Source organism: uncultured Veillonella sp., from assembly GCF_934230905.1.
Classification (GTDB): domain Bacteria; phylum Bacillota; class Negativicutes; order Veillonellales; family Veillonellaceae; genus Veillonella.
The window spans coordinates 1-57,671 of record NZ_CAKQFJ010000011.1 but is presented as its reverse complement, the minus strand read 5'-3'; the positions used below and the strand labels follow the sequence as shown (position 1 = coordinate 57,671).

50 protein-coding genes, 1 tRNA gene and 2 other RNA genes (1 of these 53 running past the window's edge) are annotated in these 57,671 nt (G+C 38.0%); all 53 read right to left on the bottom strand.

Going from position 1 to position 57,671, the window contains the following annotated elements; all coding sequences use genetic code 11:
* Window positions 1–2,482: the 5' portion of an alanine--tRNA ligase gene (gene alaS / locus Q0E20_RS04525; RefSeq protein WP_295996909.1), read on the bottom strand. It extends 137 nt beyond the left edge of the window; the window shows 2,482 of its 2,619 coding nt (coding positions 1–2,482); its start codon is at window positions 2,480–2,482; its stop codon lies off the left edge, out of view.
* A gap of 244 nt (window positions 2,483–2,726) precedes the next feature.
* A complete protein-coding gene (locus Q0E20_RS04520; RefSeq protein ID WP_295996906.1) occupies window positions 2,727–3,521 on the bottom strand; it encodes an NlpC/P60 family protein in 795 nt (264 codons plus the stop codon).
* Window positions 3,522–3,604: 83 nt separating this feature from the next.
* A complete protein-coding gene (locus Q0E20_RS04515) occupies window positions 3,605–4,615 on the bottom strand; it encodes a glycosyltransferase family 2 protein (protein ID WP_295996903.1) in 1,011 nt (336 codons plus the stop codon).
* Window positions 4,616–4,862: 247 nt separating this feature from the next.
* Window positions 4,863–5,240, bottom strand: a complete 378-nt coding sequence (locus Q0E20_RS04510; RefSeq protein ID WP_295996901.1) for a hydrogenase expression/formation C-terminal domain-containing protein — start codon at window positions 5,238–5,240, stop codon at window positions 4,863–4,865.
* Window positions 5,241–5,318: 78 nt separating this feature from the next.
* Window positions 5,319–5,897 (bottom strand): HyaD/HybD family hydrogenase maturation endopeptidase, encoded by a 579-nt coding sequence (locus tag Q0E20_RS04505; RefSeq protein WP_295996898.1) that lies wholly within the window; start codon window positions 5,895–5,897, stop codon window positions 5,319–5,321.
* Window positions 5,890–6,696, bottom strand: coding sequence for a Ni/Fe-hydrogenase, b-type cytochrome subunit (gene cybH, locus Q0E20_RS04500; RefSeq protein WP_295996895.1), 807 nt, complete (start codon window positions 6,694–6,696; stop codon window positions 5,890–5,892). The genes Q0E20_RS04505 and cybH overlap by 8 nt, the downstream gene beginning before the upstream one ends.
* Before the next feature lie 17 nt (window positions 6,697–6,713).
* Entirely contained in the window at window positions 6,714–8,615 is a 1,902-nt protein-coding gene (locus tag Q0E20_RS04495; RefSeq protein WP_295996889.1) for a nickel-dependent hydrogenase large subunit, read from the bottom strand.
* Window positions 8,615–9,754 (bottom strand): hydrogenase small subunit, encoded by a 1,140-nt coding sequence (locus tag Q0E20_RS04490; protein ID WP_295996887.1) that lies wholly within the window; start codon window positions 9,752–9,754, stop codon window positions 8,615–8,617. Before Q0E20_RS04490 ends, Q0E20_RS04495 begins: the two co-directional genes overlap by 1 nt.
* A 218-nt stretch (window positions 9,755–9,972) precedes the next feature.
* Window positions 9,973–10,305, bottom strand: a complete 333-nt coding sequence (locus Q0E20_RS04485) for a co-chaperone YbbN (RefSeq protein WP_295996884.1) — start codon at window positions 10,303–10,305, stop codon at window positions 9,973–9,975.
* 41 nt (window positions 10,306–10,346) lie between these two features.
* An RNA gene (gene rnpB / locus Q0E20_RS04480) (RNase P RNA component class A) lies at window positions 10,347–10,703 on the bottom strand.
* Window positions 10,704–10,830: 127 nt separating this feature from the next.
* Window positions 10,831–11,937: a Nif3-like dinuclear metal center hexameric protein gene (locus Q0E20_RS04475; RefSeq protein WP_366509624.1), complete on the bottom strand. Its 1,107-nt coding sequence runs from the start codon at window positions 11,935–11,937 to the stop codon at window positions 10,831–10,833.
* Window positions 11,938–11,963: 26 nt separating this feature from the next.
* Entirely contained in the window at window positions 11,964–12,704 is a 741-nt protein-coding gene (locus Q0E20_RS04470; protein WP_295996878.1) for a class I SAM-dependent methyltransferase, read from the bottom strand.
* Window positions 12,705–12,784: 80 nt separating this feature from the next.
* Window positions 12,785–12,859, bottom strand: a tRNA-Ile gene (locus Q0E20_RS04465).
* Window positions 12,860–12,968: 109 nt separating this feature from the next.
* A complete protein-coding gene (gene folE, locus Q0E20_RS04460) occupies window positions 12,969–13,532 on the bottom strand; it encodes a GTP cyclohydrolase I FolE (protein ID WP_295996876.1) in 564 nt (187 codons plus the stop codon).
* A gap of 1 nt (window position 13,533) precedes the next feature.
* Window positions 13,534–14,196 (bottom strand): radical SAM protein, encoded by a 663-nt coding sequence (locus tag Q0E20_RS04455; RefSeq protein WP_295996873.1) that lies wholly within the window; start codon window positions 14,194–14,196, stop codon window positions 13,534–13,536.
* On the bottom strand, window positions 14,171–14,509 hold the full coding sequence (gene queD / locus Q0E20_RS04450) for a 6-carboxytetrahydropterin synthase QueD (RefSeq protein ID WP_295996870.1): 339 nt from the start codon (window positions 14,507–14,509) through the stop codon (window positions 14,171–14,173). Before queD ends, Q0E20_RS04455 begins: the two co-directional genes overlap by 26 nt.
* A 137-nt stretch (window positions 14,510–14,646) precedes the next feature.
* The gene (rpoD, locus tag Q0E20_RS04445; RefSeq protein WP_295996867.1) at window positions 14,647–15,807 is read right to left on the bottom strand and encodes an RNA polymerase sigma factor RpoD; all 1,161 of its coding nucleotides are present in this window, start codon (window positions 15,805–15,807) and stop codon (window positions 14,647–14,649) included.
* A gap of 21 nt (window positions 15,808–15,828) precedes the next feature.
* Complete coding sequence (gene dnaG, locus Q0E20_RS04440) at window positions 15,829–17,586, bottom strand: DNA primase (RefSeq protein ID WP_295996864.1); 1,758 nt, start codon at window positions 17,584–17,586, stop codon at window positions 15,829–15,831.
* 171 nt (window positions 17,587–17,757) lie between these two features.
* Window positions 17,758–19,302 (bottom strand): ribonuclease Y, encoded by a 1,545-nt coding sequence (gene rny, locus Q0E20_RS04435; protein ID WP_295996862.1) that lies wholly within the window; start codon window positions 19,300–19,302, stop codon window positions 17,758–17,760.
* A gap of 127 nt (window positions 19,303–19,429) precedes the next feature.
* Entirely contained in the window at window positions 19,430–19,882 is a 453-nt protein-coding gene (locus Q0E20_RS04430) for a regulatory protein RecX (RefSeq protein WP_295996861.1), read from the bottom strand.
* A 54-nt stretch (window positions 19,883–19,936) separates the two neighbouring features.
* On the bottom strand, window positions 19,937–20,980 hold the full coding sequence (gene recA, locus Q0E20_RS04425; RefSeq protein WP_295996859.1) for a recombinase RecA: 1,044 nt from the start codon (window positions 20,978–20,980) through the stop codon (window positions 19,937–19,939).
* Window positions 20,980–22,230, bottom strand: a complete 1,251-nt coding sequence (locus Q0E20_RS04420; protein ID WP_295996857.1) for a competence/damage-inducible protein A — start codon at window positions 22,228–22,230, stop codon at window positions 20,980–20,982. The genes recA and Q0E20_RS04420 overlap by 1 nt, the downstream gene beginning before the upstream one ends.
* Before the next feature lie 63 nt (window positions 22,231–22,293).
* Window positions 22,294–23,640 (bottom strand): 30S ribosomal protein S12 methylthiotransferase RimO, encoded by a 1,347-nt coding sequence (gene rimO, locus Q0E20_RS04415; RefSeq protein WP_295996854.1) that lies wholly within the window; start codon window positions 23,638–23,640, stop codon window positions 22,294–22,296.
* 67 nt (window positions 23,641–23,707) lie between these two features.
* Window positions 23,708–24,745: an ABC transporter substrate-binding protein gene (locus Q0E20_RS04410; RefSeq protein ID WP_295996851.1), complete on the bottom strand. Its 1,038-nt coding sequence runs from the start codon at window positions 24,743–24,745 to the stop codon at window positions 23,708–23,710.
* Complete coding sequence (locus tag Q0E20_RS04405) at window positions 24,742–26,616, bottom strand: YgiQ family radical SAM protein (protein ID WP_295996849.1); 1,875 nt, start codon at window positions 26,614–26,616, stop codon at window positions 24,742–24,744. Before Q0E20_RS04405 ends, Q0E20_RS04410 begins: the two co-directional genes overlap by 4 nt.
* A 34-nt stretch (window positions 26,617–26,650) precedes the next feature.
* Entirely contained in the window at window positions 26,651–27,103 is a 453-nt protein-coding gene (locus tag Q0E20_RS04400; protein ID WP_295996847.1) for a helix-turn-helix transcriptional regulator, read from the bottom strand.
* 13 nt (window positions 27,104–27,116) lie between these two features.
* The gene (locus Q0E20_RS04395) at window positions 27,117–29,771 is read right to left on the bottom strand and encodes a DNA translocase FtsK (RefSeq protein ID WP_295996844.1); all 2,655 of its coding nucleotides are present in this window, start codon (window positions 29,769–29,771) and stop codon (window positions 27,117–27,119) included.
* Window positions 29,772–29,848: 77 nt separating this feature from the next.
* Entirely contained in the window at window positions 29,849–31,153 is a 1,305-nt protein-coding gene (locus tag Q0E20_RS04390) for a replication-associated recombination protein A (RefSeq protein ID WP_295996936.1), read from the bottom strand.
* Window positions 31,154–31,182: 29 nt separating this feature from the next.
* A non-coding RNA gene (gene ssrS, locus Q0E20_RS04385) (6S RNA) lies at window positions 31,183–31,355 on the bottom strand.
* Window positions 31,356–31,454: 99 nt separating this feature from the next.
* The gene (aspS, locus tag Q0E20_RS04380) at window positions 31,455–33,257 is read right to left on the bottom strand and encodes an aspartate--tRNA ligase (RefSeq protein ID WP_295996841.1); all 1,803 of its coding nucleotides are present in this window, start codon (window positions 33,255–33,257) and stop codon (window positions 31,455–31,457) included.
* Window positions 33,258–33,265: 8 nt separating this feature from the next.
* Window positions 33,266–34,537 carry a histidine--tRNA ligase gene (hisS, locus tag Q0E20_RS04375; protein ID WP_295996838.1) on the bottom strand — a complete coding sequence of 424 codons (1,272 nt, stop codon included), beginning with the start codon at window positions 34,535–34,537 and terminating at the stop codon, window positions 33,266–33,268.
* Window positions 34,537–35,964 carry a coproporphyrinogen dehydrogenase HemZ gene (gene hemZ, locus Q0E20_RS04370; protein WP_295996836.1) on the bottom strand — a complete coding sequence of 476 codons (1,428 nt, stop codon included), beginning with the start codon at window positions 35,962–35,964 and terminating at the stop codon, window positions 34,537–34,539. The genes hisS and hemZ overlap by 1 nt, the downstream gene beginning before the upstream one ends.
* Window positions 35,957–36,445, bottom strand: a complete 489-nt coding sequence (locus tag Q0E20_RS04365; RefSeq protein WP_295996832.1) for a Fur family transcriptional regulator — start codon at window positions 36,443–36,445, stop codon at window positions 35,957–35,959. The genes hemZ and Q0E20_RS04365 overlap by 8 nt, the downstream gene beginning before the upstream one ends.
* A gap of 30 nt (window positions 36,446–36,475) precedes the next feature.
* Entirely contained in the window at window positions 36,476–37,111 is a 636-nt protein-coding gene (locus Q0E20_RS04360) for an MBL fold metallo-hydrolase (protein ID WP_295996831.1), read from the bottom strand.
* On the bottom strand, window positions 37,111–39,351 hold the full coding sequence (locus Q0E20_RS04355) for a bifunctional (p)ppGpp synthetase/guanosine-3',5'-bis(diphosphate) 3'-pyrophosphohydrolase (RefSeq protein WP_295996827.1): 2,241 nt from the start codon (window positions 39,349–39,351) through the stop codon (window positions 37,111–37,113). The genes Q0E20_RS04360 and Q0E20_RS04355 overlap by 1 nt, the downstream gene beginning before the upstream one ends.
* Window positions 39,348–41,342, bottom strand: coding sequence for a single-stranded-DNA-specific exonuclease RecJ (gene recJ, locus Q0E20_RS04350; RefSeq protein WP_295996934.1), 1,995 nt, complete (start codon window positions 41,340–41,342; stop codon window positions 39,348–39,350). Before recJ ends, Q0E20_RS04355 begins: the two co-directional genes overlap by 4 nt.
* 278 nt (window positions 41,343–41,620) lie before the next feature.
* Window positions 41,621–43,039 carry a [FeFe] hydrogenase H-cluster radical SAM maturase HydG gene (hydG, locus tag Q0E20_RS04345; RefSeq protein ID WP_295996825.1) on the bottom strand — a complete coding sequence of 473 codons (1,419 nt, stop codon included), beginning with the start codon at window positions 43,037–43,039 and terminating at the stop codon, window positions 41,621–41,623.
* Window positions 43,040–43,235: 196 nt separating this feature from the next.
* Window positions 43,236–43,520 carry a 50S ribosomal protein L27 gene (rpmA, locus tag Q0E20_RS04340; protein WP_004696430.1) on the bottom strand — a complete coding sequence of 95 codons (285 nt, stop codon included), beginning with the start codon at window positions 43,518–43,520 and terminating at the stop codon, window positions 43,236–43,238.
* 12 nt (window positions 43,521–43,532) lie between these two features.
* On the bottom strand, window positions 43,533–43,847 hold the full coding sequence (locus tag Q0E20_RS04335) for a ribosomal-processing cysteine protease Prp (protein WP_295996822.1): 315 nt from the start codon (window positions 43,845–43,847) through the stop codon (window positions 43,533–43,535).
* Between the two features lie 2 nt (window positions 43,848–43,849).
* Window positions 43,850–44,161 (bottom strand): 50S ribosomal protein L21, encoded by a 312-nt coding sequence (gene rplU, locus Q0E20_RS04330; protein ID WP_005377353.1) that lies wholly within the window; start codon window positions 44,159–44,161, stop codon window positions 43,850–43,852.
* Window positions 44,162–44,363: 202 nt separating this feature from the next.
* The gene (locus tag Q0E20_RS04325) at window positions 44,364–44,939 is read right to left on the bottom strand and encodes a manganese efflux pump MntP family protein (protein WP_295996820.1); all 576 of its coding nucleotides are present in this window, start codon (window positions 44,937–44,939) and stop codon (window positions 44,364–44,366) included.
* Between the two features lie 33 nt (window positions 44,940–44,972).
* The gene (locus tag Q0E20_RS04320; RefSeq protein WP_295996817.1) at window positions 44,973–46,400 is read right to left on the bottom strand and encodes an Rne/Rng family ribonuclease; all 1,428 of its coding nucleotides are present in this window, start codon (window positions 46,398–46,400) and stop codon (window positions 44,973–44,975) included.
* Window positions 46,401–46,477: 77 nt separating this feature from the next.
* Window positions 46,478–47,173: a TIGR03936 family radical SAM-associated protein gene (locus Q0E20_RS04315; protein WP_366509623.1), complete on the bottom strand. Its 696-nt coding sequence runs from the start codon at window positions 47,171–47,173 to the stop codon at window positions 46,478–46,480.
* Window positions 47,145–49,028, bottom strand: a complete 1,884-nt coding sequence (locus Q0E20_RS04310; protein ID WP_295996814.1) for a TIGR03960 family B12-binding radical SAM protein — start codon at window positions 49,026–49,028, stop codon at window positions 47,145–47,147. The genes Q0E20_RS04315 and Q0E20_RS04310 overlap by 29 nt, the downstream gene beginning before the upstream one ends.
* A 46-nt stretch (window positions 49,029–49,074) precedes the next feature.
* A complete protein-coding gene (gene rodA / locus Q0E20_RS04305; RefSeq protein WP_295996812.1) occupies window positions 49,075–50,178 on the bottom strand; it encodes a rod shape-determining protein RodA in 1,104 nt (367 codons plus the stop codon).
* A gap of 7 nt (window positions 50,179–50,185) precedes the next feature.
* Entirely contained in the window at window positions 50,186–51,103 is a 918-nt protein-coding gene (locus Q0E20_RS04300; RefSeq protein ID WP_295996810.1) for a P-loop NTPase, read from the bottom strand.
* A 10-nt stretch (window positions 51,104–51,113) separates the two neighbouring features.
* Window positions 51,114–52,994 (bottom strand): penicillin-binding protein 2, encoded by a 1,881-nt coding sequence (gene mrdA, locus Q0E20_RS04295; RefSeq protein WP_295996809.1) that lies wholly within the window; start codon window positions 52,992–52,994, stop codon window positions 51,114–51,116.
* 38 nt (window positions 52,995–53,032) lie between these two features.
* Window positions 53,033–53,524, bottom strand: a complete 492-nt coding sequence (gene mreD, locus Q0E20_RS04290) for a rod shape-determining protein MreD (protein WP_295996807.1) — start codon at window positions 53,522–53,524, stop codon at window positions 53,033–53,035.
* A complete protein-coding gene (gene mreC / locus Q0E20_RS04285; protein ID WP_295996805.1) occupies window positions 53,521–54,438 on the bottom strand; it encodes a rod shape-determining protein MreC in 918 nt (305 codons plus the stop codon). Before mreC ends, mreD begins: the two co-directional genes overlap by 4 nt.
* On the bottom strand, window positions 54,435–55,472 hold the full coding sequence (locus Q0E20_RS04280; protein ID WP_295996804.1) for a rod shape-determining protein: 1,038 nt from the start codon (window positions 55,470–55,472) through the stop codon (window positions 54,435–54,437). The genes mreC and Q0E20_RS04280 overlap by 4 nt, the downstream gene beginning before the upstream one ends.
* 44 nt (window positions 55,473–55,516) lie before the next feature.
* Window positions 55,517–56,215 carry a DNA repair protein RadC gene (gene radC, locus Q0E20_RS04275; RefSeq protein WP_295996802.1) on the bottom strand — a complete coding sequence of 233 codons (699 nt, stop codon included), beginning with the start codon at window positions 56,213–56,215 and terminating at the stop codon, window positions 55,517–55,519.
* Between the two features lie 111 nt (window positions 56,216–56,326).
* Window positions 56,327–56,896 carry a nucleoside triphosphate pyrophosphatase gene (locus Q0E20_RS04270; protein ID WP_295996800.1) on the bottom strand — a complete coding sequence of 190 codons (570 nt, stop codon included), beginning with the start codon at window positions 56,894–56,896 and terminating at the stop codon, window positions 56,327–56,329.
* Between the two features lie 2 nt (window positions 56,897–56,898).
* On the bottom strand, window positions 56,899–57,510 hold the full coding sequence (locus tag Q0E20_RS04265) for a hypothetical protein (protein ID WP_295996797.1): 612 nt from the start codon (window positions 57,508–57,510) through the stop codon (window positions 56,899–56,901).
* Window positions 57,511–57,671: the final 161 nt, after the last annotated feature.

Here is a 57,671-nt window from a genome sequence, read left to right as displayed (position 1 = left end):
TTACGATATTGCCCGCTTTTACACCCTTACCAACAACGTCTTTGGAAACTTTACATACAAAGTTTACCTTATCATCGCCCATTGCAGCCCCTACAAGAACTACACCGGAACCATTTAATTTATCTAATCCCAAATCAGCAAAGTCACGCAATTCATCAATAGAGGATGCTTTTACAGATGCACCTACAAACGGTACATCCCCAATCATAACCTTACCAGCTACGATATCTGCAGCACCAGCAGCAGAAACTTCTTTGCGAATTTGATCTAATTCCTTAGCAGTTTCTTTAGCCTCTGCCAATATTTGATGCAAACGTTCTTCCACTTGAGCTGGTTTAGTTTTTAGTTCACCTGCTAAATGTTCAATCGTTAAGCGATCATGTTTTGCTGCGTTAAGAGCTGCACGACCAGTAATCGCTTCGATACGACGTACACCAGAGCCAATACCAGATTCAGAAGTTAAACGGAAGGAACTAATGAATGCAGTGTTGCCTACGTGGGAACCACCACATAATTCAATGGAGAAACCAGGAACTTCTACTACGCGTACTACATCACCATATTTATCTCCAAAGAGTGCCATAGCACCTTTTGCTTTTGCTTCGTCCATAGACATTTCAGCAATAGCAAGATCTGTAGCTTTAAGGATTTCTTCATTTACAAGTGCTTCAATTTGATCAAGTTCTTCTTGTGTTACAGGAGAAAAATGAGTGAAGTCAAAACGTAAATAATCAGGAGTTACCAAAGAACCTGCTTGATTTACATGTTCCCCAAGAACGCGTTTTAATGCAGCATGTAGCAAGTGAGTAGCTGTATGATTACGAGCCATTGCAGCACGACGATTGACATCTACTTCAAGTGTTACATCATCGCCTTCAGAAATAGATCCCCCTACAACGGTACCAATATGATATACAGTACCTTCAGGTAAACGTTTTGTATTATGAACCTCTACCTTACCCATTGGACCAACGATAAAACCTGTATCACCTAATTGACCGCCACCTTCAGCATGGAATGGTGTAGTACGCACAATAACGGTAATTTCATCACCATCCACAGCTGTTTGCATGCGTTCAGACCCTTTACCAAGCATCAATACGGAGGATGCAGTTTCTGCTTCATCTTCTACAAGTTCTTCATCTTTTAAGAATGTAATGTCTGGAGTTGCTACCTTAGCATCTTCTTTTACGCGAGCTTCACGAGCGCGTTCACGTTGTTCTTTCATAGCAGCATCAAAGCCTTCATGATCGATTGTGAAACCGCGTTCAGAAGCAATTTCTTCTGTTAATTCCCAAGGGAATCCATATGTATCATATAATTTAAATACTTCTGTACCAGGAACTACTGTTGCTTTTTCAGCCGTTAATGTATCGATTAAAGAGTTTAATAATTCAAGGCCTTGTTCCAAAGTTTGATTAAAGCGTTCTTCTTCGTTTTGAACTACACGTTTAACAAAATCTTGTTTTTCAGCAATCGATTTAATACCAGGGCCAAGAATATCCACAACTACATCAATAAGTGGTGTTAAGAATAAACCTTCGATACCAAGCAAACGGCCATGACGTACAGCACGACGCAAGATACGGCGCAATACATAACCACGACCTTCATTAGATGGCAATACACCATCAGAAATTAACGCAGTTACTGCACGCGCATGGTCAGCGATAACTTTCAAAGAAACATCGGTATTTGGATCTTCGTTGTATGTTACACCAGCCCGTTTTGCAGTTGCTTCGATGATTGGAAAAATCAAATCTGTTTCAAAGTTTGTTTTGCAATGTTGCAATACGGAAGCCAATCGTTCAAGACCGGCGCCAGTATCGATGTTTTTATGTTGTAATGGCTCATAAGAACCGTCTGGCATTTTATTAAATTGAGTGAACACGAGGTTCCAAATTTCAAGGTAACGGTCACAATCACAACCTGGTGCACAGTTAGGATCGTCACAGCCATGTTCAGGACCTTGGTCAAAGAAAATTTCACTATCTGGTCCACAAGGGCCTTCGCCAATTTCCCAGAAATTATCTTCTAACCGAGTAATATGACTATCTTCTACACCACAATCATTATGCCATGTATCATATGCTTCTTGGTCATCTGGATATACAGTGACATATAATCTATTTTTATCTAGTTTTATTACTTCGGTTAAGAATTCCCATGCCCAATGAATGGCATCTTTTTTAAAGTAATCACCAAACGAGAAATTACCTAACATTTCAAAGAATGTATGGTGACGAGCAGTACGACCTACATTTTCAAGGTCTCCTGTACGCATACATTTTTGGCTTGTTGTAATACGATGACAAGGAGGTACCAATTTACCTGTAAAGAAAGGCTTTAATGGCGCCATACCTGCCCCGATTAATAGTAGAGACGGATCGTTTTCTGGTATAAGAGAAAAACTATCTAATTTTAAATGTCCTTTGCTTTCAAAAAACTGCAAGTATGCTTGACGCAGTTCATTACCTTTCATGTGTATATTCCTCCTAAAATAATTTACTCTTAATTATAACGTAAAAACTATAGAAAATCTATTATAACCTATATCTAGATACAATTAACCTTCACTAAAACATTCTTGTATATATCATTATAATAGACACACATACAAAAAAGAGGTTATACAAATCAACAGCATCTAATTGATTCGTATAGCCTCTTTTATGGCTCATATATAGTTATCATTCGCTAATGGTTTCTATCAAGGAAACCATTCATTACATAACGCGTTTAGCACCAATATAGCGCTCGCCCCAGTAACCAGTATCAAGATCAGCTACGGCTACGCCACGGCTAGATGTAGCACTAATAAATTTACCATTACCAATATAAATACCAGAGTGGGATGGACCTGGTTCGTATGTTTCGAAGAACACCAAATCCCCTGCTTTCAAGTTTGCACGAGACACTTCAACGCCCACATTGTATTGCTCATCTGCTAAACGAGGTAATGAAATGCCTTGTTTTGCAAATACATATTTAACATAACCAGAGCAATCAAAACCACTTGGTGTAGTACCACCAAATACATAAGGAACGCCGCGATATTTATCAGCTTCCGCCAAAATAGCTTGAATATTATTTGGAGTTTGTACTTTTTTCAAATTATTCAACTTAACGCTTTGGCCTGCAAGACGTCTAGATTGTGCATTTTGATTAGTAAAAGCAGATTTTGTTGCCACCGCTTTTGTAGCTGCATTATTAGATAACACCGCCTTAGTTGTACGAGGGGCCCCCATCAACGCATTGTACGTTGCAGGTCCAATAATACCATCTACAGGTAAGCCACGATCTTGTTGAAATAGGCGTACAGCCCATTTTGTTTCCTTACCATATACACCGTTTTTATCGGTTGCATTGTAACCGTGTTTAATTAATTGCTGTTGTACTGCAATTACATTTCTACCTTTATCACCATATTGTAATGTTGTGGCGCTTGCCATCGCAGTGGTAGCACACACAAACATTAAAGTTAATGCCGCAATTTTACTCTTACTATATTTTGACTTCATATTCTTCCTTCCTAAAACTTTAAAGTGAGTTTATTTATTCAAAATATACTAACCGTCTCTCTATTTGCACCCAACAAATACAGCTAGTCTTTATTTTCTTCAGGGCCAGGTACTTGATTGGCTATAAATATATCAGCTTTTGATGGTTCATAAGCTATTTCTGGATTCTCACCATCAAAATTTATAGCAGCTTTCACCCAATATAGCGGACGTTGTTTCACTTCTTCAAATACGCGTCCCACGTATTCGCCAATGATCCCTAATCCAACCAACTGGATACCACCGATAAATAATATGGACACTCCCAACGTGGTCCAACCGTTTAATGCTTGCCCCGTTAAGTACACATAGAGTAAATGTAGAATCAAGAGAAAACTCAAGCCCCCACATAATACACCTACGTATAAAGCCGCACGCAATGGTACACGAGAAAATGCTGTTACCCCATCAAGAGCAAAGCGAATCATTTTGCGCACACTAAATTTTGAAACACCCGCAAAGCGAGGTGGCGCTACAAAATGAAGTTCGGCCTGACGATAGCCAAGAGCCCCCACAATGCCACGCAAGAAACGCCCGTGTTCACGAAAGTGTTTCAAAGTTTCTAGCGACTTACGATTCATTAAACGGAAATCAGATCCCCCTTCTACAATGGGAACATCTGCCATTTTATTCATCAGTTTATAATAATATTTGGAAGTAAAGGATTTTGCCCAGCTGGCATCCTCCGTAGAATCTCGTATGGTGCGCACTACATCATATCCAGCCTCCCACAACCGTATAAGTTCTGGAATCAATGCTGGCGGATGTTGCATATCACCGTCCATCGTGATTACTGCATCACCTTTTGCATAATCAAGACCACATGTCAATGCAGTTTGATGTCCAAAGTTCCGTGCCAATAACACGACCTTAACACGAGTATCAAGCTTTGCAATTTCACGCAAAACTACAACAGACGAGTCTGTAGATCCGTCATCAACATAGATAAGTTCATATTCATATGGTAAACCTGTCATAACTTTTGTTACGGCATTGTAAAAAATAGCAATATTTTCTTCTTCGTTATATACAGGTACAACAATTGAAATTAACATATATCCTCCGTCGATTACTTTTATATTTTACAGTCAAATAGTCAATATAAGCAAATCTAAAAGGTTGACAATAGAAAAGATGAACCTCATAAATTCAGTAATCATGCTACTTTTTAGAATTTTGAGGTTCATTCTCTTCATATTTTTATTTTATCGTTTATGCTTATTAATAGGCGTATCATTTATTAAAAAGTTATATTTATACGGTTTTATGCATATCATATATATAGGTATTAAACCAATTGTCTTATATACCTGCAGCATCAATCCAACTTGTAATATCTTCTTCTGCAGTCACGATATCTTCGTCATAAGCACCTACAACTTCAGGATAACGAGCCACCTCTACCGTATGTAAGATTGAATCATCTCGCCCATTTTTATAAGTCCCTACCCATATACCTGAAAACTGAGACTCATACCACTCTACAGGTTGATCAGTTTCATCAAAAGTAATCGTAATATGCCCACGTCCCAATGTCTCTAATACTTCTACTTGTTCCTCTTCGGTCAATCCCGTTCTTTCAATATATATAGAATATGTCGCCCCTGTTTCGCGAAGCTGTTTTAAAGCTTGTCGCAACTCATTTAATACGGCACGCACATTATTATAGTTTTCTATCATAATATCCCTCCTTTCCTTTTCTTATGAATATGTTATGGAAAACTATTTATATAGAATGTTTGCTCTTTTTTACATCATTTATTTGCGAGTAATTTGTACACCCCAATCACGGAGGACACGTAAAACACGGTCTTTAACCTCGGGTAAAGCATGCTGTACCGGTTCACTTGGTTCAAAACCCACCTCTAACGACTCCGGTTCGACACCAATCACTATGGCATCTTCCAATGGATTTTCTTGGATAGCACGAATGCGTAATATGTCTTGCATTCCTACTTCGTGAACAGAAATATGATCAGTAAAATATTGTTCTAATTCACGGTGTGGAAATTCATAAATTGTACCAGGTGCTTCTCCACCATTAACGGCATCAACTAATAGAATTTTTTTCATACCACGCATATACGTTAATAATTCCATCCCCATCGTACCACCATCAATCAAACTGATTTGAGGCGTAAAATTATAATTGGCTTTCAAATCTTCTACAACATGAACGCCCAAGCCCTCATCTGTAAGTAAAATATTACCAACTCCAAGGACTACAATAGAATTTTCATAATCATCATAAATGGCATGTAAATCAATACGCGGGCTCTCATCAGAGCCCGCGTATTCTATGCCACTAAATTGTTCTTCAGTGGTTATATTAGTCATCTTGTAATTCCTTTTCTCGTGGATCATTAGGATTGCTAGGTCGATATGTAGTACCAGATGGTTTATCAATACGTTCACCACGACGACGTTTACCATTCAAATCTTCTATATCAATAGGGTCATGAGCATAATATTTCATGCCCGAAACCATAGCAGATACTTCTCCAGATTCTTCCATAACATCTTCTCGGAAAGCCATATATACATGGATAATTGTAAAGAAAAGGAAGCACCATGCAATATAATGATGAATAATATGAACTTTATATTCGCCACCAAATAAAGTTACAAGTGGTGAAAAAATAGTTCCTAAAATTCCATTTGGATTTACCATGGAGAACATAGCAAAGCCAGTGAGAATTTCAAAGAAAAACATAACATATACCATCATATAGGCTGTTCTCGCTAATGAATTGCGAAGCCAATGATGTTCATGTTTTTGAGGAATCATCAAATAGTGCAATGTTGTTTCACGAAGGCCATACCAATACCGTTTTTGACGGAACTTAGGCAACAATCGATCTCCACGATTCCAAAATGCTCCCACAAAACGGAAGATAAAGGAAAACGTTAAAATGAACCCTGCAATAAAATGGATACGACGCATCGTTTCCATAGAAAACCAACCAGCAATTGCAAACGTTGGTTCTGGATGGCCCGTAATAGCTGCAAATCCTGGATCCCCAATATAAAGACCAGTCCAGAATAAGGCTGTTACTGAAAGTACCATTGTCCAGTGGAATATGCGCAGCCACAAACTAAATACGACATACGCTTTTTTGTCAGTATGTATTAACATAAGAAACCCACCACCCTTTATTTACACAATGCATCTGTGTTGACGGAAACGATTTTTTCGCCTTTTTTATTGTATAAATGGGTTGCACATGCGAGACATGGGTCAAAGGAATGGATAACTTTCAAGATTTCAAGAGGTTTATCTGCGATTTTAACATGTGTATCAATCATAGAATCTTCATAGGCACCATGTTCGTTAGCTGCTGTCTTAGGACATGCATTCCATGTAGATGGTACGATACATTGATAATTTGCAGAACGACCATCTTTAATATGAATCCAATGACCCAAACCACCGCGAGGTGCCTCTACAAGGCCAACGCCCTTAGCATCCTTAGGCCATTTATTTGGTTCAAATTTAGATGTATCCGCAACAGTAGTATCACCATTTTTGATATTAGCTACGAGTTTATCAAAGAAGTATTGGCTAATATTAGAAGCCACTTGAGCATCGAGGCCACGACATGCGGTACGACCAACCATTGTTGTCATCCATACATGAGCAGGCACGCCCAATACTTGGGATACAGTATCGATTTGACGAACCATCATAGATTCAGCCCAAGTTGGATCGGTGATAATACCTTGTTTAACCTTTGTATATACAACAATATACTTAGCAAGTGGGCCCACTTCTGCAGTTTTACCTTTGAAAGTTGGAGACTTGATCCAAGAATATTTTTTATCTTCATCAAGATATTCCCATTTTTCTTTTGTACCTGATTTAGGACCTGTAAATTTAGGATCTGTAACACCATCTAAAGGATGAAGAGTGTTAGTGCCATCCGGATATGCGAACCAAGAGTGGTCAACTTCTTCACTAAGGTATTGAGGATCCATGAAATCCTTACCTTCTAACGGAATAAATGTTGCCTTATCCACGCCTAATGCAAAGTTTTCTACAACACCATTAGAACGAACAATGCATTTTTTATGGTAATCACCATCAGAAATACCTGTATAAGCATCATCAGGATATTCGCCATACGACATAACGCGTTTCTTAGCAAGGCCACCACCATCAACCATGCCTTTTTCAACATAAATTTTGCCAATAGCCAATAAATCAGGCAAGTAGAAATTACTTACTAGATCCTTAGCCAATGCAATAGATTGTTCTACTGCAGCAAGACGTTGTGTATTAATAGGAGCATTCATGTCATTCATAGAAATGGAGCATGGCATACCCCCTACAATATAGTGTGGATGAGGATTCTTACCACCGAATACAACATGTGGAATGACTACGTCTCGTTGACGATCTAGAATATTTAAATAATGGGATACGGCCATCAAATGAACTTCTGGTGGCAATAACTGATAATCAGGATGATCCCACCATTGAGCAGAGAAAATACCTAATTGGCCAGATTCTACAATTTTCTTTACCTTTTGTTGTATAGCTGTGAAGTAAGCAGTGGTAGCTTTAGGAAATTCTTTAGGATAAGCAGACTCTTTAGATGCTGTTTCAGCAGGTGCCAACCCACTTACATTATAAGTGGCCAATACGTCATTTTGTAATTGAGCTGTTTTAGCTGGATCTGCACTAAGTGCTGCTACAGGGCTAACCCAGTCAAGAGCATGTAAGTGATAGAAATGCACGAGATGGTCATGCACATCTAAAGAGCTATGCATGATATTACGAATGTAGTTCGCATTTTTAGGAATGGAAATGCCCAGTGCATCTTCTACAGCACGTAATGCTGCCAATGCATGTGTCGTTGTACATACGCCACAAATACGTTGTACAAAAGCCCAAAGGTCACGAGGATCGCGGTCCTTTGCAACAAGTTCGATGCCACGCCAAGCAGTACCAGAGGATAATGCGTCCTCTACTTTACCACTCGCTTCGTCAACTTTTATTTCAACCCGTAAATGACCTTCAATACGGGAAATCGGATCTACTACTACGCGTTTCATTAGTGACCTCCTCCATTATTATGTTTCTTTTCATCCCATAAGCCTTGTTCTTTTAAGCGTTTTTCTTCTTTTATATCAAGAATTTTATTACGCGTAAGAGTTGCAGCACCATGTACGATAACTGCAGCAGTAGCACCAACAGCAGCTACTGTGCCGATTGTATCAGCCGTAGTAATGGTGTTTGCCAATGGAATATCTGGTAATCGTTTATAGAATACATCATTATCCCAGAACCCTTTTTCAGAACAACCAATACAACCATGACCAGATTGAATTGGATAGGATAGACCATTCCACCAACGTAAGTTACCACAAGAATTATAAGTTTGAGGTCCACGACAACCTACTTTGTATAAGCACCAACCAGACTTGGATGCATCATCATCAAATTCTTCAACAAAAAGGCCAGAGTCAAAGAATGCACGACGATAGCAAGTATCGTGAATACGATTGCCATAAAATTGTTTAGGACGGCCTTGGGAGTCCAAAGGTGGAATTTGACCAAATAATGCATAATGCATTACTACTCCAGTCATAACTTCTGGAATTGGAGGACAACCAGGAACTTTAATAATAGGTTTACCAGATACAACAGAAGATACAGATACTGTATTTGTTGGATTTGGTTTTGCTGCTTGGATACCACCCCATGATGCACAAGAACCATATTCAATAATGGCAGCAGCACCTTTAGCAGCTTCTACTAAAGATTCTTTAAATGTACGACCGCCTACGGTACAGTAAATACCATTTTCATCTAATGGTACGCCACCTTCAACAGCCAAAATATATTTACCATTTTTATCAGCAATAATTTTTTTAAGATGTTCCTCTAAAGGCTCTCCAGATGCTGCAGCCAATGTATCATCATATTCCAAAGAAATCATGTTTAAAATTACATCAGATGTAAATGGTGAAGATGAACGAATAAAGGATTCACTACAACCAGTACATTCGTGACCATGAAGCCAAATTACCGTTGGTAATTCTGTTGTTTCTGCAGCTTTTACAACTGTATTAAGCATAGTAGGTGGTAAACCTAAAATAGCAGTCAGCGCCACACAAGATTTCATAAATGTACGTCGACTGAGACGTCTCTCTTGAAAGAGAGTCCACAAACTGTTCACACGATTTTTCATGGATTACAGCCTCCTTACAACAACTTTGCAGCAATATATAAATATTACCTAATCAACTATAACTACTGAGAGATATTACACCTCGGATAATTTATTATATCATTTTAAATTATATAAAACCATGACATTATGTATGTATATTAAAAGAAATGATAAGAAAAAACACCCAATCAGATAATATCTACAACTATCTAGTCAGGTGTTCTTATTAATTTGCGTTATTTAATAACTTCATTAATCAAAGATTCTAGTACGTCAGCTTTTTTATAACCTGCAAGGCGATCTAATAATTTACCATTTTTAAAGAATACCATAGAAGGAATACCTTCTACATCTTCTTTCAATAGAATAGGACGCAAAGCCTTATCTTCTGCATCTACGCTAAAGAATTTAACGCGGCCCTCTAATCTTTTTGCTACTGCTTCTACTTCAGGACGCATAACAGTGCAAGGTTCGCACCAGCCTGCCCAAAAATCTACAATAACGAGCTCTTTAGAACCTAATACTAATTCATCAAATTGTTCTACGCTTGTAATAGCAGTAATAGCCATCGAAAGGCCTCCTTTTATAGTTAACTATTGATATACATCATGTAAGAAGCAAGCAATCATTAAGCCGAGTTCTGTTCTGCTTACGCAGTGACGATTATCTTTCTAGGCATACAGTCGCCTGTACGCTCGAGCGACACAACCCGGAAGGTAGGCGGGACCACCCTTAACCCTTCCCTATTCGGTCTTGCTCCGGATGGGGTTTACCGAGCCAGCCTGTTACCAGACTGCTGGTGAGCTCTTACCTCACCTTTCCACCCTTACCACTTATGTGGCGGTTTCCTTTTCTATGGCACTTTCCCTAAGGTCACCCTCGCCAGACGTTATCTGGCATCCTGCCCTATGGAGCTCGGACTTTCCTCGAATCTGATAGACTCGCAATCGTCTTTCATACTTGCTTCAATTCAGTTTATCATAGCTCTATACTCTATGCAACAATATTGAGAATTTACTGTTAAAACAGTTAAAAGAAAAGTTCTCTTTCTATACCGCTATAAAAACTCAATTCTTTTTGAGTTCGTATACACCTCATTCAAAGAAAAAATCAATTTGTTTTTCAAAGGATTGTACAATGACATCCCAATGACATCGAGCCGATTGATCCAATAAATAATCACGAATACCATCAGCTACAATTTCTTCTGTACCAAAATGTCCAGCATCTACAACAAGCAATCCCAACTCTTTAGCAAGCTGTGCATCATGATATTTTACATCTCCCGTTATATACGCATCTGCCATCACAGCATTTCTAATGAATTCTGCACCACCGCCAGAGCAAAGAGCTACCGTTTTAATGTTATCTTTTTTTAGGCCCCCAAATCTTAAATTAGCATACGGCAAAGATTCTTGTAGATATTCACGGAAGCTTTCAAAATCCATAGTTTCAGGCAACTCACCAATACGGCCTAATGTACGACCTATATTAGGTTCCTGTAAATTAACTACTTCATAAGCTACTTCCTCATAAGGGTGTACTAATTTCATAGCATCAATAACAGCCTGTTTATGACAATCATCTACAATAACATTAACAGCTATTTCAGGCACCATCGTCATAGATCCAACCTCTCCAATAACAGGATTCGATTCATCATTGCCTTTAAATCTACCTTCACCAGCAAAACTAAAGCTACATGCTTCGTAATTGCCAATGCGTCCGGCACCAGCATTCGCCATGGCTTCACGTACGACATCAGCTGTATCTATTGGTACAAAGGTAGTAATTTTATACAACACATCTTGTCCAGTAGGTACAAACCCTTTCACATGTATCAGTCCTAAGCGGTTCGCCAACATATCATTAAGACCGCCTTGTGTAATATCTAAATTCGTATGTGCACTATATACAACAATATCATTTTTTATAAGACGCTCGATTAGAGTCCCTTGAGGACTATCTAAATTTAACGATTTTAACCCTTTAAAGATAAATGGATGATGACTGATAATCATTTGAGCCTGTTCAGCTATCGCATACTCTACAACCTCAAGTGTAATATCGAGAGTCGTAATAATTTTAAATATACTACGTTGTTTCGACCCCAGCATAAGTCCCACATTATCCCAAGATTCAGCGTAATGAAGTGGAGCCCATTGTTCCATAGATTCTATAATTTGTTTGGCCGTAACCATCATATCACTCCTTGCCTATCTATATATCAGCGTACACTTTCTAATTCGTCTATTTCAATTTGTAATTGTTTATATTTTTCCGTATGTGAAAGTTCTTTTGACATTCCATCTAAAGCACACTGGCGTTGATAAATTAAATAATCTATATATTCATTCCACAAAGCCGGTTTCTCTTTTTCTAATACCCCTCCTACAGACCAAAGAATAGATGTAAAAGGTAGTCTATCATAAACAGTATAGTTCATATTCGCAAAATCCATATTACTATAATGTGAACTATGATTAACCAAATCTTGTCGAACAGCTAAAAATGCAGTATATATTTTCCCCATATCTTTCATAATGATTTCTTTTAGAATACAATACCCTTTTTTCACCATATATTGACGCAGTTCAGCCTGCCCATTCTGTGGTTGCAGCACGTAAAATTCAAGCAACTCCGGTCCTTCTTCAACGATATCACGCATCAAAAATCCACCCATGCCACAACAAATGGCGCCATTTAATTCACCTTTCTTAGTAACCTGTAAACCATCACCAAGTCGACAATCAATAACGTCACTAAGCCCTCTAGATTTAATATAGGACTCAGCTGATGAAAGAGGGCCTTTATGTACATCTCCAGCAATAACGCGCTTAGCTTTCCCCCGCACAACTAATTCAACAGCTAAATAGCCATGATCTGTCCCAATATCAGCAATAGTATCTGCCATAGGAACAATATCAAAGACGGATTCTAACCGATTCATCATAGGTCTTGCTTTCATAACTACCTCATTTACATTATAATTATAACAAAAAACCTGCCCCCAGTGGAGCAGGTTTATTGATTCAATTTATACAAGTTTGGTGGGCCCACCTGGGATCGAACCAGGGACCGACCGGTTATGAGCCGGTTGCTCTACCCCTGAGCTATAGGCCCAAGCTTGCGTATAAAATTATACTGAAAATTCTTAGGTACGTCAAGTTATCTATGTGAGCAAAAATTTTCAGTATCTACGGTGCTCCGGGCTCAGACAGAATACATTCGCCTATGCGTTTTTTAGTGTTAGAAATCGGTTGATCATATCGTCTTGTTCGAATATGCCTTTTGTAGCTAGTGTTGTTGTTTTGCTGTTGGCTGATTTTACGCCGCGGGCGCTGACGCAGCTATGCGAGCTAGTGATGTGAACGATAACGTCATCAGTGCCGGTAGCAATAGAAATGACTTCGGCAATATCTTCACCAATTTTTTCTTGTAGCTGTAATCGTTTGCAACACATTTCGGCAATGCGTGGCATCTTGGACAAGCCGATGACTCGGCCACGAGGGATATACCCAATGCTGATATTCATGTCGTACATCAAGGCCATATGATGTTCACAATGAGAAAAGCATGTAATATCCTTAACGATTACCATCTGATTCGTATCTACATCAAAGGTTTTACCAAACATGTTAGCAATATCAGCATTCGTATATTGAATACCTTCATACATTTCTTCCATCATTTGAGCTACACGTTTGGGTGTTTCTACAAGGCCTTCACGATTAGGATTTTCCCCTAATGCTTCCAATAATTGATACACCAAAGATTCTATTCGATTTGTGTCCATATTATACTCCTTTCGCATCAGGGTCCCAAATAAATTTATGAATTTGTAGCTGAAATCTAACGTTTTGCCAATTATGGGCTTTCATATACTCAATAATCGTAGCCCCTTCTATATGTCCCCATACAGGAGATACGAAAATTTGTGCTTTCGTAGGATATATTTTTAAAATCTCATCCATACGATCTAAATCTTGAATAGAACCAACTACAAATTTAATAATATCTTCCTGTGTTGCCACCTTAAATATATCTAAACTCATAGCATCTTCTGCTAATGATGATGGTGTTTTATAGTCGTAGGTGAACCATACATTATTTCGGTGAAAGCTTGGTATGATAGTACCATTTGTTTCTATATTGAAATCATATTGATGATTGCGACTCGTCAATTCATCAATGAGTTCAATAACAGCTATTTCCTGTAAAAGTGGTTCTCCACCAGTGATAGTAATACGATAATTACCTAATTGCTCAATAGTATCAGCAACAGCCTGTACATTCATACTTTCAAAAGTACTGTTATCACCATAACTATACAATGTATCACAATAGGAACAGCGAATGTTACAGTCATGGAGACGTAAAAAGGTAGTCAAAAACCCTTGTCGCTTACCTTCACCATCAATGGATGCGAATATTTCAATCACGTTCATAGATAGCAACATTTCCTTCTGATTCTTGTACTTCTACCTTAAAGCATTTTGGACCTAATTCATCAGCAATCCATTTCGCCATATTTTCCGCAGTGGGATTAATATCCCCTAACACATCATTAATATGTTTATGATCTAGACGTCCATGTATCTTTTCTTTAATAATTGTAAAGTCGATAACCATACCATTGTGATCTAATGCTTCACTGCGTGCATGTACTGTAATAATCCAATTATGACCATGTAGATTTTGACATTTACTAGGATAATCCAATTTTAATTGGTGAGATGCACTCACCTCTAACCGTTTAATAACTGTATACATAAAAACTCCTTTAGTATATGTGTAACCTTTATTTTTATTATATCATGCTCTACTACATACGAAAAAATACAGTTCCTCTCAACATGTAATACGCTATTATATAAATAGGTCACGTTGAAAGGGACTGTATTTTAATTTTATAAGAAATCTTTAATTTTATCGCGTTTACCACGATTACGTAATTTCGTTAATGCTTTACCTTCAATTTGACGGATACGTTCACGAGTTACATTAAAGTGTTGACCAACTTCTTCAAGTGTACGCGGTTTACCGTCTTTCAAACCAAAACGTAGAATCAACACTTGTTGCTCACGATCGGTTAAACAAGTAAATACGTCTTCAATTTGTTCTTGCAACAAGATATAACTAGCTGCATCATCCGGTGCTACTGCATCTTGGTCTTCAATAAAATCCCCCAAGTGAGAATCTTCTTCTTCACCAATTGGTGTTTCCAAAGATACTGGCTCTTGTGCAATTTTTTGAATTTCACGAACACGTTCAGCAGTAATTCCCATACCTTCAGCAATCTCTTCTGGTGTTGGTTCTCTACCTTTATCTTGCAATAATTGTCGAGAAATACGAATCAATTTATTAATCGTTTCAACCATGTGAACTGGAATACGAATAGTTCTCGCTTGATCGGCAATAGCCCGTGTAATGGCTTGTCGAATCCACCATGTTGCATATGTAGAAAATTTATAACCTTTTGTATAATCAAATTTATCTACTGCTTTAATTAGGCCTAAATTACCTTCTTGAATCAAATCCAAGAATAGCATGCCTCTACCAACATAACGTTTAGCAATACTTACAACAAGACGCAAGTTAGCATCTACCAATTTCTTCTTAGCTCTTTTACTAAGTTGAATTTCTTTATATGTCGCATCTTCCTCTGCGCCTGCTTCAATTTGTTTTGCTAATACAATTTCTTCATCAGCAGATAACAATGGAACTCGCCCAATTTCTTTTAAATACATACGAACTGGGTCATCAATGTTAACGCTAGCATCTACGCTTAAATCAATAGAAATATTCTTTTCGGACGAAACATCACTGTCCTCATCATCTTCTGGTTCAAGGGCATCATCTTTATCGTCGTCATCAACATCGGAAACAACTTCGATATTTAATTTGTTGAAAGTCACATAAATATCATCTAATTGCTCTGCTGTTAACTCAGTTTGCTCATGAAGAGCATCTGAAATTTCTGATTGTGTCAAGACACCGTTTTTACGGCCTTTTTCAAGAAGTTGTGCCACAATCTCCTCAATTTGACTTTTTTGTACTTTCTTAGCCACAGCGCTCTCCTTTATTAATTACTATTTAGACCATTCTCTAATTAGATTTTGTATTTCCTGACATTTATGTAATTCGCTAATAAATGTCGAATCTCCTGCACGTTTTAACTGATCGGCTAAAATTGAGTGCATTTTATATTGTTCCCGTAGGGAATGTAGCCGTATTTTACGGATAAGTACAGGTACAGCCTCATTTGTCTCAATTATCATAAGCCGTGAAAAAACTTCATATTCTTGAGGCGTTAATACGTCCTCCACAGATTCCGGCTGATATCGACCAGTTTGAGTAAATAGGGTGTATATCTTTTCTATTATACCGCGATATTGAATATTTTGAAAGTCCTCTAATGGTAAATATTGAATCACCTCTTGTAAAGCCTTTGGATTTGTAATGATGTGAGCCATTAATAACTCTTCATCACCACTAACAATCTTTTTAGGCTGTGTAGTCTTTTCATCTACCAATTCAATATTACCCTTTTGAGTATAATTTCTAAAATAACGAAATATAGTACTATTATCTAACCATAATGGTAACGCCAGCGCCTTTAACGCATCATCTCGTACCGTTTGACTGTGAATATTAGAAATAAATGGGAATATATCTTGCATCACTGCCTGTTTGCCTTCTGCATCATTCGTATCATGCTTAATAAGCGACTCACTTAATAAATAATCGAGTGGCTTAACAGCCTTTTCTACCAATGCTTTAAAGGCTTTGCCACCGTGATTCCTCACATAATCATCTGGGTCCTTACCGTCCGGCATGGCCAATACACGAACCTTAAAATCTGTATTCTGCAATAATTCAATAGCCCGTGCAGCAGCTTGCCTTCCTGCACCATCCATATCATATGCCAATATAATTTCATCTGCTTGACGCATCAAAATATGGCCATGATCTTTTGTATAAGCCGTTCCCAATGAAGCAACTACATTAGTAACCCCCTTATTATGGGCAGAAATAACATCCATATAACCTTCTACTAAAATAGCTTGTTTTTGTTCACGTATCGATTTATAGGCCTTATCAAAGGCAAATAGAATTTTCCCCTTTTCAAAAATTTGGCATTCAGGAGAATTCAAATATTTCGGCGTGCTATCATCCATAACACGGCCCCCAAAGCCCACTACACGACCTTTACCATCCATAATAGGAAACATAACTCGATTCCGAAAGAAATCATAAGCCTGTCCTTTATCATTTTTACGAATCAAATTAAGCTCAAGTAGAATCGATTCTTCAATGCCCCGTTCTCTGAAGGCCTTATATAACCTATCCCAACCATCGGGAGCAAAACCTAATTTAAACGTTTCTATGGTTTCATCTGTTAGGCCCCGCTTTTTAAGATACTCTAATCCAACCTTACCAAGCGAAGTTTTAAGCAAACAATTATGAAAAAAGTTCGCTGCTAACTCACAAGTTTCGTATAATTTCTTACGGCGTTCTTCTCTAGCCCGTACTTCCGGTGAAAGTTTAGCCTCTGGTAATGGTATATTGGCCCGATTAGCAAGTCGTTCCAAAGCCTCTACAAAAGTTATCCCCTCAAGCTCCATCAAAAACTTAATGGCATTTCCTGATGCATGACAACCAAAACAATAATAAAATCCCTTATCAGGAGCCACGCTAAAGGATGGTGTTTTTTCATTATGAAATGGACAGCATCCCCAATAATTCTTACCTTTTTTCTTCAAGGTAACGTGTTCTGATACAACGGATACGATATCATTAGCCTCTTTAATTTGTTCAATTAATTCATTCTCAAAATATCGACTCACCAGAACACCTCCCTACTTCTATCTCATTTTATCGACTATACAATCATATACAAAAAGTGTTTATAATTCTATATTCGATAAAACTTTCAAAATTCCTCTAAACTAACAAACCACAATTAAAAAGGATAGGCTGCAATACAAGATTGCAGCCTACAATTTTAGATATAATGCCTATTTAGCGAAATCTACAACGCGTGTTTCACGAATTACAACAACTTTGATTTGACCAGGGTATTCTAATTCAGATTCAATGCGTTTTACAATATTCCGAACAAGTAATGTAGACTCAGCTTCATCAATCTTATCCGGTTTTACTACAACGCGAATTTCACGACCGGCTTGAATAGCAAAGCACTTTTCAACGCCTTCGAAAGATTCAGCGATTTCTTCCAATTTAGATAATCGTTTTAAATAATTTTCTAATGTTTCTCTACGTGCACCTGGACGGGCTGCAGAGATAGCATCTGCTGCTGCTACGAGAACAGCTTCTACAGTTTGGAACTCCTCATCACCATGATGAGCCCCAATACAGTTAATTACAGCTGCACCTTCACGATACTTACGGGCTACATCGACCCCGATTTCCACATGAGAACCTTCTATTTCACGGTCTAACGCCTTACCAATATCATGAATTAAACCACCTCGTTTAGCCAATGTCACATCACAGCCAAGTTCTGCAGCCATGAGACCTGCTAAATGGGATACTTCAATAGAATGTTTTAACACATTTTGACCATAACTAGTACGATACTTCAAACGTCCTAAAATTTTAATAATTTCAGGATGCAAGCCATGAACATCAGCCTCAAAAGTAGCTTGTTCACCAGCTTCTTTAATTGTTTGGTCTACCTCTTTACGAGCCTTTGCCACCATTTCTTCAATACGAGCAGGATGAATACGACCATCAACAATTAATTTTTCCAATGCAATACGTGCAACTTCACGACGAATTGGATCAAATCCCGATAAAATTACAGCTTCCGGCGTATCATCAATAATCAGATCAATACCGGTTAATGTTTCTAAAGCACGAATATTACGCCCTTCACGGCCAATAATACGTCCCTTCATTTCATCATTTGGTAATGCTACAACAGAAACTGTTGTTTCTGCTACATGGTCAGCAGCACAACGTTGAATAGCACCAGATATAATTTCTTTGGCTTTCTTCTCTGCTTCATCTTTAGCTTGCTGTTCCATTTCTTTTACCATGATAGCTGTTTCATGACGGATTTCTTGTTCCACGTTTGTTAACAAGATATTCCGAGCTTCCTCAAAAGTCATGCCAGAAATACGCTCTAATTCTGACATTTGCTTTTCATACAAAGCATCGATTTTTTCTTTGCTTTGAACTAAGTCAGCTTCTTTACGATGTAAAGCTTCCTCTTTGTGCTCAATATTGTCTAATTTTTTATCCAAAGATTCTTCTTTTTGAAGAATACGGCGTTCCATACGTTGTAATTCAGAACGCCGATCTTTATTTTCTCGTTCCACATCAGAACGTAGCTTATGAATTTCTTCTTTCGCCTCTAATAAAGCTTCTTTCTTTTTAGACTCGGCCATACGCTCACCATTTGCAATAATGCGCTCAGCCTCTTGTTCAGCTTGATTCAGTTTTCCTTCAGCAATATTTTTTCGTAAAAAATAGCCTACCCCTAGTCCAATTAACACCATGACAACTGCAATCAGACTATACTCTAAAATCAGTCTCACCTCCTGTATCTTCACATACGGGCTCTACACCCCTTGTTTCCAGACTTTTAACATATAAAATTAATAACCTATAATACAATATATATTTATAAGGCTATTTTAATTTTATTCTTGAAAGCCTATTCTGTCAAGATTGATAGGCCTCGCAAACCTTAGTAATAGTGCTCATAGAAAATCCCCTGTTTTTTAGGAAATTCATTATTTTTATACGTGGAATATCGTCTATAGACTCACCATATTTTTTATCTACGATTCGAAAAGCGACTGCCATTTCATTATAATTCTCAATATCACAAGGCACGTCAAGACCTCTCTGCTTCATTTTTTGCTTTATAAGATAGGCACCATATTTCTGTTCTCTCATCAAATAGGATACAACCTGTTTCGCCAGACGCTCATCATTAATATAATCATAATAAATCAACCGTTCTTCTACGTAGTCGATGAGCTCCGATGAAATCTGTTTGCGGTTCATCTTTTGTCGAAGCTCATAAGAGCTTAGAAAGCGCTGTGCAAGGAATCGATACGCTTGATCTAATGCGGCCTGTTTTTCCTCTTCTGTAAACATATCATCTAACATAATAACCTCAATGAAAAAGGGCTACACAGTAGCCCTTTTTATATGCTATATCGATTACTCTTCTTCTGGAGTAGCATCTTCGCCAACAACATCAAATGTTTCTGGTTCAGCTGCCAATGTATCACGAATGATACGATCAATTTCTTCTGCTACTTGAGGGTTATCAAAGAGATATTGTTTTGCCGCTTCTTTACCTTGTCCCATTCGTTCCCCATTATAGGAATACCAAGCACCAGATTTTTTTATAATTTCCATATTGGTACCAATATCAATAAGAGTACCTTCTCTAGAAATGCCTTGACCATACATCAAATCAAATTCAGCAGTTTTAAATGGAGGTGCCACCTTATTCTTAACAACCTTAACTTTTGTACGGGCCCCTACATTTTCATTATTGGCCTTAATCAACTCACCCTTACGTACATCAAGACGTACAGAGGAGTAGAATTTTAAAGCACGACCACCTGTCGTTGTTTCTGGATTACCAAACATTACGCCCACTTTTTCACGCAATTGGTTAATAAAGATAACAACAGTTTTTGTTTTATTAATAGTACCTGTTAATTTACGCAATGCTTTACTCATCAAGCGAGCATGAAGACCTACGTGGGCATCGCCCATCTCTCCTTCAATTTCTGCTTTAGGTACCAATGCAGCAACCGAGTCAACTACAACGATATCTACAGCACCACTACGAACAAGAGCTTCTGTAATTTCTAAAGCTTGTTCGCCATTATCTGGTTGAGAAATTAAAAGATTATTGATATCTACACCAAGATTGCGCGCATAGATTGGGTCCATTGCATGTTCTGCGTCAATAAATGCAGCAACGCCACCTTGTTTTTGTGCTTCTGCTACTGCGTGAAGAGCTACGGTTGTTTTACCAGATGATTCTGGACCATATATTTCAATAACACGACCACGAGGAAACCCTCCTACACCTACAGCAAGGTCAATCGCAAGAGAACCAGAGGAAATAACCTCAACGTTCATACGGTCTGCCGCTTCACCAAGGCGCATGATAGCCCCTTTACCAAAATCTTTTTCTATTTGTTTTAATGCGTTATCCAACGCTGCTTGTCTACCATCAACAGCCATTATTTATCCCCTTTTTCTTGAATATATAAATTCATATAATATAATGCTAATTCAGCCGCACTTTGGCGAATATCTTCTCGATTACCAATAAGATTAGCCTTGTGAGCAACAGTTCCCTGTGGACCAGTTACACCAAACCAAACGAGGCCTACCGGTTTATCTGGTGTACCGCCACCAGGGCCAGCTATACCCGTTGTAGATACCGCATACATCGTACTGCATACCCTTTTGGCGCCTTCAGCCATCGCCTTTGCTACCTGTTCACTGACAGCGCCATATGTATCGAGCAACTCTTGTGGCACACCTAACACTCGATGTTTTACATCATTGCTATAAGATATAATACCACCCATATAATAATCACTACTACCACTTACATTAGTTAATAATTTACCAACTAAACCAGATGTACAAGACTCTGCCGTAGCAATGGTAGCCGACGATTCTTTTAATATATTACCTAATGTTTCTTCCATAGAAACATCTAATTTACGGCCAATCAACACACCTAAACGACGACGGATGATTTCATCCCATGGATCTAATAATCTATGTGCTTCTTCTAAAGATGCAGCCTTTGCAGTAATACGCAATTCAATATAGCCTTTTTTTATCAACAAGGCTATAGTCGGATTTGACTGTTGTTTAATCAAATCCATAACGCGCTCTTCTAAATCAATTTCACGAATATTGTAAACACCATATCGATAAGATGTTACAACACCTTGTGAGCCAAAGTGCTTATGGAGGTAAGGTACTACACTTTCTGTAAACATCCCTTTCATCTCACCTGGAGGTCCGGGTAATAGAATATAAGTCACATCGCCATCTACGGTTACTACACCTGGTGCAACACCAACAGGATTCACTAATACACTAGAACCATCAGGCAACATAGCCTCTCTACGACTTGCATCAGGCATTTCATGACCAACTCTTTTAAAAAATTGTCGTACTTCAGCCATAGCATCATCATTATATACAACACTTCGATTTAAGGAAGCGGCTAATACTTGACGTGTTATATCCCCCTGAGTTGGTCCTAGCCCACCCGTACTAATCACGAGATCAGCACGTTGAGCTGCTTTTTTAAATACTTCAGCCATACGACCAGGATTATCTCCAACCACGGATTGATAAGCTATTGTATAGCCTAATTTATTAAGCTCCTGAGCTAACCAAGAGACATTAGTATTCACCGTGTCTCCCAATAATAATTCAGAACCTGTAGAAATTAATTCTACAATCATTGTAAATACCTCCTATCACTAGATATGTGCCAGTACTGGTATTACCTAATACACCACTCCATATTATTCCACGATTGTAGCCACCACATCATAGGCAAAGCCTTGCTCTACTTGTACCTGCAAAATATCTCCAGGCTTAACCTTATCGCCACAGTCTTCGATATACATATTCCCATCTACATCCGGAGCTTGTGATTTTAAACGACCTTTTGCCAAAATAGTGTCATTATCGCCAGCTTCTAACTCTTCGATCATAGCATAATCAATAGTACCTTCTAAATCATGGTTATTCTCTTCAGAAATAGCTGCTTGTATAGACATTAACGTATGATAGCGTTCTTCTTTAACCTCTTCTGGTACTTGGTCTTCACGAGCACCTGCAATCGTTCCTTCCTCTTGTGAGTAGGTGAATACACCCATATTATCAAATTTGATATCTTTCACAAATTCACAAAGTTCTTGGAACTGTTCATCTGTTTCACCAGGAAATCCAACAATAATCGATGTACGTAATGTTACATGAGTAGACGCACTACGTATTTTCTTTAACAATCTTTCAATATCCTCACGAGAGTCTCGTCGATTCATTTGTTTAAGAATATCATTATTCACATGTTGTAATGGTATATCCACATATTTACAAAGTTTAGGTTCATTAACAATAATGTCGAGCAATTCATCACTAAAGAATGTTGGATATAAATAAAGCATACGAATCCACTCAATACCATCAACCTTTGTTAACTCTTTTAGCAGCTCTGTAAGTAATGGTTTTCCATTATTTAAATCAATGCCGTAGCTAGTCGTATCCTGCGCAATAAGAACGATTTCTTTAACTCCGGATGCAGCTAAGCGTTCAACTTCAGCCTTAATAGATTCGATAGAACGACTTCTAAAAGCTCCACGCACCTTAGGAATAATACAGAAAGTACAGCCATTGTTACATCCTTCTGCAATTTTTACATACGCACTGTAGCGAGGCGTTGTTTGAATACGAGGCATGCGTTCATCATAGATATTAGTAATATTTTCCATAATACAGCTACGATTTCCATGCTCAATAGCCCCAACAGCTACCATAACTTGATCCCATGCACCAGTACCGATGAGAGCATCGATTTCAGGAATTTCTGTAAATAATTCATCTTGATATTGTTGACTTAAACAACCTGCAACAATAAGCCCCTTACAGCGACCTATTTCTTTATATTGTGCAGCCTCAAGAATAGTATTAATAGATTCCTCTTTAGCTTTTTCTATAAATGTACATGTATTTATAATAATCAAGTCAGCTTCTTCTAAATTATCAGTAATGATATATCCATTATCTTTCAATAATCCAAGCATAACCTCTGTATCTACTAAATTTTTAGCACAACCTAGGCTAATATATCCCAATGATTTGGTCATTCTAAGTCCTTTCTTATATATAGAATGCAACTATATGGTATAAATATCTAATATACATACTTAAGCATCAATCTTTTCTAAAACGTACTTGGCTAACCCAATGATTCAATAAAAGTTCCTTTCCTTCTACTGTATAACCCCCATTAATAGGCCATAACACTACGGAACGACCTAATGAATCTACAGGCTCCGTTACCTCCGGATTTGCAAATATATAGGTAAAATTATTATCTATCATATACTTAGCAGTATCACTAGATAATAACCACGTAATAAATTCCTTACTTTCATTTTTATGCTTGGAATTCTTTTGTACCGCTGCACCAGTTACATAAAATGATGTGCCATCACTAGGAAAGATCATTTTCACCGGATAGGAATGACGAATATATTGTTGTGCATCAGAAAGATTCCCAATGCCAATATCCGACTCTCCAAGAGCGGTCAAACGTACGGGGGTAGAGAGGAACTTAGAATGTTGAATAACATGTGTTTTTAGAGCTAATAAATAAGCAAGTGCGTCTGGCTCTCCCTTATATTCCACCATATTATACAAAAGATTAGCCGCATTTTGAGAGGCCCCAAAATCAGTCATCACCAAACGCCAATGTCCATTTTTTTGCAACGCATCCCATGTCGTAATATGTTGTCCTAAACTATTATAAAATGATTCATTCTGTACAAAAACGATGGGATCGTACCATAAACCGACCCAATAGCCATTGGGATCCTTTAATCTATCCAATACTTCATCTATACGTTCATTTACAATGGGAGCAAATTTATCTCTACTAGCACCTACAACAAGATTATCCTCAGATGTAATAACTACATCACCCGATGAATCTGCTAATTTAGAGGAAACACGTTGCGCCATCTGTTCTTCTGTAAGAGGCATAATATTAACTTTTATATTTTTTTCCTCTAAATATTTATCAGCTAATAGTGTTGTTAAATTATTAGGTAAGTCGGTATATACTGTAATTTCACCACGAACAGGAGCTTTCGATTTTTCAATTTGCTCTTCCCGATAAAAATATAGACCATACCCCATCATGCCTATAACAAAAAGCATTAAAACACTAAATGCTATCCATCGTTTCATCGCGTGAATCTCCTTTTACGTCCTCTTTTATTGCCGTTTGTTTGAGACGATGACCTACGAGTTTGTGATTTCCCCTGACCAATCGGTCTAGGTGGAATTAGGCATTCAGGACCAAACCCAATTAAATCACGACGATTCGCTTCAATAAGCGCTTCTTTTACAAGGTCATAATTCTCAACATTTTTATACTGCATCAATGCTCTTTGCTTAGCCTTATCACGTCCTTTTTTAGCCACATAAACGGGCTTACCATCGAGAGGATTGATTCCTGTATAATACATACACGTTGAAAGACTTCCTGGTGTAGGAATAAAATCTTGGACTTGCTCTGGATACATGTGCTGATCGCGTAAAAATTCAGCTAATTCTATAGCATCCTCTAGTGTACATCCGGGATGAGAACTCATAAAATAAGGGACTAAATACTGTTTTTTTCCTAATTCATGGTTAGCCTCTTCAAACCACTTCTTAAAGGTCAAAAACTCTTCTTTTCCAGCCTTCCCCATCATATTGGTTACACGTTTCGACACATGTTCAGGTGCAACCTTCAGTTGACCACTCACATGATATTGACAAAGCTCCTTTACAAAAGCTTTATTATTATCAGCTAAAACATAATCATAACGTAATCCCGATCTTACAAAAACCTTCTTTACACCCTTTAATTTCCGTAATTTTCTAAGTAATGCAATATAATCATCATGATTAGTATTCAAGTTCTCACAAGGTATAGGAGCCGCACAAGTCCGGCCTTTACAAGCACCAAAGACGGCCTGTTTATCACAGGCCAAGTGTCTAAAATTGGCCGTCGGACCACCTACATCATGTATGTATCCTTTAAATCCATCCATATTAATCATCAATTTCGCTTCATCAATCAAAGACTGATGACTACGATTTTGAATAATACGACCTTGGTGATTAGTAATAGCGCAAAAAGAGCAACTACCAAAACAACCACGTTGACTAACGAGGCTAAACTGCACCTCGCTTAATGCAGGAACACCACCTTTATCATCATACGATGGATGCCATTTACGAGTATATGGCAAATCATATGCAGCATCCATTTGTTCCTGTGTTAATGGTAATGCAGGAATATTTTGTACTACATAACGATCACCATGCTTTTGTACAATAGGCCGTCCATAAAATGGATCTTGCTCATCATATTGAATGCGAAATGCATCAGCAAATGCTATTTTATCCGCTTTTATTTCTTCAAAGGAAGGAGATTCAACACACTCAATTGATGGAATTTCTTTTGACATATAACAAATACCTCTTATATGAGGTAAAGACTCTTTAAATCGATTTTGGTCTAATGCTTCTGCCAATTCTATAATCTGCAATTCGCCCATACCATATATAAGTACATCAGCCTTAGAGTCTACCAGAATTGATCGGCGTACCGTATCAGACCAATAATCATAATGTCCAAAACGTCGTAATGAGGCTTCAATACCTCCGATAATAAGAGGTACATCATGATAAGCTTCCTTCATGCGGTTTGAATATACCAAGGTTGCTCTATCTGGACGATGACCCGATTCACCACCAGGTGAATAATCATCTTCACGACGGATTTTTTTTGCCGCCGTAAATTTATTAAGCATGGAATCTAAATTTCCCGCTGTAACAAGAGAGGCCAGACGAGGTTTTCCTAATTTTTTAAAGGCATTAACATCATTCCAATCAGGTTGGGCAATAATACCAACACGATACCCCTTGGATTCTAAATAGCGACCAATTACGGCAGGCGCAAAAGATGGATGATCTACATAGGCATCGCCACTGATGAGCACAAAATCAAGCTCTGCCCAACCACGCGCTTCCATATCTGCGCGGTCTGTAACTAAAAATGTATCCATCAATATAACCTTCCTTTACATGTAACGATGTATCTTAGAATAAAAATAACCATATCAAAAATAACACCATGAATATAGCAATAATACCAAGCATAATGCGTTCTTGTTCTATTGACCGTTGTCGCTTTTTCTGTCTTGTTTCAAGAGACATACGACGTTTTGCCATCTGATGTTCTACATACTCGCTTTGCACAGAATTAATAGTCTCCTGTTTTTTCTGTCGCATAACAGGACGTATTGTAAAGGTATCTACTTCACCCACTTGATTTTGATAGACTTTCACTAGACGTTCCCCATCAAGACCAAGATAATTTCCATAATTACGGATAAATCCTTTCGCATATACACGTCCTGGGATAATTGCATAATTTCCATCTTCGATAGCTTCTAGATAGGTTGTTTTAATATGAAGTACTTGTTCAATATCTTTAAATGTGAGATTTCTACGCACTCGTTCACGACGTAATTCTTCACCTAACTCAGCCACAGCAAATCCCTTTCTATTCTTCAGAATCAGAGAAATATCGAGCTTTCACCTGTTCTGGACTCATTAAAATTTCTCGTGCTTTACTCCCCATATTAGGGCCTACAATTTTAAGATCCTCCATAGTATCTACAAGGCGTGCCGCACGTGTATAGCCAATACGGAATCTACGTTGCAACATAGATACAGATGCTTGTCCAGATTCCATCACAAGATTTACAGCTCTTTCCAATAACTCATCACGATAAATATCTTGTTCTTCATTATCTTGAGCTGCAGTTTCCTTATCTGCTTCAGCTGTTACCGTATCATCATATTCAGGTTCTCTCTGTTGTTTAACAAACTCTACCAGATGTTCCACTTCATCATCTGAGATAAAAGCCCCTTGTACACGAATTGGTTTATTAGCACCAATTGGCGAAAACAACATGTCCCCTTTGCCCAAAAGCTTTTCGGCTCCTGCCATATCAAGGATCGTACGAGAATCAATTTGAGATCCTACAGCAAATGAAATACGGCTCGGTACGTTAGCTTTAATAGAACCGGTAATAACATTAACGGAAGGCCGTTGTGTAGCTAATACCATATGAATACCTGCAGCACGTGCCATCTGAGCTAATCGACTAATCGATTCTTCAATATCATCTGGAGCGGTCATCATTAAGTCAGCTAACTCATCAATAATTAATACAATAAGTGGCATTGCTTCTTTAGGATGAGCTTCGTTATAACTTTTAACATCGCGTTTACCAGATGCAGCAAAAGCCTTGTAACGAGCTTCCATTTCACGAACTGCCCAACGCAATACAGCTGCTGCTTTTTTCATGTCCGTTACAACTGGTGCCATCAAATGTGGAATACCATTATAAACAGATAACTCAACCATTTTAGGGTCAATGAGTAGCAGCTTAACCTCTTCTGGTTTGCGACTAAAGAGAATACTGGAAATCAATGTATTCACACATACCGATTTACCAGAACCTGTCGTACCAGCCACCAATAGATGTGGCATTTTAGCTAAATCTGTAATCACAGGCTTACCTGCAATGTCCTTACCAAGGCCTACAGGAATACCACCGCGGGCCTCTTTAAAGTCACTGCAATCTAGTACATCTCGTAAATGAACTGCTTCTGTTTTTGTGTTAGGTACCTCAATACCAATAGCAGATTTGCCCGGGATTGGCGCTTCCATACGTATATGTTGAGCTGCTAAATTCAATGCAATATCATCTGTTAAATTCACAATTCTACTTACTTTAACACCTTGAGCAGGCTCAATTTCATAGCGAGTTACTGTTGGTCCTTGCGTAGCATTAACTACCTTAGCTGAAATACCAAAACTAGATAATACTTCTTCTAGACGCATCGCATTAAATGCGACCTCTTCATTATTATTTTGACCAACCTCCCCTTTCGCCAAAATATCAAGGCTTGGGAAGTGATATGGTCTATCATAGGTTCTATGAATTTGCCCATCTTTAGAAACAGCTACTTGAGCGGTGTCTTCAGCTGTACTTGCCAAGGATGGTACAGATAATGGCATAGAACTCATGCCTGCACCAGCGCTAACAGAACTAGCAGCAGCACCTGTACCAGGTACGGCGCTAGCAATCGCCGCATGGTTTGTCTCAAGAGGCCCTATAGTTGTTGATTGATAGGAGTACTCTTCTGGATTCGATTCGCCTGTACTATGCATATCATCTTGTTCTTCATCATGATCATGAAGCCATGTAGATAGTCCTTTTGAATTATTATCGATATTATCAGTATGGATTTCATTGTTATCAACGGCATCACCAGCTTCTTCGGAGATTTGTGCTAATCGTTCTGCCGCTCTATTACGAGCCTCTAACTCAGCTAGTTCCTTCCAAGAAGAAGGTGTATGTGTATCAATTGGCTCGACTTCATATTCATCATTAGCAGCTACAACAGCTCTGTTTTCAAGAGCCTCTACAGCATTTTGAGCAGCGTTAGCATATCGTGTGTCCTTTTCACGGTCATACGCTTTACGCTGTGCTGCCTCTTTTCGTTGCTCATTCCAATCTTCAAGAACCTCTTTAGCTACCGCTACTTTTTCAACGGCTACCTCTTTTGCCTTATCTAGTCCCACTTGAGTCTTGTCAGCAGCCTTGCGTAAACCATTCCCCAATGATAATCGCGTAATAAGAAGCCCACAACAAAGCATAATTACGGCCACAACAATAATGGCGCCAACTTCACCGAACATAGTTCGTATAAAGGAAGCCAAGAAACCGCCCACAACACCACCTTGATCTGCAAGTGCCGTAGTCGCCAGTTCATCACCTACAGGCACCCGGAAAAGCGGAACCATCGTTATGGCTAATAAATAAAATACGGTTATCAAAATACCACGCCGTGTAATAGACATAAATTTACTTTGATATAACAATCGCCATCCAAGCCATAATAAGGCAATGCATGGAATAACTCCCCCAAAGCCAAATCCATAGCGAAATATCCCCGTTAATACTTCACCTACAATACCTAAATCAAAGCCAAAATAGCCTAATAAGGCTAATACAGCAATCCCAATAACAATAATACCTTTCACTTCATTACGCAGTGAAAATCCTTCCTTTTTTGGTGTCGGTGTCGCTCGTTTTTTACGAGGCGTCCGCCCTCGTGTAGAAGTCTTTTTCTCTTCTGCCATAATTATATACAAACCCCTTACTTTAATATAAAAATCTATTGTAAACTATCTTTATATTATACCATATATCGACTATTCTATTTATCTTTGCATCTGTCATGCCAATCTTTCAAAAGATTATATTCTACACCTCGTTTAACGCCCTTATAATATTCGACTTTAACAAGAGGATCTGGCAAATATTGTTGTTTAACATAGCCCTTTGGATAATTATGAGCATATTTATAAGTTAAACCATGACCTAGCTTACTAGCACCACTGTAGTGACTATCTCGCAAATGATCCGGTACTTGACCACAGTCTTTATGACGCACATCTGAAATAGCTGCATCAATACCTAAATATGCGGAATTACTCTTAGGAGCCAATGCAACATAACAAGCCGCCTCAGATAAAATAATACGAGCCTCTGGGAACCCAACCATATGTGCGGCTTGTGCTGCTGCATTAGCCAATATTAAAGCCTGTGGATCTGCTAAGCCTACATCTTCAGCTGCACAAATAACAATGCGTCGAGCAATAAAATTAGGATCCTCTCCTGCTTCTATCATACGTGCCAAATAATGAAGTGTAGCCTGAATATCCGACCCGCGCATGCTTTTAATAAAAGCGGAAATTGTATCGTAATGACTATCACCTTTTTTATCGTATGTATAAATTCGACGTCCTACAACCTTTTCTAGAATTTCTAACGTTATCTCGTCTCCATCATGTACCATAGCCGCAGCTTGTTCTAAAATATTGAGCGCCATACGCCCATCACCATTAACAAAAATGCCAATGTCTTCGAGCAATTCATTCTTCACCTGTAATTTACGGTCTCCTAAGCCCACTTTGCTATCAGTAAGTGCTCGTTTTAAAATCTGACTAATAGCTTTAGGAGTTAATGCCTCTAATGTAATAAGCCTTAACCGTGATAATAATGGGCGATTGACTTCAAAAAACGGATTTTCTGTAGTTGCTCCAATGAGGATAATCGTACCGTCTTCAACACAAGGTAAAAGTACATCTTGTTGACTTTTATTAAATCGATGTATTTCATCAAGAAATAAAATAGTCCGTTGTTGTAAAGAACGTACACGTTTACGCGCTTCTTCAATAATATTTCGCAACTCACCAATACCGGCATTTGTAGCATTTAAATTAACAAAATAGCTATTGCTCATCTTAGCTATAATGCCAGCTAGTGTCGTTTTACCAGTACCACAAGGTCCATAAAACAACATAGATGGTATTGTATCCTTTTCTACCATAGCGCGAAGGAATGTTCCCTTTCCCACCGCTTGTTCCTGACCATAAAGATGATCAAGTTCCGTCGGCCTCATTCGCACCGGTAATGGCTCATATTTATTTGTCGGTAAGACATCAAATAAACTATCCATACTATCTCCATCCATATTTTTACATACAAAAAAGCCCCACCATGCCGTAATGTACCGCGTTTTGATCCTGCAATAGCAGGTGGGTGTCCTCCTCATCCTTCAGTTGTCCCGTGGGGGCGTAACGTTCAGACAAGAGTTCCGGACTCCCGAATAAAATGTGTTGGCTCAAAACTGCGATATCACACGCACATGGCAGGGATATCTTCTACATAAATAGTAGCAGAAAGATTTGTCATTTACAAGACTTGACATTTAAAAAATTAACAACTCTTGCGGACCTTTTGTAATATGTTTTCTTCAATTATACTAAGGATTGTTCTTCTTCCTCTACATCTGTTTTAATATGTAGTTCTTTTAATTGTTTAAGTTCTACTTCGGATGGAGCTTGACTCATGACATCAGAAGCGGATTGTGTTTTAGGGAATGCAATTACATCACGGATAGATTGACGTTTAGCCATCAACATCACAAGACGATCTAGACCAAATGCACAACCTGCATGAGGTGGTGCACCATATTTAAATGCATCAAGCATAAAACCAAATTTAGATTTAGCTTCTTCTTCGGATAAACCGATTGCTTTAAATACTTTTTCTTGTACATCGGATTGGTAAATGCGCAAAGAACCGCCACCGATTTCAACGCCGTTCAATACCATATCGTAAGCGATTGCTTTTACGCTACCAGGATCAGATTGTAATTTATCAAGATCTTCATGACGAGGCATTGTGAATGGATGATGCATAGCAACATAGCGTTTTTCATCTTCATTGTATTCAAACATAGGGAAATCCGTTACCCATGTGAAAGCCAATTTATCTTCGTCAATCATGTTCATACGACGAGCCATTTCAAGGCGCAACTCACCAAGTGCACGAGCAACAGTTGCTGGTTTATCAGCAATCATCAATACGAGGTCGCCACCTTTAGCGCCCATTTTTTCGCCGATATTGCGGATTGTGTCTTCACCTAAGAACTTCATAATTTGGGATTTAATGGAACCGTCTTCATTGAAACATGCCCAAGCCAAACCTTTAGCGCCATAGCGATTTACATATGCTACCAAATCATCGAGTTCACGACGAGGAATACCTGCATCACCAGGTACTACGATACCTTTTACGATACCGCCATTATCGATAACAGAACGGAATACTTTGAACTCAGTATCTTTAACAAGTTCAGTTACATCTGTGAAAGCCATGTCAAAGCGAAGATCTGGTTTATCAGAACCGTATTTATCCATCGCTTCATCCCATGTGATACGAGGCATAGGCAATGGAATTTCTTTGCCCAATGTCTTTTTGAATACTTCTGCAACCATTTGTTCCAATAGTGCGTAAATATCCTCTTCATCAACGAAGCTCATTTCCAAGTCAAGTTGTGTAAATTCTGGTTGACGGTCTGCACGCAAATCTTCATCGCGGAAGCAACGTACGATTTGGAAATATTTTTCATAACCAGCTACCATCAAAATTTGTTTGAAAATTTGTGGAGATTGAGGCAATGCATAGAATGTGCCTGCATTAACACGAGAAGGTACTAGATAATCACGCGCGCCTTCTGGTGTAGATTTTGTAAGCATAGGTGTTTCGATTTCAAGGAAATCGCGACTATCGAAGAAATCACGCATAGCCTTTGTTACCTTGTGACGCAAAATCAAATTGCGTTGCATTTCTGGACGGCGTAAGTCAAGATAACGATATTTTAAACGAATATTTTCATCTACATCGATGTTGTCTTGAATATAGAATGGAGGTGTTTTCGCAGAATTCAATACACGAAGTTCTTCGCAATACATTTCATAAGCGCCTGTAGGCAAATTAGGATTGATTGCTTCTTCATCACGTTTTGTAATTTTGCCACGTACACAAAGCACATATTCATTACGAACATCTTCAGCCTTGTGGAAAGATTCCACATTATGATCTGGGGATGCTACAACTTGAACGATACCAGAACGATCTCGCAAATCCAAGAAGATTAAACCACCGTGGTCGCGACGACGTTCAACCCAACCACATAATACAACCTCTTTACCTACTTCTGCTTCAGAAATAGTGCCACACCCGTGTGTACGGTGTAAGCCTTTCATTGTTTCCATTCTACTTGTCATCCTTTCACCAAAGAAGATATACGTTCAGAAACAGACGCTAACGGTACCGTTTCTTGTTCACTTGTTTCCATAAAACGAATAATGGCTTCTTGCTTAGCCAATTCATCATCACCCATTATGATAACATATTTTGCATGAATTTTGTTAGCATATTTTAATTGAGCCTTCATACTTTTACCTTGACCATCCATTTCTGCAGTGATATAAGCACTGCGTAATGTTTGACACATTTTGAAAGCTTCTAATTTTGCTGCCTCACCAAGGGCTACAACAAACACAGCTGGTTCGATGGTAGCTTCAGGCAATAAATTTTGTTTTTCTAAGGCCAATAACAATCGTTCCATGCCCATTGCAAAGCCTATTGCTGGTGTATGAGGGCCATCAAGTTCTTCTACAAGGCCATCATAACGGCCACCACCGGCTACAGCGCTTTGTGCACCTAATGGAGTATATTGCACTTCAAAAGCCGTTTTGGTGTAATAATCGAGCCCACGAACTAATCGAGGATTTAGATTATATTGAATATTTGCCGCATCAAGTAACGTCTTAAGTTCTTCAAAATGAGTGTTACATTCTTCACATAAATGTTCATGAATTTCTGGAGCACCTACAGATAAAGCTTTACACGTTTCATTTTTACAATCCAATAAACGTAATGGATTTTTGTATAACCGTTCCTGACAGTCTTCACAAAGCTGATCTTTCTTAGGTTCAAAAAACTCAATCAACTTTTGACGATACGTAGGTCGACAGTTTGGACAGCCTACAGAATTTACCTCTACATTAAGATCCTTAAGTCCAAAATCCTTTAACAATTGAACGATCATGCAAATAATTTCACTATCCACTACAGGAGATGAGGAACCTAATACCTCTGCACCAAATTGATGGAATTCACGATAGCGACCAGCTTGTGGTTTATCGTGACGGAACATGGACCCCATATAGAACCATTTTGTTAAATTTTCTTTACCGTACACCTTATTTTCAAGATACGCACGTACTGCAGATGCTGTATTTTCTGGACGTAGTGTATAACTTTGTTCCTTGTCATCACCAGTGGAGAATGTGTACATTTCCTTAGATACTACATCCGTAGTTTCTCCGATGCCACGTAAAAATAATTTTGTATCTTCAAAGGCTGGTGTGCGAATTTCGCTAAAGCCATACGCTTTACAAATTTTGCGCATATGCTGTTCTATATAATGCCAATTTATAATTTGTTCTGGCAAGAAATCTTGTGTGCCTCTAGGTCTTTTAATAGCCATTACACAACCTCCCAAAATGACTTACATAATGCATGCCGTTTATCTAATAAGGCGCCCAATGTATCTGTATATACGTCTACATCCTTTGGCATGTGTTGTTTTTTCTGTCTAAACGAAGGGGCTCGCATCCACTTAGATGATCCACCTGGTCCCATAGACATAATTGTTTGCCGCTCTTCCATGATTTGAATATTATATTCACACGCTTTACCTGGCAATGTATAACCAATATTTTCAAGTTGACCTTTCATATATTGTTGACGATATAAATAATACGGTACATAACCAGCCTGTTCTAATCGTTCCTTAGCATACTGCACCATGTGTTTTACCACGGACTCATCCGGTACATCATGTTGCATATTCAAATCATATAGCGGACTACCACGTTTGATAGCTAACGTATGAATTGTAACATTTTCTGGCAAATTCTGACAAATATAATCCATGTTATGCATCATATGTTTTATATTTTGCCCTGGTAGGCCTGCTATAAAATCCATATTCACAGCAAAGTCTGTATGTTTTTTAACATATTGATACATATCATCGATATCTTGTGCGCTATGTCCCCGTCCAATCCGTCGCAATATAATATCATCCATCGTCTGCGGATTAATACTAATTCGATTAACATGATGCTCTTGCATAGACCGTATTTTTAGGTCCGTTATAGAATCTGGTCGGCCCGCTTCAACCGTAAATTCACATCCTTCCGGTATCAATGTAGATAATCCAGTTAGAACTCGATGAAAATCTTCATTATTCAATATAGTTGGCGTACCGCCACCCATATAAAGCGTATTTGTACGCAAATTGTAACTTTCACAAAGCTCACGTACATCAGTTATATCTCGTAATAATGCAGATATAAACTCAGATTGTCTATGGTAATCTTGATATAAACCATAAGGAAATGAACAATAAACGCAACGGGTTTCGCAAAATGGAATACCACAATAGAGACCTACAGTCTTCTCAGAGTGAGACTCTAAATAAGGACGTTGATATTGTCCAATCCGGCTTAGGATATCTAATTTTTCCAAAGACACAGAAAACTCGTCCCTTATGTGACGAGTTGCATCCTCTATTGAACCATATTGGTCTATATATTTATGAAGTAATTTGGTAGGACGCACCCCCACCATCGTGCCCCATTCATTATAAGCAGGCAAGCCTTGTTCTGTACGCAATAAGACAAGTAATGACTGCCCTATTAGGCGTCGCCCCTTAGAAGACACAGGACCGGTTAAGATACGTTCAACGCCGCGAATAGATACGGTTAAAATATACATATCATCATACTCAACAGCCCTGAGAATTACATCTGCCACTTCATCGCTAGAAAATAGCCCTGCGGCACCACAGTTATGGGCCACTACCGATCCAAGTGGTAGTGGCCCTTTGTAATGATAACCATTAAGCATGATGTGACATTTTATCTAGCTTTTCAAGTTCTGCCGGTGTCATATGAGATTGGCAATCACTACAATAACCATATACTTTTAATTGATGATCAATAGTACGGAAATTTAATTTTTTTGCAATGATAGATTCCAATGTTTCTAGCATATCATCTTCAAACTCAGAAACCTTACCACATTTAACACAAATTAGATGATGATGGAAATGAGCAAACTCTTCATCATTTAATTCATAACGATTACGACCATCACCAAAATCAAGACGTTTTAACAAATCTAGCTCTGTAAAAAGATCTAATGTACGGTAAATAGTTGCTAGACCGATATCTGGTGCTACTTCTTTTACTAATACATATACATCTTCTGCACTCAAATGATTTTCTTCAGCATCGATGAAAGCTTGTAAAATCGTTTGTCGTTGTGTTGTTAATTTATATTTTTTATCTTTAATACGTTCTTTTAATTTTTCCAATGTTGTATTCATAACTACTATCCCCTTTACTAAATAAATTAATTAAGCACCCACAAATGGGTTATATTGTTTTTCATAACCGATTTGAGTTTCCGGGCCATGTCCAGGATATACCATCGTTTCGTTTGGCAAAGTATATAACTTTGTTTTAATCGCATCGATAAGAGTATCGTAATCACCTTCTACAAAATCAGTACGTCCAACCGATTGATTAAACAAAGTATCCCCTACGAATACGAGCCCTGACATATAATAGCATACGCCACCTGGTGTGTGTCCTGGTGTTTCATATACTGTCAAATCTACTGCACCACATGTAATATGATCCCCTTCATGAACCTCTACAATGCGTCCCTTTACAGTAATTGGTGTAGGACTACTATATTTGCTCAAATTCAATTCAGGATCACTTAGATATTTCACATCATTATGATGTATGTAGATTGGCACATCATAAGCATCTACAATCTCTTGTACGCCACCGATGTGATCTCCGTGGCCATGTGTTAAAAGAACCGCTTTAGGTTTTAAATCATGTTTTTTTAAAGCCTCTAACACCTCTACAGTAGCGGGATCGATAATGAGCGCTTCCCCTTCTTCCTTATCACCAATTACATAACAGTTTGTTCCAAGCGGACCCAAAGGCATACGCATAAGAACTAAATTAGATGTATCCATTAAGCACCGCCTTTACTACGTTGCACCGTGTAAACCTCACGAATACGACGTAATTTAGTCATAACAAAATCAAGCTGAGATATATCTCTAATTTCAACCACAATATTGATAATCACATTCTTAGTATTTTCAAGAACTTTAGCATTCATATTGGTAATGGTAATCTTCAACTCTGATAGTACAGCCATAACCTCCATAAGTATACCGGGTCTATCATAGGCTTGAATATCAATGCCTACATGGAAAGATTCACTAGATGATTCATCCCAAGAGACCTCAATCATACGCTCTAAATCTTCTGGCGTATGTCCCAAGCTAGTACAATCAGATCGATGTACTGAAACACCGCGCCCTCTTGTAATATAACCAATAATGTCATCGCCTGGTACAGGATTACAACATTTAGCCATACGGACCATAACACCAGGTTCACCTTTTACAAGAATCCCCGTTCCATTTTTAGCTTTTTTAGCTCCTTGCACCTTTAATTTTTCAATAATTTGTTCTGTTGTTTTTCGTGAATCTTCATGTTCTTTCGACTTTTTAAATAATTCAACTAAGCGCAACAGAACAGTGCTCACAGGAATACCTCCATAGCCACAAGCAGCATACATCTCATCTTCTGTACCAGATTTCAATTGTTTTACTACTTGTTGGATGCGATTTTCCCCACAAAGTTCTTTCCAACTATAATTAAGACGTTTAGCCTCACGTTCAAGAGCTTCAAGGCCTTTTTCAATATTTTCTTCTTTATTTTCCCGTTTAAACCAATTGCGAATTTTATTCTTACTTTCAGAAGATCCTACAATATTGAGCCAATCAAGGCTTGGTTTACCAGTTTTAGAAGTAATAATATCAACGATATCACCGTTCTGCAGCGTATAATCAAGAGGTACGATTTTACCATTAACCTTTGCTCCTACACAGTGGTGACCCACATCGGTATGAACTCGATAAGCAAAATCAAGTGGTACCGAACCAATTGGTAATTTAACCACATCACCTTTAGGTGTAAAAACAAATACTTCGCCCGAGAATACATCTAACTTTAATGCATTTACAAGTTCCTTAGGATTTGATGTATCTTGCCACTCTAAAACTTGACGAAGCCAAGCGACCTTTTGGTCAAATTCTTTATCGGCACCCTTATTTCCTTCTTTGTAACGCCAATGCGCCGCCACACCATATTCAGAAACACGATGCATTTCCCATGTACGAATCTGAATTTCTACAGGTTGGCCCATAGTACCAATAACCGTAGTATGCAAAGATTGATACATATTTGACTTCGGCATAGAAATATAATCTTTAAATCGATATGGTAATGGTTTCCATATGCTATGTGCAATCCCTAAAACCGCATAACAATCTGGAATGGTATCAACGATAACACGTACAGCCAATAAATCATAAATTTGGGACAAGTCACGGTTATCCTTTTTCATCTTTTTATAAATACTATAAAAATGCTTTGGCCGCCCCTTTATATCAGCCTTAATATTAGCTTCACCCAATGCCTTCGTAAGCTGAGCCATCGTATCGTTTACAATATCTTCACGAGATTGCCGCTTTTGTTTCATCTGATCAACGAGATCATAGTATTTATCCGGTTCTAAGTACCGAAAAGACAAATCTTCAAGTTCCCATTTCACATTAAAAATCCCAAGACGATGAGCTAAGGGAGCAAAAATCTCTAAGGTTTCCTTGGCAATGCGTTTTTGCTTATCGCTACGCATATGTTTTAACGTACGCATATTATGCAAGCGGTCACCAAGTTTAATAACTACAACTCGTACATCTTTTGCCATAGCTAAAATCATCTTACGATAATTTTCCATTTGACGATCTTCTTTAGTTTCATATTGAAATTGATTTAATTTCGTTACCCCATCTACGAGAAATGCCACTTCAGAACCAAATAGTTTTTCAATGTCTTCCTTCGTGTATTCTGTGTCCTCTACAACATCATGGAGTAAAGCTGCAATCAATGTAATATGGTCAATCTGCAAATGTGCTAAAATTTCTGCTACCGCAAGAGGATGCATGATATACGGTTCACCAGACGCTCTAAATTGACCTTCGTGGGCTTTATCTGCAAGGGTGAAAGCCTTCATAATTTGCTCACATTCATCATCCCCTAGATATGAATGCACATAATCCATAAACTCTTTTAAAGCCTCTTCTTTGTTAAAACTTTTTTGCTCAACTAAGGCTTTACCCTCTTCATTTATGGTCATCATTCTATCACCTCCTGCTGACTATATGTAATAAATGTAACAGACGTTGTTAAATCAAGTTTTCCATTGATGACATTCCAACGAATCATCGCTTGTCCATTATCATTTGTTTCTTCACTAATAATACCTAATTCTTTAAATACATCAAGAGCCATCAATGCAGATGAACTATTTTGATTATTAGGTTTACGTCGTAAAATTTCTTGTTCCACATGATATAAAGATCCCGTTTCGCCTCTTAATGCTTGACGAACAATTGTATATATTTCACGCAACCCTTCAGCATGTAATTGAATAGGCTCCTCTATATTAGGTTCTATATCTTGAATCATCAGTTGTGGTGATATAAAACCTTGCCATTCATTTTTTTGAAGAGTAAAAGCAACTTTTACATTCATTCCCTGAAAAATTTGTCTAAATAAATCAGGTCGATTCCATGCGATAGCATCAATACTACCATTGGCAGTAGACAGAATCACCTTGCAGTGATTTTTAAGTTGCCCCATAAGCATAATGTCTTGTACTTTGGCATCCAATACGCCAAATACAGGTGTACTATTCCCCATTCCATAAGGTTCCAATGCAGACACACGCTCTACAATATCTATATCAATATCATCTACAGGTAATGTAGCATCAATTGATACAACAGGTGTATACTCATCTGGAGTTACATGAATTTTACAATACTCAGTTAAACGTTGCCGCAATTCAGGAATCCGACTAGCATCGATACTAAATCCTGCTGCTGCAGCATGTCCACCAAATTGAATTAATAAATCTTCACAGGATTTCAATGCATTATAAATATTAAAACCATCGATACTACGGCAAGACCCTTTTCCTACACCATTATCAATGCTAATAACAAATGTAGGCTTGTAAAATTCCTCTACCAATCGTGATGCAACAATTCCGATTACACCTGGGTGCCAATCCTCACCGGATACTACGGTAACATAATCTGCCAAATGTCCTTGCTCAACAACATGAGTCCGAGCTTCTTCATGAATAGAGCGTTCAATTTCTTGGCGTTCCATATTCGTTTCTTGCAGTTCTAGAGCAATCGCTTCTGCTAAATCAACATCCTCTGTCACTAACAACTCTACCGCACGCGTTGCATGAGTCACACGACCGGCAGCATTCAAACGCGGCGCTAAGGTAAAGCCAATGTGTCCCGCTGTAATAGTTTTATCATGCAACCCAGCCACGTCTACAAGCTTATCAATACCTAAATTAGGTAACTCGTTCATCTTCTTAAGGCCAGCCTGTACAATGATACGATTTTCTCCCACCAACGGAACAACGTCAGCTACAGTTCCTAATGCAACAATATCTAAATCTTCAAGATACCATTCTCCACACTGGCGCAACCACAAAGCTTGACAGAGTTTAAATGCGACGCCCACACCAGATAAGTTTTTATCAGCATAAGGACAATCCACCTGTTTATGATTGATAACAGCACGTGCTGGAGGAATTTGAGCTGGTGCAGTATGGTGATCCGTAATAATAATATCTATACGATCCCCAACGGCTTGCACAACATCATAAGAACTAATACCACAATCCACCGTTATAACGAGGGATGCTTTATCTGAAATAATATGTTCTAATGCCTCTAAATTAAGCCCGTACCCTTCACTCTGTCGTTCTGGTATATAATAGCTTACATTCGCTCCCATTTTTACTAAAAAGCGATATAACAGTGATGTAGCTGTAATGCCATCCACATCATAATCACCATAAACAACTATAGATTTTCCAGCCTCTATAGTTTCAAGAATAAGGGACACCGCAGTTTCCATGTCTTTCAATGTGAAAGGGTCCAATAAATCTTTAAGAGATCCCTCCAAAAATTGATGACCTTCATCTATATTAATATTCCGATTGACCATCAATCTTGCTACAATCGGGTTCACACCGAGTTCACGGATTAATGTATTCTCTTTTTCTATATCCCTTGGCATAATATGCCAACGTTTCTTCTTCATCATCCAAACCCCGGTAATATATAAATATATCAATATTTATTGAATAGATAACAATTTATAATCAATATTAACATTATTTATAAATTCATTATCATTATCATCTTCTTTAATTGTACTACAATCATCCTTATAAATAAAGGATTTTATGATTATTTAAAGTATAAAATCTAATTTCTTTTCTCAAAAAAACAGCACTGTTTATTATCATTTTCATAATAAACAGTGCTTATGTACATTAATATATATTATTTTTATGCATAAAACAGTAAAACAATCTATTAGAAACGAAAATCTCGTTTTCCATCTTTCATTTGGGCAATATAGGCCTTGGCCTTATCTTTCACTAAATCGTTTTTAATATTTTCCAATTGATTTTCAATAACCTTGGCGCCATGTTTTTTTGTTTTTTCATCGCCATAATCCATAATATATTCATTTAACGTCATTAAAGCATTTGGTTGACAACAATTATGAATTTGCCCCGATTTAGCAAGAGCCATAAATCGGTCACCAGTACGTCCAGCACGATAGCATGCAGTACAGAAACTAGGTACATAGCCAAGCCCCAAGAGCCAATCTACAATTTCATCCAATGTGCGGGTATCACTACGATCAAACTGTGCAGAATTATCTTCCGGTTTTTCTTCTTCTTTATAACCACCTACGCTAGTTCGAGAACCACCGCTAATTTGAGAAATCCCTAATGCCAATCCACGTTCACGCATAGATTGTGTTTCCCTTGTAGACATAATCATCCCCGTATACGGCGTGGATACACGAATAAGGGCTACAATTTTTTCGAAAATATCATCTGGCACAGCATTGCTAAAATCATCTACATCAATATCATCAGCTGGACAAATACGTGGTACAGAAATCGTATGAGGGCCAACCCCATGAACAGCTTCCAAATGCTCAGCATGCATCAACAGACCTACAAAATCATATTTGTAGTGTTCCAATCCATATAACACGCCAATACCTACATCATCGATACCGCCTTCCATAGCACGGTCCATCGCTTCAGTATGATATGCATAATCACTTTTAGGCCCTGTTGGATGCAAAGCCTCATAGTTTTCTTTATTATACGTTTCTTGGAATAATGTATAAGTCCCAATACCAACATCATGTAATTTTTTATAATCTTCAACAGAACATGCAGCAATGTTTACATTAACACGACGAATCTCGCCGTTTTTATTTTTAATGCTATAAATGGTCTTAATAGATTCCAAGATATACTCAAGTGGATTGTTGAGAGGATCTTCACCTGATTCAATCACAATACGTTTATGCCCCATTGCTTCCAAGGCAATAACTTCATCTTTAATTTGTTCTTGGGTCAATTTTTTTCGTTTTATGTCACGATTTTTAGAATGATATGGGCAATATACGCAGCCATTAATACAATAATTAGATAGATAAAGTGGCGCAAATAACACAATGCGATCACCATAAATAGCTTTTTTAATTTCTTTCGCCAGCGCAAACAGCTTTTCTTTATATTCAGGTAATGGGCATTCCAAGAGCACAGCCGCTTCTCGGTGATTCAACCCCTTAAATGTAGCCGCCTTAGCTAAAATTTGGTCTAACAACTCACGATTTTCTTTATTTTCCTCTGCATAGGCAAGAGTATCTAGAATCTCTTGATGAGAAATAAACTCCTCCGCCTTAGGAGATTTTACATCATACATAGTACTTACCTCAAATCTTTCCGGTGATCACGTCCACCATTTAGGTCTGTGAAAGTATATCATCACCATTTTAGTGTTCTTTCACTGATACTGTACTAAGTATACCACTATTCCTACTAAAAAGCATAGGAATTTAAAATATATATACAAAAAAATCCCTAGTGGATAAACCACTAGGGATTAATAATCAGTAAAATTAAGCTTCTACAGGGTATACGCTAACTTTACGGTTATAACGACCAGCACGTTCAAATGCTACTTTACCAGGCACAAGAGCAAATAAAGTGTCATCTTTACCGATACCTACGTTAGTACCAGGATGGAAGTGAGTACCACGTTGACGAACGATGATGTTACCGCTCTTTACGATGGAACCATCATGGCATTTAACACCAAGACGTTTAGATTCACTATCACGACCGTTACGAGTACTGGACACACCTTTTTTATGTGCGAACAATTGCAAATCAAAAGTAAACATGTAGTTCACCTCCTATATTTTGTGTATTTGGACAAACTCTGGATATTGTTTACTAATTTCTTCTAGTCCGAGAAGCATAGTATTTAATATATCCTGACCACTCTGGGTTATCTCACCAGAGAGGACCATATCACATTGGCCTTCACTATTAGAAAACTCACCTTGTTGGCGAGCAATTTTAGTAAGTCCCAACATGGTTGTGGCAGACAGTACAGAAACTGCAGCACACACTATATCATAGCCATGTTCATCATATCCTGCATGACCGGACATGTGACAACCAACAATTTGGTCATCCTCGTTCCGTTGGATTCCAATGGAAACCATAATTAAGCTTGGATAGATTCAATACGAACTTTTGTGAACGGTTGACGATGGCCTTGACGACGACGGTAGTTGGATTTAGCTTTGTATTTGAATACTAAAACTTTTTTACCTTTACCATGTTCAAGAACTGTACCTGTAACTTTTGCACCGTTTACAAGAGGAGCGCCAACTTTAACGTCGCCGTCATTCACTACAGTCAAAACTTCTTCGAATGTTACGGAATCGTTAGCAGCTGCTTCCAATTTTTCGATAGTAATTACATCGCCTTCAGCAACGCGATATTGTTTACCACCAGTTTTAATAATTGCGTACATGAGAACACCTCCTTGTTATCGAACTCGCTGAATTCGGTATCCCGACCCGAACATCGGTCGGGCGTTTAAACCTGCTTCACGCGGATTGCAAAGTTCAGTAAACCGAACTAATACTGATATAGTATATCGTATTTACACATCCATGTCAAATACAAATCCCTTAACATACGCTCAGTTTCTGATATTTTCATATATACAACCTTTAAAATTCTCCGATAATCCCAAGGTGTTGCAAGAGTATCTTCGTCCCGATAAGAATTAGGACGCCCCCACCCAGTATGTCTGCATATTTTCCAACGAATTGCCCCATGAATTTACCTAAATATACCCCAATTAAAGATATACCAAAGGTAATAACACCAATCATTATCGATGCTTCCCATACATCGATTGGTAAAAAAGCAAAGGTCAAACCTACGGCCATCGCATCTAAGCTTGTTGCAACGGATAACATCATCATTTCCCAAGCACCGAGAAATTGCTTATCATCGTCTTCATCAGTTTCATCGCTAAGTCCTTCTCGTATCATAGCAATACCAAGATAGCCAAGCAGACCAAAGATAATCCAATGATCCCACTCAGAGATAATATCGATAAATTGACGACCTATAAGCCATCCAATTATAGGCATAAGGAACTGAAAGAGACCAAACAGAAACGCTAAGGTCACTTTCCGACCATTCTCTCCGACAGGCATAGTCAAACCTTTACCGATAGATACACCAAATGCATCCATGGCTAGACCAATACTGATTAATATAATTTCAATAACAGACACGATACTCACCTATCAACAAACTAAACTACTTACTTATTCAGCTACAGCCATCAAGGAATACCCTTCTCTACTAATTTGTGGATTGACAACGATGGAAATGCTACGACCAATAGAGTTTCCTAAATCTTCAAGAACAGATTTCGTCAAATACTGAGCCACTTCAGGATGAACTTCGATTTCTAGATTAGACTTAATACGTCCAGACTTAAATAACTCACGAATACGACGTACAATCTGCATATACACAGTTCTACCAGACAGCATATAGCCTGTGCCCCCACATTGAGGGCAAGTATCAAACATCAATGTTTGTAAACCTTGGCGTGCCCGTTTTCGAGTCATTTCTACTAATCCAAGCGAACTAATACCACAGACAACGGTTTTCATCTTATCTAGTTTAGCCTGTGCACTCAACAATTTGAGGAGCTCTTGTTGATGCTCTTTATCTTTCATATCGATAAAATCAACAACAATAATACCTCCTATATCGCGCAAGCGTAGTTGGCGACAGATTTCTTTGGCCGCCTCTTTATTAACTGTGAAAGCTAGATCTTCTAGTTTGTTAGATTTGCCAGTATAGTGAGCCGAGTTCACATCAAATACAGTAAGGGCCTCCGTATGATCGATACGAATAGAACCACCAGAAGGAAGATTAATATCACGAGAGATAAGATCCTCTAATTGAGGTTCAATGTGATTCGCTTTAAAAATAGGCATACTATCTCGATGGCGTGTTACTTTGATTTGTTGCGATGTAGGCCCATGACCTAAAAGATCTAATAGTCGGGATTCCCCCATGTCGGAATCGACGATAATTTCCTCTACATTACGATGTGCATAATCGCGCACAAGGCGAAACCAAAAATCCGCATCACTGTATAGGTCTGTCCCACTTTTAGCAACTTTAAAACGTTTTAATACATGTTGCCAAGTACGCCACAAGTAATCCATATCGCGAGCAATTTCTTCTGCACTAGCCTTAGCAGCCGCAGTGCGGATAATAAATCCACAACCTTCTTTCACATAAGGAGCTGCCAACTCTTGCAATTTAGCACGTACAAATTCATCGGTAATCTTTTTAGAAATATGCATACCTTCAGAGTATGGTAGTAACACCATAAATCGTCCCGCTAAGCTTACATCGGCTGTAACGCGTGCCCCCTTACCAAGCATTTCTTCTTTCACCACTTGAACGAGGATTTGTTGTCCCACAGATAAGCGCGGTAATATTTTCTGTTCCTTACCTTGTTGGAGGTTTAAATAGGCATTTTGCGAGCCTCCAATATCTACGAAAGCAGCTTGCATTCCATTCAATACATTTTTAACAGTACCCTTGTATATGTGGTTTGCCATATGAAACTCATCGGTACGTTCCAAAACAAAATCAATTAGCTGTTCATTCTCATCAATGACGGCCATGCGAATTTCCTCACGCATAACATTAACTAAAATTTTATGCATCTTTTCCCTCCCTTCCTATATAGTTCAGATTCAAAATATTGTAATAAAACGCTTAGCTCTAATCTAAAAAATTAACACTAATAATTAATATCTAGTGGAGTAAAACGACCATCTTCGTTTTCTACCATAATTGCTTTACGATGAATTTCATAACTAGAAGTAATAGGCCAATTATATTGATTTTTACCAAGATCCCATACTTCACTTGGTTTTATAGTACCTTGTGGATAAATACCAATTCCCATAGTAAGGGTAACTATACCATCTTTTACAGATGCTATAATCGGTTCTTTTACAAATTCCTTCACATCGATAATACGAGTCTTTTTAGGGGTAACCTTTTCATAAGAAATTTCACCAGCTTCATTGAAAGGCTTGAGTAAAGCTCCCCAATCCACATCCTGTTCTGTGACAGGTCCAGTTACTTCGTAAATTGCATAATTGCAAATAGCCATCATTTTTTTAACCTTATCAGGCATAATCTTACCATCTAGGACCTCAAGTCCACGAGGAGCCACTGCATTTAATCGCGCCATGATAGACTCTAAGCTATCATCTTCCAACACATCCATATCAATATATTCTGCTTCTGCCGTTACACCTAATGCCAATGCAGAAGAAAAACTAATTTTCATATGCGGATTAAAGCCCTCAGAATAGGCCATTTTAATGTTTGCACGGCGAATCATTCGCTCTACGGCTTGCGCAAAATCGAGATGCGACAAGAATCGTAACTCTTCGCCTTTATGTAAGGCCAAACGTAATTTTTTCAACTCTGCCACCCTCCTTATAATCTACAATAGCCGTATCCAATTCAGGGCATACATTACAGCCCTTACATGGTCCACGACGGCAATCTGGTGTTATCTTTTCAGCAACAGCTTGTTCCCATTCGCGTTTTAAAAACGCCTTGCTCACAGTACAATCCAAATGATCCCAAGGTAATGGTTCATCAAAATCACGAGTGCGACGTGCATAATACGCAGGGTCAACGCCACAGTTTTCAAAAGCTTTTAACCAAGTTTCATAACTAAAGAACTCAGTCCAACCGTCAAACTTACAACCTAGATTCCACGCTTCTACTAATACCTTAGATAATCTACGGTCTCCACGGGCAAATACAGCCTCCATATAACCAGTATATCCATCATGATAATGATAGGAGATATTTCGGTTATTAATAAGTGATTTTAAATATTTCTGCTTACGATGAATTTCTTCTACATCCTGTTGACCATACCACTGATATGGAGAATGTGTTTTTGGTACGAAGAACGACACACTAACAGTTACGCTACCATTGCGCTTACCTGTAATATCACGGTGCAAATCGAGTACCTTATACGCAAGGTTAGCAATACCTGCCAAGTCCTCATCAGTTTCAGTTGGTAAGCCCATCATAAAGTAAAGCTTCACCGTATTCCATCCTGATTTAAAGGCATTCGTACATGCTGCTAGCAAATCTTCTTCGCTAACACCTTTATTAATAACATCACGCATCCGCTGAGAACCTGCTTCTGGAGCAAAGGTAAGCCCACTCTTACGTACTTGTTGTACTTTCTTAGCAATATCAATAGAAAAACTATCAATACGTAATGATGGTAAACTAACACTTACCTGTTTATCTTTAAACTCTTCCATAAGCATATCTACTAATTCTGGCAATTTAGAGTAATCAGCAGAACTTAAACTCATTAAAGAAATTTCATTATAACCAGTATTAGCAATCGTTTCTTTTGCTATTTCTAACAATCGTTCTGGTGTTCGTTCACGAACAGGACGATATAGCATACCAGCCTGACAGAAACGACACCCCCGTGTACAGCCACGGAATAATTCAAGAACAGCACGGTCATGAACGATATCTAAAAATGGTACCACCGGTTTTGTCGGGAAAAATACGTTTTCAACATCTTCTATAATACGTTTTTGAATTGTAGCAGGTACATCTTCAAATCGGGGATTAATGGATTTAAAATCTCCATGTTCTGTATATTCTACATCATATAACGCAGGACAATAGGTACCAGGAATTTGAGATGCTTTTCGCAAAAATGCTTCCTTACCACCAGGGAATCCCTTTGCTTTTTCTGCTTTGAGAAGATCAATAAATTCATCGCCCCACTCTTCAGATTCACCAAGAGAAACAACATCAAAAAAATCTGCAATAGGCTCCACATTATAGGCACAAGGACCACCACATACAAGCAATGGAAAATCCATATCACGATCTTTAGCATACATAGGAATGCCCGCTAAATCCAACATATTAAGAATATTGGTAAAACTCATCTCATATTGTAGTGTAAAAGCAAGTACATCAAACTCCTTTACAGGCGTACGTGTTTCTAAGGAGAACAACGGTATATTTCGTTTGCGCATTTCCTCTTCCATATCGTGCCATGGAGCAAATACGCGTTCTGCTACTGCATCATCACGACGATTAACTAAACCATATAAAATTTTGATGCCTAGGTGACTCATAGCCACTTCATATACATCAGGAAATCCTAGCGCCATAGTTACATCAACAGTATCATGATTTTTCACTATACTGTTATATTCACCACCTGTATAACGGGCTGGCTTTTGGACATGTTGTAACCATGACGTATCTAATTGAACCATACATCCTCCGTCTTTTATGAAAGACTTCTTTCAAAACAATTCCTAACTAAAAAATATATTTTGTACGCTGCATTGATATATTCAATAAAATACCTATGCTTATCATATTAGTTGTCAATGCACTAACACCATAACTGATAAATGGTAATGGTATCCCTGTAACAGGCATAATTCCCATAGTCATACCAGCATTAATCAATACTTCAAAACATAACATAGAGCCAATACCTGTAGCCAATAACATACCAAATCGATCATTACAAGTGTATGCTACTTTTATACTACGATAAATGAGCATAAATAATAGAATTAACACAAAGATGCATCCTATAAAACCTAACTCTTCACCAATAACAGAAAAAATAAAATCTGTGTGATTTTCTGGTAAAAAGTTTAATTGACTTTGTGTTCCATTAAATAGACCTTTACCGAATATAGTTCCGGAACCAATAGCAATTTTTGATTGAATAATATGATAACCAGATCCAAATGGATCAATATCAGGATTCATAAATACAAGAATACGTTGCTTTTGATAATCTTTCAAAACAAACCAAGCTAACGGCAGTAACAAAACCCCCACCGTAGCAATAATACGAACCAATCGCAATCGGATTCCAGAAACAAAAAGCATCCCTATAAAAATAGCTATATAAACTAGAGATGTACCCAAATCTGGTTGCATGAAAACTAGTAAAATTGGTACCCCTACATAGAGTACAGGTATAAGAAGAGACTTAAATGTATCCAACTTGTTATATCGTGACTCTAGCATTTTAGCCATACAAATAATCATCAATAACTTTGAAAATTCTGATGGCTGAATCGTAATTGGACCTACTTGAATCCAACGCTGTGCACCTAGAGCCGAAGTCCCCACAAACACTACCGCTAATAGCAAAATAATTGTCAGAATATATATACCATTAGACCAGTCTCTTAATTTATGATAGTCCATAAATTGAATGCCAATTACAAGTGCTACATTAATAACAAAAAAAATCAGTTGCTTTGCTACCAATGTTGAAAAGTGAAGTCCTGTTTGATTTATATGGGTAGCACTACCGATAGCAACTACGCCCATAGCAACAAGTAACACTGTGCATATAATGATTACCCAATCACAGTCACGCCAAATTCTATGTAACATATTGCACCTACTTCAAACGAACACGACGCCACATACTTTCTTTACCAGAAATAAGTCGATGTTTAGTAGACCAAGAGCTTGTATATATCACCTGTCTATTATCATCCTCAGCATCAGTTACGTCTACAGATTGTGCCAATGTACCCATTCCAGTAATTTTCGTCGGCTTAACTACTGTCATATCTTGAAAACGATCAATAATTTCTTGTTCATCCCAGGCTTCACCCGAAATAATATAATCTACTACAGGAGACAACATATGTCGATATTCTTTTGGTATATCTTGGATAAGCTGCCCCGCCTGTGTTTCATCTAAAATTTGTATATCATAAGGCAAGATAGAGCCTACGTATTCAGCTCCTAACGCATCTAGCATGTCATACATATTAGGCATCTCACGATCAGTATGAACCGCATTAAATATGACTGCATAATCACGATGACCATATTCGCGACAAAATTGAATAGTTCGTGCTGCGTTTCGTAAAGAAACCCATAATGGTTGCGTCACAATCAAAAAGCGATGTGCTAATTCCATAATTGATTCAAGGCCACGACCAATACCTGCTGGACAATCAACAAGTACATAATCATGGGAATCAGCTAAACGATTAACAAATTTTCTATATTTTTTACGCCCCATATCTTCCCAGCGAACACTTTGACTGGCTGGCAAAAAATATAAATTTTTTTGAATTTTCATGACTACATCATCAGCCATGGACTTATCTTCTAATGCATTATAGGCATCAAAACAAACTTCATCTTCTTTTCCCAGTATAATATCTAGATCACGCAAGCCAAAATCACCATCGCAAAGCAGAACACGATAACCTTGTTCGCTAAGAACAGCCCCTACACAAGCTGTTATAGTTGTTTTACCTACGCCACCTTTACCTGAGATAAGACCGATTATATCCCCCATTATATCCTTCCTATTCCTTTTTACTTGGCTTAATATCTTGTGATTCCTTCTTATTAGTATTAGATATCTTTGCAGCAGACTCTTTTTGACTAGCATTAGGAACTTTAAAATATGCACTCAAAATATCTCGTACAATAGGACCTGCTGATCCAGCACCAAAACCACCTTGTTCAACAAGAGCGACTACTACAATCTGAGGCTTATCATATGGTGCATACGCAACAAACCACCCATGATCTCTACCATGAGCATTTTCAGCTGTTCCTGTTTTACCTGCTACAGCTACAGGAAACCCTTTAAATAACTCACCGGCAGTACCACCTTCATTTGTTACATCACGAAGGCCTTCTCGAATAAGATCCATAATATTTTTAGGTACAGGAAGCACTCCTAAATTCTTAGGTCCAAAAATTTCGGCCGGTGTCCCATCAGGATTATCGACGCGACTCACCACATATGGCTGATATCTAATACCACCATTAGCTACCTGACTAAGAAGTACTGCCATTTGTAATGGCGTTACCAAATGAAAAGACTGACCAATAGCGGCATCAAAAGTCTCTCCTAAATACCAATCTTGATCAAAAACTTTTCGCTTGTACTCTGGACTTGCTACGTTACCAGCAGCTTCACCAACAAGGTTAATGCCTGTTTTTTCACCTAAGCCAAAGTAACGAGCATAGGTATCGATATTTTCAATGCCTAAACGATTCCCCATCTCATAGAAATACACATTATCAGACTTAGCTAAGGCGCGATTAAAATTCAACCAGCCTAATGCTTCACCTTCTGCATTTCTCTTATCAATGAGCCAATGTTTCCCACTATCAAAAATCATTTCATCTGGTGATACTTTTTTTAAATCTAATGCAGCTGTACCGGTTACAATCTTGAACGGTGACCCTGGTGGATATTCACCGGCAATCACCTTATTTTCAAAGGGATGACTCTTATCATTATTTAATTGAGTCCATTGCGCTGAAGTAATTCCTTTTGCAAACCAATTAGGATTAAACTCAGGAGCACTCACCATAGCAAGAACAGCACCTGTATTAGGATCTAACGCAACAACAGCTGCACCAGTTGCACCTTGACCACGTAACTGATCCAATTCTTTTTTTACAGCCTCTTCTGCCGCTTTTTGAATATTTACATCAATCGTAAGATGAATATTTGACCCTGGCACTGTATGCTTACGATCAACTTCAGCTACTGGTCGCCCTGATGCATCAACTTCAAGTTGCTTACCACCATCAACGCCGCGTAAAACTGAGTCATACAGTTTTTCTAAACCGGCACGCCCTAAAATAGAGCCAGCACCAACTGTTGTATTCGGATCCTGTTCCTTAATCTCAGCAAGTTCATCTTCACTCACTTCACCAACATACCCAAATAATTGAGCTGCCATAGTTTCATACGGATAATAGCGCAAAGGCTCTACATCAATAGATACACCTGGCAATTCATGGCGATGCTCTTCTATACTAGTAACTACGTCCATAGGAATATCATTAGCAATACGTATCGGTTCATACCCATGCTTATGATCATTTACTTTCTTTTGAATATCTTCTGGCTTTTTATGTAACAATGTAGCTAGCTTAGCTAATTCATCATCATCTAATGGTTTTCCATTAGGCATAATAGAAATAGTATATGCAGGTCTGGAACCAACTAGAATCTGACCATTTCTATCATACATAACTCCGCGAGCCGCCGTCATTGGTACAATACGCAGGCGATTTCCCTCTGCTTTAGCTTGGTAATAACCACCCTCTAATATTTGCATAGCAAATAAACGGAGTCCTAGGATAACGAAGATACCCATTACAATATAGAAAAGCACATCAAAGCGGCTCGTTTTTTTTCTTTTATATAAACTTTCAAGCACCTATGATTCCCCTTATATGCTTTACTAAATCAGCAATACTACCAAATATAATCCTCTTTTTCTTCCATAAGGCCCATCAATTTATGGCCTATACCACCTAATATAGCATTCCAAAATACAGTTGGCATAACCATATGCCCCATATAAGAAATGAAATAGATATCACCGCCACTGGCACTAATCATAAGACATCGTACAATGCCATCTACAATTGTACAAACGCCAATAATTGCACAAGACCAATACCAACGTTCTTCGTAAATACTGCTTTTTAGAAGAGATAGAAGGTATACTACGATAATATATGGAAATAGATGTAATCCAAAAAAGTTGGATATTAATATATCATGAATAGAACCCCCTACGGAGGCGGCAACCAGCCCCATTTTCCGACCTTTAAAAATCGTAATTAAAACAACCGCGGTCAGTATACAATTAGGCAGCCAATTTGTATGAAATATAGCCGGTAATACTTGAGCTTGTATAAAATACAATGCACAACATGCTAAAACTACTGCAATATATCTCATTGATTTATAGCTCCTTTAGCCCCTTGAACTTGATCACGTTGTGTTTGAGGAACTAGTTTAGGTTCTAATTTTGCCTTATCAGGTGATTGTACCGTAGAGGATGTAATGATAAATACTTCCTCCAAACGATTAAAATCAACACTTGGTTGGATAGCCGCATTTTTAACGAAGCCTTCAGTATCATTTGTTAGCGTTAACACATTGCCTACCAACAAACCTTTTGGATAAATACCACCATATCCAGATGTAATCAATTTATCTCCAACAAGTATATCCCCATCACGGGCAATGTTGACCATCATAGGTTCATTAGGATGATTACCATCACCTTTTACTACACCTGCTAAACGTGATTCAGGACGCTGTACAATAACACCAATAGCACTACGAGGATCCAAAATAGTTTGTACACGAGCCGAATTAGGGTATACATCAGTAACAAACCCAACGACACCACTCGGTACTACCACCGCCATATTAGGTTTTATGCCATCATTCTCACCACGATCAATAGTAAACGTATTTGTCCATGTCCCAAAATCTTTAGTAATAATACCAGCCAAAGTCATTGTAAATTCTGTATGCGTTGATTTATAGTTAAGCATTTGACGTAGTCGAATGTTTTCAGCTACAACTTCATCATGATTCAACACCTTTTGTTGTAGGTCAGCAATAGTATTATCCTTATTCTCACTTTCAATCATACCCAATATAGCATTATCAATAATACGTATACCTGTTTGAATCGTTGACAGTAAACGTGCCGAACCATATGTGAATGGAGTTGTAATTTTTTCTAGTGGTACAGTGACAAAAGGAATACTAGTTCGCTGTTTCCACGCAAAACCAAGAAGTGCCATGATAATACAGCCAAGAACAACAAAGATTAATAATTTTCGATCTGATTGTATCATACACGTCCCTTCCTATCCTTTGAATTAATAATAAAGCGAGCTAGTTCTACAATTTGTCCAGAACTACGATGTAGTCCTTGTACAACCTTTAATTCTGGTTCAGACGCTACTTGAACAGGCACCCTAATTTCAGTACTAATTCGCTCTGCTAATCCTTGTAACCGTGCCATACCACCAGTCAAAACAATGCCATGTTGCATGATATCAGCCACTAATTCAGGAGCTGTAACACGAATCATTTGTTGAATAGCATCTAAAAAATCTTCAAGTCGTTTATTAATTACTTGATAGATTTCAGATTGATGTAGAACTGAACGCCTTACAATACCACTCGTCATATCACGACCAGAAAAAGAGAACTCGCAATCTTCTGCTGGTATAACAGCCGACCCTACAGCATGTTTAATATCTGTCACTGTTTGTTCTGATACCATTAAACCAAAACACTGATTAATATATTGCATAATGGCCTGATCTAAATCAGCACCACCAAAGCGTATCGTTTTACTAATAACAGTGCCACCTAATGAGATAATCCCCATATCAGTAGTGCCTTCACCAATATCAATAACCATAGATCCACAAGCATCAAAGATTGGTAGACCTGCACCAATAGCAGCTGCAACAGGGCGCTCAATAAGGAATACCTCACGTGCACCAGCTTGGATAACAGCATCCATCATGGCCCTTTGTTCTACATCAGTCATACCACAAGGAACCCCCACTAGCACTCGAGATCTACGTAGTGTGTTAGACACTTTATGTAAAAAATATTTCAACATAGTATGCATCACACGATAATCTACGATAAAACCATCTTGTAATGGTGTCAAAGGTATCCACATGTCAGGCATACGTCGAACTATACGATCCGCTTCATCACCTACAGCAACAATTTTTTCTAATTTTGTATCAGTAGCCACAATAGATGGCTCACTCATCATAGTCTCTCGCGTGCCTCCCATGACACGTGTCATAGACGTACCTATATCGATACTCACATCTTTTCCGAAAGACGGTAAAATGGAATTCATAATGCTAATCTCCTTCATTACATCATCATTCCATTTTACCATAACTAGCTTAATTTACCAATTTCACTTAAACTTGTAAATTCTCCATCACCAATAACGATATGGTCTAAAACAGGAATGCCCATAAATTGTCCAGCACTCACAAACAACTTGGTAACTCGTATATCATCATCACTTGGTCGACTATCTCCAGAGGGATGATTATGAATTAAAATTATAGCTGCCGCATTACAAGCAATCGCCTTTCTAAATACCACACGCTGCTCTACGAGACTTGATGTGAGTCCCCCATTAGAAATGGTTTCTATATGAATCAATTTATTACGAGATGTCAACATAGCCGCCAATACATGTTCTTCGGTTTCATGCCGTAAACGTTCCATTACATATTGAGCAATAACATAAGGCTGTGAAAAATCTTCATAGGTAGAGGTTATTTTTAACTCTCCTAACCGTCTACCTAATTCAATAGCCGCACAAATAGTGACAGCTTTATCAATGCCAACACCTTTAATTTTTACTAGGTCATCTACCGTTATATGATTTAATCCACAGATACCATCTGTAAAAGAATTAATAATCGTATGAGCTAAATCGATTGATGATTGTCCTTTTAACCCGGTTCGCAATAATATAGCCAATAATTCTTCCATCGCCATTTGTTTAGGTCCTAAAGCAACAAATTTTTCTCGAGGCCGTTGAAATGGCAACATATCTTTTACGCTGATAGTTTTGACTTGCATAGAGTTTCTCCATTTTTATAGTACATAAACATAATCAGCCTCATATACTTCTACATTCAAATTCAAATATATTGTTGTATTTTATCAAAATACTAAATCACTTTGTAATACTTACTCTTTTACACCTAATGCTTTACATAGTTCTTCATATACCTGTTCTACGGGAAGGCCCACTACATTCGAATAAGAACCTTCAATTTTATCGACCCATAGAGCCCCTTTTCCTTGAATACCATAAGCACCAGCTTTATCCATAGGTTCTAAAGAGTCGATATATGATTCGATTTCAAAATCCTGTAACGTTTTAAAATACACCTTTGTTTCATTATGAAATACGATTTCGTGGCCTTTAATGAGCATTGCCACACCAGTAATAACAGAGTGTACCTGGCCAGATAATGTACGAAGCATTACACGTGCCTCATCCTTACTATGCGGTTTGCCTAATACCTGTCCATCAAATACAACAATTGTATCAGCTCCTAATACAATGGCATCATTTGGCACATTATCCGCACAACGAGCTTTACCTAAGGCTTGAGCTCTTACCATTTCAATAGGATCTTTAGTCACCACATTCTTTTCTACATATGAACTCGTAACAACAATATGATCTATACCTACTTGGTGCAATAATTCTGTACGTCTTGGTGACTGACTAGCTAAATATAATCCACTCATTTTTATTCCTGTTCTTCTACTTTATTCATTAAGCTCACATAATAGTCTTTAACATCAATACCTTGTTTTACCGCATCAGCACGTACAGTAGCATAAAAAATAACATCTGCTTCTGGTACACGAATACGATTAGGCACAAATTGTGCTAATTGTTCATAAAACTCATTGTCTGCTTTTAACATAACACGACCATATTGCACTTTTTTACCTTTAGTAATGGAATATACCATAAACCAAATAGGTCTATCATCAGAAGTAGAACATTTTCTATACTTATATCGATATCGTAAATTTGTCAAAAAATCACGATTAAATGCATAAACACCATCAATATCATCATATTTTACAGAAAATATACGCTTTCTAAAAAAGGATTGTTCCCGAATAATAAATTCTGAGTCCGTCAATATATAGGTATAACTACTAACAGCCTGCTTAACAATGACAATTAGTGCTACAATTTCAATAAAATATTCTGAAAGTAATACATGACTCACGGCTATGCTTCTATAAGTAGTAAAGCCCATCGCACTAATCAGCAAAATAACAAATACCAGCACTAATAACTCTGCACTACGAGTACGTTGAGACTGTTCACTATATAAAATATTCATACGTAACCCCTTTCAAAAACGACTTTGCATACTATTTATTATATAGGATTCATCTCCGAAAAACTACAAAAACCCCACTTATACTGTAGTGACCCCAAAAAGTTAGACTTTTATTTCCGAGTAACCTAAACTGGTTGCTCGGAATTTTTTATGCTGCAGTA

Excerpts from the sequence above, each read along its gene's own strand:
- Q0E20_RS04265 (WP_295996797.1), bottom strand. The coding sequence starts at position 57,510 with ATGAATATTTTATATAGTGAACAGTCTCAACGTACTCGTAGTGCAGAG.
- hemZ (WP_295996836.1), bottom strand. The coding sequence starts at position 35,964 with ATGCTTAATGGTTATCATTACAAAGGGCCACTACCACTTGGATCGGTA.
- hydG (WP_295996825.1), bottom strand. The coding sequence starts at position 43,039 with ATGTATGATGTAAAATCTCCTAAGGCGGAGGAGTTTATTTCTCATCAA.
- Q0E20_RS04280 (WP_295996804.1), bottom strand. The coding sequence starts at position 55,472 with ATGAATTCCATTTTACCGTCTTTCGGAAAAGATGTGAGTATCGATATA.
- Q0E20_RS04310 (WP_295996814.1), bottom strand. The coding sequence starts at position 49,028 with ATGGTTCAATTAGATACGTCATGGTTACAACATGTCCAAAAGCCAGCC.
- Q0E20_RS04510 (WP_295996901.1), bottom strand. The coding sequence starts at position 5,240 with ATGATAGAAAACTATAATAATGTGCGTGCCGTATTAAATGAGTTGCGA.
- rimO (WP_295996854.1), bottom strand. The coding sequence starts at position 23,640 with ATGACCAAATCATTGGGATATATTAGCCTAGGTTGTGCTAAAAATTTA.
- recJ (WP_295996934.1), bottom strand. The coding sequence starts at position 41,342 with ATGAAGAAGAAACGTTGGCATATTATGCCAAGGGATATAGAAAAAGAG.
- Q0E20_RS04470 (WP_295996878.1), bottom strand. The coding sequence starts at position 12,704 with ATGAAAGCAAGACCTATGATGAATCGGTTAGAATCCGTCTTTGATATT.
- Q0E20_RS04485 (WP_295996884.1), bottom strand. The coding sequence starts at position 10,305 with ATGGCTATTACTGCTATTACAAGCGTAGAACAATTTGATGAATTAGTA.
- Q0E20_RS04475 (WP_366509624.1), bottom strand. The coding sequence starts at position 11,937 with ATGGTTACGGCCAAACAAATTATAGAATCTATGGAACAATGGGCTCCA.
- hisS (WP_295996838.1), bottom strand. The coding sequence starts at position 34,537 with ATGGCTATTAAAAGACCTAGAGGCACACAAGATTTCTTGCCAGAACAA.
- Q0E20_RS04320 (WP_295996817.1), bottom strand. The coding sequence starts at position 46,400 with ATGCATAAAATTTTAGTTAATGTTATGCGTGAGGAAATTCGCATGGCC.
- Q0E20_RS04355 (WP_295996827.1), bottom strand. The coding sequence starts at position 39,351 with ATGATGACCATAAATGAAGAGGGTAAAGCCTTAGTTGAGCAAAAAAGT.
- radC (WP_295996802.1), bottom strand. The coding sequence starts at position 56,215 with ATGCAAGTCAAAACTATCAGCGTAAAAGATATGTTGCCATTTCAACGG.
- rpmA (WP_004696430.1), bottom strand. The coding sequence starts at position 43,520 with ATGTTTACTTTTGATTTGCAATTGTTCGCACATAAAAAAGGTGTGTCC.
- Q0E20_RS04300 (WP_295996810.1), bottom strand. The coding sequence starts at position 51,103 with ATGGGGGATATAATCGGTCTTATCTCAGGTAAAGGTGGCGTAGGTAAA.
- Q0E20_RS04270 (WP_295996800.1), bottom strand. The coding sequence starts at position 56,896 with ATGAGTGGATTATATTTAGCTAGTCAGTCACCAAGACGTACAGAATTA.
- recA (WP_295996859.1), bottom strand. The coding sequence starts at position 20,980 with ATGGCTGTTGATGGTAGACAAGCAGCGTTGGATAACGCATTAAAACAA.
- Q0E20_RS04515 (WP_295996903.1), bottom strand. The coding sequence starts at position 4,615 with ATGTTAATTTCAATTGTTGTACCTGTATATAACGAAGAAGAAAATATT.
- Q0E20_RS04335 (WP_295996822.1), bottom strand. The coding sequence starts at position 43,847 with ATGGTTTCCATTGGAATCCAACGGAACGAGGATGACCAAATTGTTGGT.
- Q0E20_RS04410 (WP_295996851.1), bottom strand. The coding sequence starts at position 24,745 with ATGAAACGATGGATAGCATTTAGTGTTTTAATGCTTTTTGTTATAGGC.
- queD (WP_295996870.1), bottom strand. The coding sequence starts at position 14,509 with ATGTATACAGTTATTAAACGGTTAGAGGTGAGTGCATCTCACCAATTA.
- Q0E20_RS04420 (WP_295996857.1), bottom strand. The coding sequence starts at position 22,230 with ATGATTGTAGAATTAATTTCTACAGGTTCTGAATTATTATTGGGAGAC.
- Q0E20_RS04430 (WP_295996861.1), bottom strand. The coding sequence starts at position 19,882 with ATGTTAGATGATATGTTTACAGAAGAGGAAAAACAGGCCGCATTAGAT.
- Q0E20_RS04360 (WP_295996831.1), bottom strand. The coding sequence starts at position 37,111 with ATGGATACATCTAATTTAGTTCTTATGCGTATGCCTTTGGGTCCGCTT.
- Q0E20_RS04495 (WP_295996889.1), bottom strand. The coding sequence starts at position 8,615 with ATGAAACGCGTAGTAGTAGATCCGATTTCCCGTATTGAAGGTCATTTA.
- Q0E20_RS04505 (WP_295996898.1), bottom strand. The coding sequence starts at position 5,897 with ATGACTAATATAACCACTGAAGAACAATTTAGTGGCATAGAATACGCG.
- mreC (WP_295996805.1), bottom strand. The coding sequence starts at position 54,438 with ATGATACAATCAGATCGAAAATTATTAATCTTTGTTGTTCTTGGCTGT.
- Q0E20_RS04365 (WP_295996832.1), bottom strand. The coding sequence starts at position 36,445 with ATGAATACAACATTGGAAAAATTAAAAGAACGTATTAAAGATAAAAAA.
- Q0E20_RS04395 (WP_295996844.1), bottom strand. The coding sequence starts at position 29,771 with ATGGCAGAAGAGAAAAAGACTTCTACACGAGGGCGGACGCCTCGTAAA.
- Q0E20_RS04405 (WP_295996849.1), bottom strand. The coding sequence starts at position 26,616 with ATGGATACATTTTTAGTTACAGACCGCGCAGATATGGAAGCGCGTGGT.
- rodA (WP_295996812.1), bottom strand. The coding sequence starts at position 50,178 with ATGTTACATAGAATTTGGCGTGACTGTGATTGGGTAATCATTATATGC.
- rplU (WP_005377353.1), bottom strand. The coding sequence starts at position 44,161 with ATGTACGCAATTATTAAAACTGGTGGTAAACAATATCGCGTTGCTGAA.
- Q0E20_RS04520 (WP_295996906.1), bottom strand. The coding sequence starts at position 3,521 with ATGAAGTCAAAATATAGTAAGAGTAAAATTGCGGCATTAACTTTAATG.
- cybH (WP_295996895.1), bottom strand. The coding sequence starts at position 6,696 with ATGTTAATACATACTGACAAAAAAGCGTATGTCGTATTTAGTTTGTGG.
- Q0E20_RS04490 (WP_295996887.1), bottom strand. The coding sequence starts at position 9,754 with ATGAAAAATCGTGTGAACAGTTTGTGGACTCTCTTTCAAGAGAGACGT.
- aspS (WP_295996841.1), bottom strand. The coding sequence starts at position 33,257 with ATGGAAACAATGAAAGGCTTACACCGTACACACGGGTGTGGCACTATT.
- folE (WP_295996876.1), bottom strand. The coding sequence starts at position 13,532 with ATGGACACAAATCGAATAGAATCTTTGGTGTATCAATTATTGGAAGCA.
- Q0E20_RS04390 (WP_295996936.1), bottom strand. The coding sequence starts at position 31,153 with ATGGATAGTTTATTTGATGTCTTACCGACAAATAAATATGAGCCATTA.
- mreD (WP_295996807.1), bottom strand. The coding sequence starts at position 53,524 with ATGAGATATATTGCAGTAGTTTTAGCATGTTGTGCATTGTATTTTATA.
- Q0E20_RS04455 (WP_295996873.1), bottom strand. The coding sequence starts at position 14,196 with ATGTTGCTATCTATGAACGTGATTGAAATATTCGCATCCATTGATGGT.